The 55639-nt window shown below is 67.4% G+C and carries 55 protein-coding genes and 2 tRNA genes (2 of these 57 only partly in view); 19 read left to right on the top strand and 38 right to left on the bottom strand.

What is annotated here, in order from left to right:
- Nucleotides 1-544, bottom strand: partial view of an ABC-F family ATP-binding cassette domain-containing protein gene (locus LQ772_RS08805; RefSeq protein WP_231325801.1) — the beginning only. Its footprint begins 1505 nt before the window's first position; only the first 544 of its 2049 coding nucleotides appear in the window; its start codon is at nt 542-544; the stop codon falls past the left edge of the window.
- 144 nt (nt 545-688) lie between these two features.
- Between LQ772_RS08805 and LQ772_RS08810 the strand changes: the two genes are divergently transcribed.
- The 6 genes from LQ772_RS08810 to LQ772_RS08835 all read left to right on the top strand — a co-directional run bounded on the left by LQ772_RS08810 (nt 689) and on the right by LQ772_RS08835 (nt 5277).
- A complete protein-coding gene (locus tag LQ772_RS08810; RefSeq protein WP_425600832.1) occupies nt 689-1024 on the top strand; it encodes a hypothetical protein in 336 nt (111 codons plus the stop codon).
- Nucleotides 1025-1149: 125 nt separating this feature from the next.
- Nucleotides 1150-2187 (top strand): agmatine deiminase family protein, encoded by a 1038-nt coding sequence (locus LQ772_RS08815; RefSeq protein ID WP_231325802.1) that lies wholly within the window; start codon nt 1150-1152, stop codon nt 2185-2187.
- Between the two features lie 86 nt (nt 2188-2273).
- Complete coding sequence (locus LQ772_RS08820; RefSeq protein ID WP_231325803.1) at nt 2274-3164, top strand: carbon-nitrogen hydrolase; 891 nt, start codon at nt 2274-2276, stop codon at nt 3162-3164.
- A gap of 78 nt (nt 3165-3242) precedes the next feature.
- Entirely contained in the window at nt 3243-4469 is a 1227-nt protein-coding gene (locus LQ772_RS08825; RefSeq protein WP_231325805.1) for a TraB/GumN family protein, read from the top strand.
- 112 nt (nt 4470-4581) lie between these two features.
- Nucleotides 4582-4905: a c-type cytochrome gene (locus LQ772_RS08830; protein ID WP_231325806.1), complete on the top strand. Its 324-nt coding sequence runs from the start codon at nt 4582-4584 to the stop codon at nt 4903-4905.
- Between the two features lie 18 nt (nt 4906-4923).
- Nucleotides 4924-5277, top strand: coding sequence for a c-type cytochrome (locus tag LQ772_RS08835; RefSeq protein ID WP_231325808.1), 354 nt, complete (start codon nt 4924-4926; stop codon nt 5275-5277).
- 172 nt (nt 5278-5449) lie between these two features.
- Here LQ772_RS08835 and LQ772_RS08840 read toward each other — a convergent pair whose 3' ends face one another.
- A complete protein-coding gene (locus LQ772_RS08840) occupies nt 5450-6055 on the bottom strand; it encodes an NfuA family Fe-S biogenesis protein (RefSeq protein WP_231325810.1) in 606 nt (201 codons plus the stop codon).
- 226 nt (nt 6056-6281) lie between these two features.
- Here LQ772_RS08840 and LQ772_RS08845 point away from each other — a divergent pair, with 226 nt between their 5' ends.
- Nucleotides 6282-6620 carry a 4a-hydroxytetrahydrobiopterin dehydratase gene (locus LQ772_RS08845; RefSeq protein WP_231325812.1) on the top strand — a complete coding sequence of 113 codons (339 nt, stop codon included), beginning with the start codon at nt 6282-6284 and terminating at the stop codon, nt 6618-6620.
- On the opposite strand, the gene LQ772_RS08850 is transcribed toward LQ772_RS08845, so the two are convergent.
- A complete protein-coding gene (locus LQ772_RS08850) occupies nt 6574-7590 on the bottom strand; it encodes an RluA family pseudouridine synthase (protein ID WP_231325813.1) in 1017 nt (338 codons plus the stop codon). The two genes, LQ772_RS08845 and LQ772_RS08850, sit on opposite strands and share 47 nt — an antisense overlap.
- Before the next feature lie 341 nt (nt 7591-7931).
- Here LQ772_RS08850 and LQ772_RS08855 point away from each other — a divergent pair, with 341 nt between their 5' ends.
- The gene (locus LQ772_RS08855) at nt 7932-10892 is read left to right on the top strand and encodes an Rne/Rng family ribonuclease (protein WP_231325984.1); all 2961 of its coding nucleotides are present in this window, start codon (nt 7932-7934) and stop codon (nt 10890-10892) included.
- Between the two features lie 187 nt (nt 10893-11079).
- On the opposite strand, the gene LQ772_RS08860 is transcribed toward LQ772_RS08855, so the two are convergent.
- From LQ772_RS08860 to tpiA, 4 genes are all read right to left on the bottom strand, one after another.
- Complete coding sequence (locus tag LQ772_RS08860) at nt 11080-11730, bottom strand: response regulator (protein ID WP_231325814.1); 651 nt, start codon at nt 11728-11730, stop codon at nt 11080-11082.
- Between the two features lie 137 nt (nt 11731-11867).
- A tRNA-Leu gene (locus LQ772_RS08865) sits at nt 11868-11952 on the bottom strand.
- A 16-nt stretch (nt 11953-11968) separates the two neighbouring features.
- A complete protein-coding gene (secG, locus tag LQ772_RS08870; RefSeq protein ID WP_231325815.1) occupies nt 11969-12400 on the bottom strand; it encodes a preprotein translocase subunit SecG in 432 nt (143 codons plus the stop codon).
- Nucleotides 12401-12422: 22 nt separating this feature from the next.
- On the bottom strand, nt 12423-13172 hold the full coding sequence (tpiA, locus tag LQ772_RS08875; RefSeq protein WP_231325816.1) for a triose-phosphate isomerase: 750 nt from the start codon (nt 13170-13172) through the stop codon (nt 12423-12425).
- Between the two features lie 119 nt (nt 13173-13291).
- Between tpiA and LQ772_RS08880 the strand changes: the two genes are divergently transcribed.
- Entirely contained in the window at nt 13292-14098 is an 807-nt protein-coding gene (locus tag LQ772_RS08880; RefSeq protein ID WP_231325817.1) for an SDR family NAD(P)-dependent oxidoreductase, read from the top strand.
- Nucleotides 14099-14153: 55 nt separating this feature from the next.
- Nucleotides 14154-14828: a DUF6445 family protein gene (locus LQ772_RS08885; protein WP_231325818.1), complete on the top strand. Its 675-nt coding sequence runs from the start codon at nt 14154-14156 to the stop codon at nt 14826-14828.
- 131 nt (nt 14829-14959) lie between these two features.
- On the opposite strand, the gene LQ772_RS08890 is transcribed toward LQ772_RS08885, so the two are convergent.
- Genes LQ772_RS08890 through orn form a run of 4 tightly spaced genes read right to left on the bottom strand, consistent with a single transcriptional unit; the run spans nt 14960 to nt 18781 of the window.
- Nucleotides 14960-15892: an isopenicillin N synthase family dioxygenase gene (locus LQ772_RS08890; protein WP_231325819.1), complete on the bottom strand. Its 933-nt coding sequence runs from the start codon at nt 15890-15892 to the stop codon at nt 14960-14962.
- Nucleotides 15889-17256, bottom strand: a complete 1368-nt coding sequence (glmM, locus tag LQ772_RS08895; protein ID WP_231325820.1) for a phosphoglucosamine mutase — start codon at nt 17254-17256, stop codon at nt 15889-15891. Before glmM ends, LQ772_RS08890 begins: the two co-directional genes overlap by 4 nt.
- Before the next feature lie 47 nt (nt 17257-17303).
- On the bottom strand, nt 17304-18212 hold the full coding sequence (gene folP / locus LQ772_RS08900; RefSeq protein WP_231325822.1) for a dihydropteroate synthase: 909 nt from the start codon (nt 18210-18212) through the stop codon (nt 17304-17306).
- 8 nt (nt 18213-18220) lie between these two features.
- Entirely contained in the window at nt 18221-18781 is a 561-nt protein-coding gene (gene orn / locus LQ772_RS08905; protein WP_231325824.1) for an oligoribonuclease, read from the bottom strand.
- 72 nt (nt 18782-18853) lie between these two features.
- Between orn and sbcB the strand changes: the two genes are divergently transcribed.
- Nucleotides 18854-20302 carry an exodeoxyribonuclease I gene (gene sbcB / locus LQ772_RS08910; protein WP_231325826.1) on the top strand — a complete coding sequence of 483 codons (1449 nt, stop codon included), beginning with the start codon at nt 18854-18856 and terminating at the stop codon, nt 20300-20302.
- A gap of 138 nt (nt 20303-20440) precedes the next feature.
- A complete protein-coding gene (locus tag LQ772_RS08915) occupies nt 20441-21124 on the top strand; it encodes a DUF2461 domain-containing protein (protein ID WP_231320283.1) in 684 nt (227 codons plus the stop codon).
- A gap of 21 nt (nt 21125-21145) precedes the next feature.
- On the opposite strand, the gene LQ772_RS08920 is transcribed toward LQ772_RS08915, so the two are convergent.
- From LQ772_RS08920 to ligA, 5 genes are all read right to left on the bottom strand, one after another.
- Nucleotides 21146-22441: an MFS transporter gene (locus LQ772_RS08920; RefSeq protein WP_231320284.1), complete on the bottom strand. Its 1296-nt coding sequence runs from the start codon at nt 22439-22441 to the stop codon at nt 21146-21148.
- Nucleotides 22442-22463: 22 nt separating this feature from the next.
- Nucleotides 22464-22628, bottom strand: coding sequence for a LiaI-LiaF-like domain-containing protein (locus LQ772_RS08925; protein WP_231320285.1), 165 nt, complete (start codon nt 22626-22628; stop codon nt 22464-22466).
- Nucleotides 22629-22693: 65 nt separating this feature from the next.
- Entirely contained in the window at nt 22694-23653 is a 960-nt protein-coding gene (gene epmA, locus LQ772_RS08930) for an EF-P lysine aminoacylase EpmA (RefSeq protein ID WP_231320286.1), read from the bottom strand.
- Nucleotides 23650-24042, bottom strand: coding sequence for a VOC family protein (locus tag LQ772_RS08935; RefSeq protein ID WP_231320287.1), 393 nt, complete (start codon nt 24040-24042; stop codon nt 23650-23652). The genes epmA and LQ772_RS08935 overlap by 4 nt, the downstream gene beginning before the upstream one ends.
- Nucleotides 24039-26420 carry an NAD-dependent DNA ligase LigA gene (gene ligA, locus LQ772_RS08940; RefSeq protein ID WP_231320288.1) on the bottom strand — a complete coding sequence of 794 codons (2382 nt, stop codon included), beginning with the start codon at nt 26418-26420 and terminating at the stop codon, nt 24039-24041. Before ligA ends, LQ772_RS08935 begins: the two co-directional genes overlap by 4 nt.
- A 115-nt stretch (nt 26421-26535) precedes the next feature.
- Here ligA and LQ772_RS08945 point away from each other — a divergent pair, with 115 nt between their 5' ends.
- Complete coding sequence (locus LQ772_RS08945) at nt 26536-27153, top strand: phosphatase PAP2 family protein (protein WP_231320289.1); 618 nt, start codon at nt 26536-26538, stop codon at nt 27151-27153.
- An 18-nt stretch (nt 27154-27171) separates the two neighbouring features.
- Here the strand turns inward: LQ772_RS08945 and rnk are convergent, their stop codons facing one another.
- Entirely contained in the window at nt 27172-27579 is a 408-nt protein-coding gene (rnk, locus tag LQ772_RS08950) for a nucleoside diphosphate kinase regulator (protein ID WP_231320290.1), read from the bottom strand.
- A gap of 173 nt (nt 27580-27752) precedes the next feature.
- On the opposite strand from rnk, the gene LQ772_RS08955 reads away from it, so the two are divergent.
- The 3 genes from LQ772_RS08955 to LQ772_RS08965 all read left to right on the top strand — a co-directional run bounded on the left by LQ772_RS08955 (nt 27753) and on the right by LQ772_RS08965 (nt 31920).
- The gene (locus LQ772_RS08955; RefSeq protein WP_231320292.1) at nt 27753-29198 is read left to right on the top strand and encodes an MFS transporter; all 1446 of its coding nucleotides are present in this window, start codon (nt 27753-27755) and stop codon (nt 29196-29198) included.
- 61 nt (nt 29199-29259) lie between these two features.
- Nucleotides 29260-30642, top strand: a complete 1383-nt coding sequence (gene nhaD, locus LQ772_RS08960) for a sodium:proton antiporter NhaD (protein ID WP_231320294.1) — start codon at nt 29260-29262, stop codon at nt 30640-30642.
- Nucleotides 30643-30723: 81 nt separating this feature from the next.
- On the top strand, nt 30724-31920 hold the full coding sequence (locus LQ772_RS08965) for a cation:proton antiporter (protein ID WP_231320296.1): 1197 nt from the start codon (nt 30724-30726) through the stop codon (nt 31918-31920).
- Here the strand turns inward: LQ772_RS08965 and LQ772_RS08970 are convergent.
- The 3 genes from LQ772_RS08970 to LQ772_RS08980 all read right to left on the bottom strand — a co-directional run bounded on the left by LQ772_RS08970 (nt 31898) and on the right by LQ772_RS08980 (nt 33416).
- Nucleotides 31898-32110 (bottom strand): hypothetical protein, encoded by a 213-nt coding sequence (locus LQ772_RS08970; protein ID WP_231320297.1) that lies wholly within the window; start codon nt 32108-32110, stop codon nt 31898-31900. The genes LQ772_RS08965 and LQ772_RS08970 overlap by 23 nt on opposite strands.
- A 220-nt stretch (nt 32111-32330) precedes the next feature.
- Nucleotides 32331-32528 carry a hypothetical protein gene (locus LQ772_RS08975; protein WP_231320299.1) on the bottom strand — a complete coding sequence of 66 codons (198 nt, stop codon included), beginning with the start codon at nt 32526-32528 and terminating at the stop codon, nt 32331-32333.
- A gap of 66 nt (nt 32529-32594) precedes the next feature.
- On the bottom strand, nt 32595-33416 hold the full coding sequence (locus LQ772_RS08980) for a Crp/Fnr family transcriptional regulator (protein WP_231320301.1): 822 nt from the start codon (nt 33414-33416) through the stop codon (nt 32595-32597).
- Nucleotides 33417-33674: 258 nt separating this feature from the next.
- Here LQ772_RS08980 and LQ772_RS08985 point away from each other — a divergent pair, with 258 nt between their 5' ends.
- Complete coding sequence (locus LQ772_RS08985) at nt 33675-35879, top strand: histidine kinase dimerization/phosphoacceptor domain -containing protein (protein WP_231320303.1); 2205 nt, start codon at nt 33675-33677, stop codon at nt 35877-35879.
- A 377-nt stretch (nt 35880-36256) separates the two neighbouring features.
- Here the strand turns inward: LQ772_RS08985 and LQ772_RS08990 are convergent.
- The 8 genes from LQ772_RS08990 to ald form a co-directional block, all read right to left on the bottom strand.
- A tRNA-Ser gene (locus LQ772_RS08990) sits at nt 36257-36346 on the bottom strand.
- A 29-nt stretch (nt 36347-36375) separates the two neighbouring features.
- On the bottom strand, nt 36376-37656 hold the full coding sequence (serS, locus tag LQ772_RS08995) for a serine--tRNA ligase (protein WP_231320305.1): 1281 nt from the start codon (nt 37654-37656) through the stop codon (nt 36376-36378).
- 111 nt (nt 37657-37767) lie between these two features.
- Nucleotides 37768-38343: a hypothetical protein gene (locus LQ772_RS09000; protein ID WP_231320306.1), complete on the bottom strand. Its 576-nt coding sequence runs from the start codon at nt 38341-38343 to the stop codon at nt 37768-37770.
- A 92-nt stretch (nt 38344-38435) separates the two neighbouring features.
- The gene (locus tag LQ772_RS09005; RefSeq protein ID WP_231320307.1) at nt 38436-39755 is read right to left on the bottom strand and encodes a replication-associated recombination protein A; all 1320 of its coding nucleotides are present in this window, start codon (nt 39753-39755) and stop codon (nt 38436-38438) included.
- 55 nt (nt 39756-39810) lie between these two features.
- The gene (locus tag LQ772_RS09010; protein WP_231320308.1) at nt 39811-40482 is read right to left on the bottom strand and encodes a YoaK family protein; all 672 of its coding nucleotides are present in this window, start codon (nt 40480-40482) and stop codon (nt 39811-39813) included.
- A 7-nt stretch (nt 40483-40489) separates the two neighbouring features.
- Nucleotides 40490-41152 carry an outer membrane lipoprotein periplasmic chaperone LolA gene (gene lolA, locus LQ772_RS09015; RefSeq protein WP_231320309.1) on the bottom strand — a complete coding sequence of 221 codons (663 nt, stop codon included), beginning with the start codon at nt 41150-41152 and terminating at the stop codon, nt 40490-40492.
- Between the two features lie 197 nt (nt 41153-41349).
- Nucleotides 41350-43674: a DNA translocase FtsK gene (locus LQ772_RS09020; RefSeq protein ID WP_275045763.1), complete on the bottom strand. Its 2325-nt coding sequence runs from the start codon at nt 43672-43674 to the stop codon at nt 41350-41352.
- A gap of 224 nt (nt 43675-43898) precedes the next feature.
- The gene (gene ald, locus LQ772_RS09030; protein WP_231320310.1) at nt 43899-44963 is read right to left on the bottom strand and encodes an alanine dehydrogenase; all 1065 of its coding nucleotides are present in this window, start codon (nt 44961-44963) and stop codon (nt 43899-43901) included.
- A gap of 205 nt (nt 44964-45168) precedes the next feature.
- Here ald and trxB point away from each other — a divergent pair, with 205 nt between their 5' ends.
- Entirely contained in the window at nt 45169-46131 is a 963-nt protein-coding gene (gene trxB, locus LQ772_RS09035) for a thioredoxin-disulfide reductase (protein ID WP_231320311.1), read from the top strand.
- Between the two features lie 114 nt (nt 46132-46245).
- On the opposite strand, the gene LQ772_RS09040 is transcribed toward trxB, so the two are convergent.
- The 8 genes from LQ772_RS09040 to LQ772_RS09075 all read right to left on the bottom strand — a co-directional run bounded on the left by LQ772_RS09040 (nt 46246) and on the right by LQ772_RS09075 (nt 53674).
- Nucleotides 46246-46452, bottom strand: coding sequence for a cold-shock protein (locus LQ772_RS09040; protein WP_036117760.1), 207 nt, complete (start codon nt 46450-46452; stop codon nt 46246-46248).
- A gap of 159 nt (nt 46453-46611) precedes the next feature.
- Complete coding sequence (locus tag LQ772_RS09045; RefSeq protein WP_231320312.1) at nt 46612-47361, bottom strand: S-methyl-5'-thioinosine phosphorylase; 750 nt, start codon at nt 47359-47361, stop codon at nt 46612-46614.
- A 14-nt stretch (nt 47362-47375) separates the two neighbouring features.
- Nucleotides 47376-47930: a hypoxanthine-guanine phosphoribosyltransferase gene (locus tag LQ772_RS09050; RefSeq protein WP_231320313.1), complete on the bottom strand. Its 555-nt coding sequence runs from the start codon at nt 47928-47930 to the stop codon at nt 47376-47378.
- Nucleotides 47927-48943: a beta-N-acetylhexosaminidase gene (nagZ, locus tag LQ772_RS09055; RefSeq protein WP_231320315.1), complete on the bottom strand. Its 1017-nt coding sequence runs from the start codon at nt 48941-48943 to the stop codon at nt 47927-47929. Before nagZ ends, LQ772_RS09050 begins: the two co-directional genes overlap by 4 nt.
- A complete protein-coding gene (locus LQ772_RS09060; protein WP_231320316.1) occupies nt 48934-49479 on the bottom strand; it encodes a CYTH domain-containing protein in 546 nt (181 codons plus the stop codon). The genes nagZ and LQ772_RS09060 overlap by 10 nt, the downstream gene beginning before the upstream one ends.
- Nucleotides 49480-49639: 160 nt before the next feature.
- Nucleotides 49640-50953, bottom strand: a complete 1314-nt coding sequence (rlmD, locus tag LQ772_RS09065) for a 23S rRNA (uracil(1939)-C(5))-methyltransferase RlmD (RefSeq protein WP_231320318.1) — start codon at nt 50951-50953, stop codon at nt 49640-49642.
- 74 nt (nt 50954-51027) lie between these two features.
- Nucleotides 51028-51627 carry a YdbL family probable chaperone protein gene (locus LQ772_RS09070; RefSeq protein ID WP_231320320.1) on the bottom strand — a complete coding sequence of 200 codons (600 nt, stop codon included), beginning with the start codon at nt 51625-51627 and terminating at the stop codon, nt 51028-51030.
- A gap of 25 nt (nt 51628-51652) precedes the next feature.
- Nucleotides 51653-53674, bottom strand: coding sequence for an AsmA family protein (locus LQ772_RS09075; protein WP_231320321.1), 2022 nt, complete (start codon nt 53672-53674; stop codon nt 51653-51655).
- Between the two features lie 45 nt (nt 53675-53719).
- On the opposite strand from LQ772_RS09075, the gene LQ772_RS09080 reads away from it, so the two are divergent.
- The gene (locus LQ772_RS09080) at nt 53720-54460 is read left to right on the top strand and encodes a response regulator (RefSeq protein ID WP_231320322.1); all 741 of its coding nucleotides are present in this window, start codon (nt 53720-53722) and stop codon (nt 54458-54460) included.
- Nucleotides 54461-54538: 78 nt separating this feature from the next.
- Here LQ772_RS09080 and recO read toward each other — a convergent pair whose 3' ends face one another.
- Both recO and era read right to left on the bottom strand, forming a co-directional pair.
- Entirely contained in the window at nt 54539-55258 is a 720-nt protein-coding gene (gene recO / locus LQ772_RS09085) for a DNA repair protein RecO (RefSeq protein ID WP_231320323.1), read from the bottom strand.
- Nucleotides 55259-55320: 62 nt separating this feature from the next.
- On the bottom strand, nt 55321-55639 hold the final stretch of the coding sequence (gene era, locus LQ772_RS09090) for a GTPase Era (protein ID WP_231320324.1). 611 nt of this gene lie beyond the right edge of the window; only the last 319 of its 930 coding nucleotides appear in the window; the start codon falls outside the window, past its right edge; its stop codon occupies nt 55321-55323.

Here is a 55639-nt window from a genome sequence, read left to right on the forward strand (position 1 = left end):
GATCCAGATGGTTGGTCGGCTCGTCGAGCAGCAGGAGGTCGGACGGCGCCATCAGCGCACGCGCCAGGTTCAGGCGCACCCGCCAGCCGCCCGAGAACTCCTTCACCGCCCGCTCGTGGGTTTCCGGCGCGAAGCCCAGGCCATGCATCAGGCGGCCGGCGCGGGCGCGGGCGTCGTAGCCGTGCAGCTCTTCGATGCGGTGGTGAGCGCGCGCCATCGCCTCGGCGTCACCACGCGCCTGGGCATCGGCCTCCTCTCGCAGGACCGCCGCGACTTCCTCGTCGCCGCCGAGCACGTAGTCGAGCGCGGCGTCCGGCAACGCGGGCGTCTCCTGCGCCACCGACGCCAGGCGCAGCTTCGCCGGCAGGTCCAGTTCGCCCGCGTCCGCCTCCAACCGTCCCTGCAGGACGGCGAACAGGCTGGACTTGCCGCAGCCGTTGCGGCCGATCACGCCCAGGCGCCAACCGCTCTGGATGGAGAGATCGATATCGGACAGCAGCAGGCGGCTGCCACGGCGGAGGGCGAAATGGCGGAACGCGATCATCGGTAGGAAACGTGCACGGGCGACCCGCCATGATAGCCGGCCTTGGAATGCCTAGCCCATCGCAGACGCCAGCGGTCGCCGTGGCGCCGTTGTCGCACATCTGCTACAACGGCGCCGCACAGGACCTTTGCGGAGAGGGGAATCATGGTCAAGCTCACTGGCGGTCTGGCGATGCTCGCCGCGATCGCGTTCGGCGCACCGATGGCCGCGCATGCGGGCGACAGCCTGCTTATCAATCGCGTGCAGCAGGAACAGGGGATGAACCTGCCCACCCGCGGCATGACCATGACGCAGGTGGAAAAGCGCTACGGCGCGCCCGAGCGCAAGCTGCAGCCGCGCGGTGGCGACAGCCAGAAGCATCCGGTGATCAACCGCTGGGACTACAAGACCTTCATCGTGTACTTCGAGCACGACCACGTGATCCATTCGGTGCTCAATACGCCCGCCGGCAACAACCACAATCCCGCCGCGGCGCAGTAAGCCCCACTGCAGCACACCACAACGGACCTCCGCGATGGCGGGGGTCCGTTTTCGTTTGGGCCTCATCGCCCGGTGTCGCCCGCTCGACTACACTCCGCCGCTTTCCGACTTCAAGCGAGCGCGCGATGACCTCCTCTCCCAACCTGCGCCTGCCGGCCGAATGGGAACCGCAGGACGCGGTGCTGATCGCCTGGCCGCACGAAGGCACCGACTGGGCCGAGCGCCTGGCCGAGGTGGAGACCACCTATACCGCGCTGGCCGCCGCGGTCACCTGTTTCCAGCCGCTGGTCGTGATCGTCGCCGACGAGGGCGTGCGCGCGACCGCCGAACGCGCGCTCCGTGGCGCGGGTGTTGACCTGGGGCGCGTCCGCTTCGTCGAACTTCCCTACGACGACACCTGGTTGCGCGACTCCGGCCCGATCACGCTGGTCTCGGCCCAGGGCTTCCAGCTCACCGATTTCCGCTTCACCGGCTGGGGCGGCAAGTTCGGCGCCGACCGGGACGACGCGCTGGTCGCCGGCCTGGTCGCCGCCGGCGTGTTCGGCCCCGCCGCGCACGAGCGCGTGGATTGGGCATTGGAAGGTGGCGGCATCGAGAGCGATGGCGGCAGCACCGTGCTGACCACCTGGCGCTGCCTGCACCAGCGCCATCCCGAGCAATCGCGCGAGGCGATGGACGCGATCCTGCGCGAAAGCCTGCATGCCCCGCGCGTGCTGTGGCTGGATCACGGCTACCTCGAGGGCGACGACACCGACGCCCACATCGACACCCTCGCCCGCTTCGCGCCGGGCGAGCGCATCGTGTTCCAGGCTTGCGACGATCCGGCGGACCCGCATCATCAGGAACTGGACCGGATGGCCGCCGAGCTCGCCTCGCTGCGCACGCCCGAAGGCAAGCCCTACCGTCTCTCGCCGCTGCCCTGGGCGCAGCCCATCCTGGACGAAGGGCGCCGACTGGCCGCTTCCTATGCCAACTACCTGGTCATCAACGGCGCCGTGCTGGTGCCCGCTTATGGCGACGCCGCGGACGACGAGGCGGCACGCATCATCGGCGCCGCCTACCCCGGGCGCGAGGTCGTTCAGGTGCCGTGCCGCCCGCTGATCTGGCAGAACGGCAGCCTTCACTGCATCACCATGCAGCTGCCGGCCGGCTTGCTGGGCTGAACACACGCCGCCGGCAACACTTTGGCGACAACCGCGCCACCTTGCTCCGCTAAACTGCCTGTCTCGACTCAGTGCAAGAGACAGGCATGACCGGCAAGACACTCAAGGTGGCGCTGCTGCAGGAAACCAACCGCGGCAACCGCGACGCGAATCTCGACGCGATCGAGGCCGGCCTGCGCGAAGCCGCGGCGGCCGGCGCGCGGCTCGTGCTGTTGCAGGAGCTGCACAACGGCCCGTACTTCTGCCAGCGCGAGTGCGTGGACGAGTTCGAACTGGCTGAAACCATTCCCGGTCCCGGCACCGAGCGCATCGGCAAGTTGGCGGAGGAACTCAAGCTCGTCGTGGTGGCTTCGATTTTCGAGAAGCGCGCCACGGGCCTGTATCACAACACCGCCGTGGTCTTCGATCGCTCCGCGACCATCGCGGGCAAGTACCGCAAGATGCACATTCCCGATGATCCGGCGTTCTACGAGAAGTTCTACTTCACGCCGGGCGACATGGGCTTCGAGCCCATCGATACGTCGGTCGGTCGACTGGGCGTGCTGGTGTGCTGGGACCAGTGGTATCCGGAGGCCGCGCGGCTGATGGCGCTGGCCGGCGCGCAGATGCTGCTCTATCCAACGGCGATCGGCTGGGATCCGAACGACGAACTGGCGGAGAAGGATCGCCAGCGCGAGGCCTGGGTCACCGTGCAGCGCGGCCATGCCGTCGCCAACGGGTTGCCGTTGCTGGCCTGCAACCGCACCGGTTACGAAGCCGACCCCTCGGGCGTGGGCGCGGGCATCCAGTTCTGGGGCACCAGCTTCGTGGCCGGGCCGCAGGGCGAGTTTCTGGCCAAGGCGAACACCGACGGGCGCGAGCTGCTGGTGGTCGACGTCGACCTGGAGCGCAGCGAGCACGTGCGGCGGATCTGGCCGTTCCTGCGCGATCGGCGCATCGATGCGTACGGCGATCTCCTCAAACGCTATCGGGATTGAAAACGGTGGGCTGAAGCCCATCCAACGAATCACCCTGTAGGTTGGGCTTCGGCCCACCACCCGCATCCCGGACCACGCATGACCCTCCCCGATTCCGACGTCGCCCAGCCCAACGCCCTGCTCGACCAGCCACTGGAGCGCGTGACCCGCGACGGCGTGGAATACGTCGTGCTGGGCACGGCGCACGTGTCCCGCGCCAGCGTGGCGGCGGTCGAGTCGCTGGTGGCCAACGAATCATTCGACGCGATCGCGGTCGAGCTCTGCCCGAGCCGCGCCGAGGGCATGCGCAATCCGGACGCGTTCAAGCAGATGGACCTGTTCCACGTGATCCGCCAGGGCAAGGTCGGCATGGTGGCGGCAAGCCTGGTGCTGTCGTCCTTCCAGCAACGGCTGGCCGCGCAGTACGGCATCCAGCCCGGCGCCGAGATGAAGGCGGCGATGGACGGCGCCGAGCGCGCCAACCTGCCAGTCTGGCTGATCGATCGCGAGGTCGGCACCACGCTCAAGCGCGCCTGGCGCAGCGTCGGCACGTGGGCGCGCTTCGGCCTGCTCGGCGGCCTGGTCGCCAGCGTATTCGAGCGCGAGCAGGTCGACGAAAAAGAGATCGAAAAGCTCAAGGAGGGCGACCTTCTGGAGAGCGCGTTCGGCGAGTTCGCGCAGAACTCGGCCCCGCTCTACAACAGCCTGATCGGCGAGCGCGACGAATACATGGCCGCGCGCCTGCGTGAGCAGGCGCAAGGTGCGCCGGCCGTGCGCCGCGTGCTGGTAGTGATCGGCGCCGGCCATCTCAAGGGCCTGAGCGGATACCTGCGCGAGCAGCAGGAGCCCCCAGCCGGGCGCATCGCCGAACTGGCGAAACTGCCACCCAAGGCGCGCTGGCCCAAGTGGCTCGCGCTGGGCCTGGTGTTGCTGGTGTTCGCGGCCATCGCCTATGCGTTCCATCGCAACCCATCGCTCGGGGCGCTGGCGCTGCGCAACTGGGTACTGTTCACCGGCGGCTGCGCCGCACTGGGCGCACTGGCGGCGGGCGGGCATCCGCTGAGCATCCTGGCGGCCTTCATCGCCGCGCCGATCAAGCCGTTCCGGCCCGGCATTCCGGCTGGCGGCATCAGCGCGATGGCCGAAGCCTGGATTCGCCGTCCTCGCGTGGCCGACTTCGAGACGTTGCGCGACGACATCGCCGACTGGAAGGGCTGGTGGAAGAACCGCGTGGCGCGCACGCTGCTCAACTTCATCCTGGTAAGCGCAGGCACGGTGATCGGCGAGTACGCCGCCGGCATCCAGATCGTCAAGAGCCTGTTCTGAAAGTGCGCCCGCGGCCGCCTGATTTCGATCAGGGCGATGCGTCAAGTTGTCCGTCGCCTGACGCAGACACTATACTTCCGCGACTTTGTACCCCAAGCGTGGGAATGACTCGATGATTCGACTGCAACTGCTCGGCCTGACCGTGGCCGCAGCCCTCCTCGCCGCCGGCAACGCACATGCCGCTGGCGACAAGGCCAACGGCCGCAAGCTGGTCTATACCTGCAACGGTTGCCACGGTGTCGATGGCTACACCAACGCCTACCCGGACTACCCTGTGCCGAAGATCGCCGGGCAGAACGAGCAGTACATCATCAACGCGCTGCATGGCTACAAGACCGGCGACCGCACGCATCCGACCATGATGGCGCAGGCACAGAGTCTGTCCGACCAGGACATCGACGACATCGCCGCCTATCTTTCCAGCCTCGCCAAGTAAGTCTCGAAGGAATCCCGCATGAAGCGTGCGCTCACCCTGCTCATCTTCGGCGCCGTGCTGGCGTTGTCCTCCACCGCGCTGCTGGCCGAAGGCACGGCAGCCGACGGCAAGACCAAGGCCGCGGCCTGTTTCGCCTGCCACGGTGCGGACGGCAACGCAGTCGATCCGCAGTACCCGCGCCTGGCCGGCCAGTACAATATGTACCTGCAGCAGGCGCTGCACGAATACAAGGACGGCCGCCGCAACAACCCGATCATGAAGGGCTTCGTCGCCACCCTGTCCGACCAGGACATCGAGGACGTCGCCGCCTACTTCTCGAGCCTGCCGACCAAGCTGCACACGCTGGACGGACACATCCAGGGCGACAAATAACCCGCCCTTATTCGATACAGCAAAAGGCCCGCCTCGGCGGGCCTTTTTCGTTTGCCCCGATCCCCTCCGGGGAGAGGGGACAAGACTGGCGGCGAGCACTCTCAGGGGCACGCCTTGATGCTGCAGAGTCGCGAGCCCCGCCCCCGAAGGGAGAGGGAGCGAGGCAAAGGCTTCACCCCATCGCCGAGCTGCCAGCCTTTTCCTTATAGTACGGATTGCGCCCGCCAGTGTGGTCGGTCGCATCGCGCACCGCGGTGATCTCCGGCACCCGCTCGCGCAGCGTCTTCTCCACGCCGTTCTTGAGCGTCACGTCCACCATGCTGCAGCCGTGGCAGCCGCCACCGAACTGGAGCAGCACGGCGCCATCCGAGGTCACTTCGAGCAGGCTCACGCGCCCGCCATGCGAGGCGATCCGCGGATTGATCTCGGCCTCCAGCACGTAACGCACCCGCTCGATCAGGCCCGCGTCGGCACCGGGAACCTCGCCCTTGATCCTGGGCGCGCGGATGTTGAGCTGGCCGCCAGTGGGATTGGGTTCGTAATCGATGCTCGCGCCATCCAGCCAGCGCGCGCTGTCGCCTTCCAGGTAGAAATTGAAGCCCTCGCACTCGACCAGCCACTCGTTGCCGGCCAGGTCGCGCGGCTCGCAGAACTCCAGCTCGCAGTTGGCCGCCGGCGTGCCCGGCTCGGTCACGCGCAGCAGGATGCCCAGCTCATCGCCCTGCTGTGCGAGCAGGCGGCGGAAATGCTGTTGTGCGCGGTCGGAAATATCGATCATCTGGGCGAACTCTCCAGCGCCGGCGGGGACGTCCGGCGAAACAGCACCATTTTAGTCCTGTTTCGCGCAAAAGTCCGGCCATCCCCTCTTCGCAGGGACTCACTTGTGGGCGATGCGTTGGCGTTCGGAGTCAAACAGCATGACCCACCAATGGCCCCGTATCGGGCAGTTTTGACTTTTTCTGGTGCAACTCGGACGCTTCGCCTTTTCCATGCCGGAGTCCGCAATGAACCGCACCGATCTTTCCAACCAGCACTGCCAACCACGCAAGGGCAAGGAACACGCGATCGCACCACACCAGGTGCAGGAACTGCTGGCGCAACTACCCGGCTGGGAGCTGGCCAACGACGGCAAGGCCATCGTCAAGGACTTCCGCTTCGAGGACTTCCACCGCACCCTGGGTTTCATCAACGCGGTCGGCTTCATGGCCAATCGCGAGGACCACCACCCCGATCTCGAGGCCGGTTACGGGCATTGCCAAGTGCTGTGGTCGACCCACGACGTGGGCGGTCTTTCACTCAACGATTTTGTTTGCGCGGCCCGGGTCGAGGCGCTGCTGGCCTGAGCCAGCGGTTGCTTTTCCCTTTGTCGCCAAGGACATCGAGGAAATTCTTCAAGTCGTCCGGTAAGGGGGCGGAAAAGCCATACGCCCGGCCTTCCAACTCGAAACCCATGTGCGCGGCATGCAGGAACAGCCGCTGCAACCCCTTTTCGCGGAAGCGCTTGTTGGCCTCGCGATCACCGTACTTGGTGTCACCGGCCAGGGGATGGCCGATGTGGGCCGCGTGCACGCGGATCTGGTGGGTGCGCCCGGTGCCCAAGGTCGCCTGCATCAGGCGGGCGCCGGTGAGCTGCTCCATCTCGCGGAAAAAAGTCAATGACGGCTTGCCGTTACCGGACACTCTTACCATTCGTTCTCCGCCCTGGAGCACCGATTTCAGCAGGGGCGCGTTGACGTCGAAGCGCGCCTTGGGCGGATGGCCGACCATCAGGCAGAGATATTGCTTGGTGACCTCGCCGGCGCGGATCGCCGCCTGGAGTCCGGTAAGTCCGGCACGGGTCTTGGCAAACACCAGCACGCCGCTGGTATCCCGGTCGAGCCGGTGAACCAGTTCCAGGTGCTGGTCCGGACGGGCGGCGCGCAGCAGTTCGATGGCGCCGTGGCTCACGCCGGAACCGCCGTGGCTGGCAATCCCGGAGGGCTTGTCGATCGCCAGGAAGTGCTTGTCCTCGAAGATGACCGCCTCGGCGACCGCGGCCACCATCTCGGCGGACGGCCCGCGATCGGGCGCCTTCTCGGCCGTGCGCACCGGCGGGATGCGCAGCGTATCGCCAGCGCTGAGACGGGTGTCCGGCTTGGCCCGCTTGCCGTTCACTCGCACCTGCCCGGTCCTCAGCAGGCGGTAGATCATGCTCTTGGGGACGCCCTTGAGCAGGGTCACCAAGGCATTGTCGATCCGCTGGCCGTCGCGCTCGGGGCCGATATCGACTTGACGCACACCTTGAGGTGCGTCATGGGAAGTTACCGTCTGCATTGAAAAAAACCTGGGGTAATAGGATACTCGGCGGGCGCTTTATGTCCCTCTATCGAGCTCGATTTGGTGGGGGACGCCCGTCCGCGACGTCGGCGAGGATTGCGCCGGTGGCCACCCCGGCAGCCGGCCGTAAACTCCCTTTCATCGTAACGGTTCGGGGTGTCGTTGTCCGCCGCCAGGGGGTGGCGAGACGGCAGGAGCGCGTGCCACGAATCACCCCGGTGTCGGACGATGCCGGTTTTATTTGCCGCCCACCCGCAGCGGCGCGATCCCGGCAGGCAGCCCCTCTAGGCGCCACCGTGGCACGCGACGCGCGGCCAGGCCGAAGGAAGATAACTACAATGAAACGCATGTTGATCAACGCAACTCAGCGTGAAGAGTTGCGCGTGGCCATTGTCGATGGCCAGACCCTGTACGACCTCGATATCGAGATCCCCTCCCGCGAGCAGAAAAAGGCCAATATCTACAAAGGCCGCATCACCCGCGTCGAGCAATCGCTCGAAGCCTGCTTCGTCGACTATGGCGCCGAGCGCCACGGCTTCCTTCCGTTGAAGGAAATTGCCGACCAGTACTTCACCCCGGGCCTGAACCCGAACAAGTCCAGCATTCGCGAGCTGCTTAAGGAAGGCCAGGAACTGGTCGTCCAGGTCGAGAAGGAAGAGCGCGGCAACAAGGGCGCGGCGCTGACCACGTTCATCTCGCTGGCCGGCCGCTACATGGTGCTGATGCCGAACAACCCCAAGGCCGGCGGCGTCTCGCGCCGGATCGAGGGCGAGGACCGCCAGGCCCTTAAGGAAGCGCTCGACCATCTCACCGTTCCCGAAGACGTCGGCCTGATCGTGCGCACCGCCGGCATGGGCCGCGACGCCGAAGAGCTGCAGTGGGACTTGGACTACCTGCTCACCCTGTGGCGCTCGATCTCCGAGGCCGCGGCCAAGCAGAAGGCCCCGTTCCTCATCTACCAGGAATCGAAGCTCTTCATCCGCGCCCTGCGCGATTACCTGCGCAACGACATCGGCGAGATCCTCATCGATGAGGAATCGCTCTACAACGACGCGCGCGAGTTCATGCAGCAGGTGATGCCCAACGCCCTGCGCAAGCTCAAGCTGTACAAGGACGATACCCCGCTCTTCTCGCGCTACCAGATCGAAACGCAGATCGAGAGCGCGTTCGACCGCCAGGTCCGCCTGCCTTCGGGCGGCTCGATCGTGATCGACCAGACCGAAGCGCTGACCGCGATCGACATCAACTCCTCCAAGGCCACCAAGGGCTCGGACATCGAGGAGACCGCGTTCAACACCAACGTCGAGGCGGCGGTCGAGATCGCCCGCCAGCTGCGCATCCGCGACGCCGGCGGCCTGATCGTCATCGACTTCATCGACATGGACAGTCCGCGCCACCAGCGCGAGGTCGAGGAAAAGCTCAAGGACGCGCTCAAGCTCGATCGCGCACGTGTCCAGATTGGCCGCATCAGCCGCTTCGGCCTGCTGGAAATGTCGCGCCAGCGCCTGCGCCCGAGCTTGGGCGAAGCCACTCAGATCGTCTGCCCGCGCTGCGAGGGCCACGGCCACATCCGTGGTATCGAATCGCTGGCGCTCTCGACCCTGCGGCTGATCGAAGAGCATGCCATGAAGGACAACACCGGCCAGGTGCTGGTGCAGGCCCCACCCGCGGTGGCCAACTTCATGCTCAACGAAAAGCGCGCCAGCGTGGTCGAGATCGAGCTGCGCAACAAGGTGCACGTGGTCATCGTCGCCGACGACAACCTCGAAACCCCGCATATCGAGATCCAGCGCATCCGCGAAGCGGATATGGGCGAGCACAGCAAGCCCAGCTACGAGCGCCTGACCGCAGTCGAGGCCGCGCCGATCCCGAAGATGGGCCAGGCCCTGGGCAGCTCCGAGCAACCGGCCGTCAGCGGCATCGTGCCGGCCACGCCGGCGCCGGTGCGCGAGGAAACGCCGGCTCCGGCGCCCGCCCCGGCCGCACCGCGTCCGCGTCCTGCAAGCGCGCCTGCTCCACAGGGCGGCGTGATTTCGCGCCTGCTGGGTTGGTTCCGCGGCACCGCCGAACCGGCACCTGTCGAAACCAGGGAACGTAAACGGACCGAGCAGCCGACCACCCGCCAGGGTCGTCGCGACGATCGCAACCGCCCGCAGCAGCAGGGCCAGAATGGCCAGCGCTCGGGACGTCGTGACCAGGCTCAGGCACAGTCGCAGCAGCAACCGAAGGGCGGCGCGGGGAAGAACAACAACCCGCGCCAGCGCGGCAACGAGGCGGGTTCGCGTCAACCGCAGCAGCAGCCGGCCAAGGAGCAGCAACCGCGCCAGCCCAAACCCGCCCCCGAGATGTCGGCCAGCAACGAGAACCAGGAGCCGCGCAAGCAGACGCCAGCCAGGCCGGAGCGCGCCCCGCGTCCGCCGCGGGCGGAGCAGCCGGCTGTAGCCTCCGCGCCGACACCGGCCAGCGAGCCGGTCAAGGAGATCGAGGCACCGGTCGTGACCCAGACCGATACGGGTGTTGTCGCTCCGGAAGCCAAGCCCGAGTCGGAAGGCAGCCAGCCGCGTCGCCGTCGTGGCCGTCGTGGTGGTCGTCGTCGTCGCCGTCACGAGGATGGCACGGTCGCTCAGGATGGAGCGTCGACCCAGCTCGATGAGCTGGATGACGAGGATCGCGAGGGTGGCGAGGGTGGCGAATCCGACGCACCGACCGGTCGCGCAGATCAGGCGCCGTCGAGTGCCCCGGTAGCCGCGGCCGTCACCGCCGCCGTGGCCGCTGGTCCGGGCCTCGAGTCGATCCAGGTCGAGACCGAGGCCATGCCGGCGGTCACATCGCGGGCCGAATTCCAGCCAGGCGAGTTCAGGGTGCCGGAGGCAGTCACTCCCGCGCCGACGCCCACCGCATTCAACCTGCCGCCGCTTCCGCCGATCCCGGCTGCGACCGGGGTCGATGTCGAGGAATCGGTACCTGCGCCGGCTGCTACCCCCGTGGCTGCGGCGCCAGTCCAGGCACCCGTGCCGGAGGCTCCGCTGGCCGTTTCCGCTCCGGAACCGGTGGAGGAACCGCCCGCAACGCCGGTCATGGCCGCCGAACCCGCGACGGAGGCGGAAACGCCAACTCGCGAGGAAGCCGGGCAACAACCGGCTCCGTCCGAAGCTCCCGCTCCGGCGCCGCTGCCGAAGCAGGGCGATCTGCTTGGTCAGGCAACCCCTCGCGCGACGGTCGTCCCGCCCGTGGAAGCGCCGCATGAGCCGGCACCGTCGAATGACCAGCATCCCCCCAGGGATGCCGCGCAGGTCTAAGGTCCCGCCGAACCGAAGCATGAAAAAGCCGGACGCAAGTCCGGCTTTTTTTTCGTCCCCGACCAGCGAACGTCGATTGCAGGAGCGCGGCTGTGCTGTGACCGGACATGACGGTCGCGCGCAGATGCTCTCCCGCAACCCGTCTGGAATAGCCGTGCCTGCCTGCAGGTGGCCGTGCGCGTAGGCCTCAGCCCACCTGGTTGGGTGCGTCCAGCAGCCCGTGCACCGTCATCAGGTGCGCCAGGCCGATCACGTGCTCCACCTGCAGCTTCTCCATCAGCCGCTGCTTGTAGGTGGAAACGGTCTTGGGGCTCAGGTTGAGCTGATCGCCGATCACCGTCAGCGGCTTGCCGCGGACCAGCATCATGGCGACCTCCAGCTCGCGGCTGGACAGCGCGTCGAACGGCGAGCCGCTGTTGCCGTCGAGCGTAGCAAGGGCCAGTTGTTGCGCGACCGCCGGCGCCAGGTAACGGCGCCCACTGGCCACCTGGCGCACCGCCACCAGCAATTCGTCGGCCGAGCAACCCTTGGTCAGGTAGCCGAGCGCGCCCGCGTCGAGCAGCCGCTTGGGAAAGCGCGCGTCGTCGACCACGGTGATGATGATGATGTGGGTGTTGAGCTTGGCGCGGATGACCCGCTCGGTCAGCTCGATGCCGCTCATGCCCGGCATGTGTACGTCGACCAGCGCCACGTCAGGCGCCAGCGTGCGGATCAACCGCAACCCCTCTTCCGCCGTCCCTGCCTCACCCTTGATGCGTACGTCCGGCTGCTGCTGCAGGATCATCCGAAAGCCGGTACGTACCAGTTCGTGATCGTCCACGAGCACGATGTTGATCACTTCAAGCCCTCCTTGGGAATAGTCAACGAAAAGTAGGCGGGCGCTCTCCGCAATGCAAGCATTCGCGCGCCGCGCAAACAAAAAACCCGCCATCCGGCGGGTCTTTCGGGAAGCGCACGAATCGTTCGCTCCGATGTTGGTGCCCAAGGGGGGACTCGAACCCCCACGCCTCTCGGCGCTACCACCTCAAGGTAGTGCGTCTACCAATTCCGCCACCTGGGCAGGTGTGTTGCCTGTGTTACTTCGTCGAACCCGCCGGGGCGGGAACGTCCGACTTCGCGGGAGCGCCGGCGGCCGGCACATCGCTATTGTTCTTGGCCGGCGCCTGCGGCACGTCGCTGCCGGCCGGAGCCGCGGGCTGCGCATTCTGGGCGGGCGCGGGCTTCTTGGCAAGACCGGACATCACGCCGAGATCGGCCTGCTTCGCCTGCGGCGCGCCGTTGCGGCTCAGGTAGATACCCATGCCGAGGCTCAGCACGAAGAACAGCGCCGCCAGCACCGCAGTCGCGCGGGTGAGGAAGCTGGCCGAGCCGCGCGCACCGAACACCGTGGCCGATGCTCCGCCGCCGAAACCGGAGCCCGCATCGGCACCGGCGCCGCGCTGCATCAGGATCAGCACGATCATCGCCGCGGCGATCAGGATGTAAAACACGCTGAAGATGACGAACATGTTCTTTAGGGATCCGTAGGCTTCAATGCGCTGCGGCGCAGATGCCGAGGAAATCGTCTGCGGTGAGCGAAGCACCGCCGATCAGGCCCCCATCCACGTCCGGCTGCGCGAACAATGCCGCGGCATTCGCCGCCTTGACGCTGCCGCCGTAAAGCAGCCGGGTCAGACGGGCAATCATACCATCCTCACGTTCCAGTTGGCTACGAATGAACGCGTGCGCCTGCTGCGCCTGCTCCGGCGAGGCCGTCTGGCCGGTGCCGATCGCCCACACCGGTTCGTAGGCGATCACGGCGGTGTAGAACGGGGCGATGCCGCAGTGGGCGATCACGGCGCCGAGCTGGCGCGAGAGCACCGCTTCGGTCTGGCCCGACTGGCGCTCTTCCAGCGTTTCGCCGATGCACAGGATCGGCGTGAGGCCGGCAGCGCAGGCTGCGGCGAACTTGCGCGCCACCAGCTCGTCGCTTTCACGATGGTAGTGCCGACGCTCGGAATGGCCGACCAGCGTCCACTGCGCGCCAACGTCGGCGAGCATCGCGGCCGATACCTCACCGGTATAGGCGCCCTGCCCCTCGTGCTCGCTGACGTCCTGGGCGCCGAAACCGATGCCGCCGGCACCGTGGCGCGCGGCCAGCTCGGCCAGGTAGGGAAACGGCGGGAACACCAGCACATCGGCGGTCTGCGGGAGCTGCGCAACGATCTCGGATACCAGGGCCTCGGCCATCGAGCGGCTGCCATGCATCTTCCAGTTGCCGGCGATGAGTTTCCTGCGCATATGCGGAGTCGTCCGATGAAAAACGGCAAGCATAGCGACCGCCCCGCAGGCCGGCAAACGGGCGCTGGCCGCCAGGTCCGGGCGGCGATCATGGCCCGACCCATCTCATGGAAACGCGGATGTCCAGCCATCGTCCCTTAAGCCTGATCACGGGTGCCTCGGCTGGTATCGGTGCCGCATTCGCGCGGGAACTGGCCGCGCGCGGGCATGACCTGGTGCTGGTGGCGCGCCGTGCCGAGCGTCTGCACGCGCTGGCGGAAGAATTGCGCGGGCAACACGGCGCGCACATCCACGTATTGCCCTCGGACCTCGCCGATCCGGTCGCGCCGCGCCAGCTGGCCGATGCGCTCCGCAATCAGGGACTGGCAGTGGACTGGCTCATCAACAATGCCGGTTACGGCGTGCCCGGCACGTTCGAGGCCAGCGAATGGCCGGTCCATGCGGAGTTCCTGCAGGTGCTGCTTACCGCGCCCACCGAGCTGGCGTGGCGGCTGCTTCCCGGCATGCTCGAGCGCGGCTACGGCCGCATCGTCAACGTCGCTTCGCTGGCCGGGCATGTGCCGGGATCGGCCGGGCACACGTTGTATGCGGCCAGCAAGGCGTACCTGATCAAATTCTCGCAATCGCTGGCGCTGGAAAACCGGCACCGGGGCGTGAACGTATGCGCACTTTGCCCCGGTTTCACATGGTCGGAATTCCACGACGTCACCGGCACCCGCGCGCTGGTCGGCAAGCTGCCACGCTTCATGTGGCAGGACGCGCAGTCGGTCGTGCGCGAAGGCATCGACGCGGTCGAGCGCGGCGAAGCAGTGCACGTCACCGGGCGCGTGAACCGTGCGATCAAGGCACTGGCCAAGCTGATGCCCGACCGCTTCGCGCTGTGGCTCTCGGCGCGCGAATCCCGTCGCTATCGTCGACTCGATTGACGCGAACACGGCGCGACTGCGCTAACGTCAACCGCCTGCCGCTCGCGAGATGACCATGAGCCTGTTTCCGACCCAGATGCGCCCGCTGCCTTATCGCAAACCCACCGAGGGACGCGACTACTGGGTGATCGACGATGCACTGCCCGACCCGATGGCGGTGCGCGAACGTTGTTTGGCCAAGACCGACTGGGAGTACGGCTTTCCGACCACCGGCGAAGTCTGGCCCGGGATGCGGACCATGCCGGCCCTGGAGCTGGACGAGCTCGCCGCCATCGAGGCGAAGGTGCGGCATGTCACCGGCGCAAAGAAACTCTGGGTCGGCGAAACCGAAGCCGGACACAAGCTCAATCACAACTGCGTGCAGGTCGTCGGCGCAGTCGAGGGAGCGGTCAAACCGCATACCGACTCGTTGAACCTGTGCCGCTATGCAGCCGTGCTGTACCTCAATCCCGCGGTGCCCGACAGCTGCGGCACCAGCTTTTTCCGCCAGCGCATGCCCAACGGCCAGCTGGGCGGCAACATGGTCGCGCCGCCGCATCGCAACCTGGTCGATGCGCTTGGAAACCGCTTCGTGATGCCCAATGCTTTTGCCGAGGACGTGCGCGTGGCGCACCGCTTCAACCGGCTGCTGGTCTACAAGGCCAACATCGTGCACAGCGCCAGTGCGTATTGGGGGCTGGAGGACATGGCCAGCAAACGCATGACCGCGGTGTTTTTCTGGATGGCCTGAACTGCGCAGGGGCGCCCTTCGGCCCGCCGTCACGGCACCCGTACGCGCCACAAGCGAGGAAGCGGCGTGGTTCGAGGGGGCATCGCCCCTCACGTCCGCCCTCTCCCGGACGGGAGAGGGCGTGGGTTGCGTCAGATCAGCTTGATCTCGCGCAGCCGCTGCATCAGGTATTCGTGCGAGGTCAGCGATGTGTCGTATCGGCTCGGGTTGTCCGGCGTCACGCATTGAGGCAGCGGGTCGAGCACCACGTCGGGGTTCGGGTGCAGGAAGAACGGCACCGAGTAGCGCGGCTTGCGCGCGTTCTCGTTCTGCGGGTTGACCACGCGGTGCGAGGTCGACGGATACACGTGGTTGGTCAGCCGCTGCAGCATGTCGCCGATGTTGACCACGATGGCATCGCCCTCGGTGGTGATCGGCAGCCACTCGCCCTCGCTCAACACCTCCAGGCCCTCGGCGCTGGCGCCGACCAGCAGGGTGATGAAGTTGATGTCCTCGTGGGCACCGGCGCGCACGTTGGGGATGTTTTCCTGGGTGATCGGCGGGTAGTGGATCGGCCGCAGGATCGAGTTGCCCTGGTCGGTCTTGTCCTCGAAATAGTTCTCGGGCAAGTCGATGTGCAGCGCCAGCGCGCGCAGCACGCGTGTGCCTAGCTGGTCCAGCGCCTCGTACAGGCCGTAGCCGCAGGGCTTGAACTGCGGCACTTCCTCAGGCCACAGATTCGGCGGCATCACGTCGGCGAACTTGGAATCGCGCGGGATCTCGCGGCCGACGTGCCAGAACTCCTTGAGGTCCGGATAGCGGCTGTCCTTGGCCGTTTCGACCTTGAACGGGGTATAGCCGCGCGCGCCGCCGGAACCGGGCACGTGGTACTTCATCTTGGTGTCGGCCGGCAGCGCGAAGAACTGCTCGAATGCCCGGTAGGCGCCGTCGATCAGCTCGCGCGGAATGCCGTGGCCGCTGATGCAGCAGAAGCCGAACTGGCGGTAGGCCGCGCCCAGTTCAGCGACGAAGGCGTCGCGGTCGGTGTCGTAGCGGCGGATGTCGAGCGTGGGGACTTGCTTCATGGGTTTTCCGTCATGTGCACATGCGCGGCGGATTTTACGGCGTCGGCCAGCCAGCCGGCCAATTGCTGCACCTCGCCGGCATCGGCGCCCTCGATGGTGACGCGCACCAGTGGTTCGGTGCCGGACGCGCGCAACACGACGCGCCCGCGCCCCTGCAACGTGCGCTCGACCTCGGTCAGCGCGTGGCGCACGGTATCGCTCGCCAGCGCCTCGCGCGCACCGGGTGCGCGCACGTTCAACATCACCTGCGGCAACTTCTGCAGGCCGCGGCGCGCCAGCGCCAGGTCCTGATCGGACGCTGCCAGCGTCTCCAGCACCGCCAGCGCGGCGATGATGCCGTCACCGGTGGTGGCACGGTCCAGGCAAAGGATGTGGCCTGAGGTCTCGCCACCGAGCATGCCGCCATTGGCCTTCAGCTGCTGGAGCACGTAACGGTCGCCCACGTTGGCGCGGATCAGCGGCACTTCCAGCTCCGCCAGCGCCTGCTCCAGGCCGTAGTTGCTCATCAGCGTGCCGACCACCGGCCCGCGCAGGCAGCCGCGCGCGAACAGGCTGCGCGCGAGCACGTAGAGGATGTCGTCGCCATCGGCGATGGTGCCGTTACGATCGACCAGGATGACCCGATCGCCGTCGCCGTCGAAGGCGATGCCGACGTCGGCGCTCTGCGCCAGCACCGCCTGCTGCAGCGCCTGCGGATGGGTCGAGCCCACGTCGCGGTTGATGTTGAAGCCGTCCGGCTTGTCCCCGATGGCGGTGACGTCGGCGCCGAGTTCGGCGAAAACCTTGGGCGCCACCTGATAGGTCGCGCCATGCGCACAGTCGAGCACGATCTTCGTGCCGCGCAGGGTGAATTCCTCCGGAACGGTCGCTTTGCAGTACTCGGCGTAGCGCGCGACCGCGTCGGCCACCCGGGTCGCCTTGCCGAGCTGTTCGGAGGACACCGTGACGAACTCCGCGTCCAGCTCTTCCTCGATCGCCTGCTCGACCTCGTCGGAAAACTTCTCGCCCATCGCCGAGAAGAACTTGATGCCGTTGTCGGTATGCGGATTGTGCGAGGCGCTGATCACGATGCCGGCAGCCGCCCGCATCGAGCGCGTGAGGAAAGCCACGGCGGGCGTGGGCATCGGGCCGAGCAGCCCCACGTCCACACCGGCGGCGACCAGGCCCGCCTCCAGCGCGGACTCGAACATGTAGCCCGACACGCGCGTGTCCTTGCCGATCAACACGGTCGGCTTGCGACTTGATCCGCGGGCCAGCACCGCGCCCGCGGCGCGACCGAGGCGCAGCATGAAATCGGCGCTGATCGGCCACTCCCCGACCTGGCCACGGATTCCATCGGTGCCGAAATACTTGCGTGTGCTCATCATCTTTCCTTGTGGTGGCGCCACGGGGCGGGCGTCACCTAGATAACTCAATCTTCGTCTGGCCAGCGTGGAGCCGGCGGACGCGTATCACGTCGTGCGGGCGTATCGCCTTCGTGCACCGCACGCCAGACGGCAAAGGCGTCGACGGTGGCGGCGACGTCGTGTACGCGCACCATGCGCGCGCCACGCTGCACGGCGATCAACGCCGCCGCGGCGGAGCCCGCGGCGCGCGCCTCGCCGGAAGGACGACCGGTCAGCGTACCGATCATGGACTTGCGCGACAGGCCCACGTAGACGCCCGCACCCAGATCGGCAAAACGCTCCAGCGCACGCAGCAACGCGAGGTTGTGTTCCAGCGCCTTGCCGAAACCGAAGCCCGGATCGACCAGCACGCGTCGCTTGTCGATGCCGGCCAGCTCGCATCCGAACAGGCGGTCGGTGAGGAAACGGTGGACTTCGCCCACCACGTCGTCGTACTGCGGATCGTCCTGCATGCCGCGCGGCTCGCCCTGCATGTGCATCAGGCAAACCGGCACGCGCAGCTCGGCAGCGGCATCCAGCGCGCCCTCGCGGCGCAGCGCGTAGACATCGTTGATCATGCCCGCGCCGGCGGCCACCGCGGCACGCATCACCTCGGGCTTGGAGGTGTCGATGGCGATCGGCAGCGCGGTACGCGCGACGAGCTGCTCGATCACTGGAATCACGCGACGCAGTTCCTCGTCGACCGGGACATCGTCGGCGCCGGGCCGCGTGGACTCGCCGCCGACATCCAGCATGTCGGCGCCCTGCTCCGCCATCGCCAGGCCATGCGCCACGGCCGCGTCCGTGTCGGCAAAGGCACCGCCGTCGGAGAACGAATCGGGCGTCACGTTGAGGATGCCGACCACGCGCGGGCGGTCGAGCACGAGGGCGCGGCCGGCGCAGTCGAGCACGGTGGCGAAGGGGTCGTCGAACATCGTCTGACTCAGGCCTGGCCGCCGAGCGCGCCCATGTGCTGGCGGTAGTAGCGCAGCTCGTCGATCGAATCGCGGATGTCGGACAGCGCGGTGTGCGCCGACTCCTTGCTCAGGCCGCGCGCGATCGTCGGCGACCAGCGGCGCGACAGTTCCTTGAGCGTGGAAACGTCCAGGTTGCGATAGTGGAAATGTCGCTCCAGCCGGGGCATCTGACGATGCAGGAAACGCCGGTCCTGGCAGATCGAGTTGCCGCACATCGGGGACTTGCCCGGCGGCGTCCACACCTTGAGGAATTCGAGCGTGGCCTGTTCGGCCTGCGCGTGATCGGTGGTCGAATCGAGCACCTGCTGCCACAGACCCGACTTGCTGTGCTGGTTGCGGTTCCAGCTGTCCATCGATTCCAGCCGGTCGACCTCGTGGCGGATCGCGAAGACCGGCCCTTCGGCGAGCACGTTCAGCTCCTTGTCCGTCACGATCGTGGCGATTTCCAGGATGGAATCGTTGTCCGTATCCAGGCCGGTCATTTCCAGATCGATCCAGATCAGGTTGTCGTCATTCGCTTGGTTCATGCATCCTCCTTGGAGCGCGCAGTCTAGCGCAGGAGCCCGCCCAAAGCCCCGTGCCATGCGATGATCGAGGCCATGCAGACCTTCCTCTGGCACGACTACGAAACCTTCGGCGCGGACAGCCGGCGCGACCGGCCGGCGCAGTTCGCGGGCATCCGCACCACGGCGGACCTGGAGATCGTCGGCGAGCCGGTAATGTTCTTCGCCCGCCCCCCGCGCGACATGGCGCCGGACCCGGACGCCTGCCTGATCACCGGCATCACGCCGCAGCAGGCCGAGCGCGAAGGCGTCTGCGAGGCCGAGTTCGCCGCCCGCGTGCACGAACAAATGGCCCTGCCCGGCACCTGCGGCGTGGGCTACAACTCGCTGCGCTTCGATGACGAATTCACCCGGCAGCTGCTGTACCGGAATTTCTTCGATCCGTACGGCCGCGAATGGGAGAACGGCAACTCGCGCTGGGACCTGATCGACCTGGTGCGCATGTGCCAGGCGCTGCGGCCCGAGGGCATCGCCTGGCCCACGCGCGAGGACGGCACGCCCAGCTTCAGGCTCGAACACCTGGCCGCGGCCAACCATCTCAAACAGGAGCGCGCACACGATGCCCTGTCCGATGTCTACGCGCTGATCGACCTGGCGCGGCTGATTCGCGTGCGCCAGCCGCGGCTGTGGGACTGGCACTTCGAGCTGCGTCGCAAGCAGAAGGTCTTCGGCCTGCTCGACGTGGCGGGCATGACGCCGCTGGTGCACGTGTCCTCGCGCTACCCGGCCAGCCGCCATTGCCTGGCGGTGATCGCACCGCTGGCGCCGCACCCGTCGCGGCCCGGCGAAGTGATCATCTACGACCTGGACGCCGATCCGGCGACGTGGCTCGACCTGGACGAGGACGACATCGCCGACCGCATATTCACCGCGCGGGCGGACCTTCCCGAGGGGATCGAGCGCATCCCGCTGCGCACCGTGCGCGCCAACCGCGCACCCGCGCTGGCGCCCTTGTCGGTCCTGCGCGATGTGGACCATGGCCGTCTGCAGCTCGACCTGGAGCGATGCCTGCGCCACCACGCGCTGCTGCGCGCCACCGAAGGCCTGGTCGACAAACTGCGCCACGTGTTCGCCCGCGCCTCCGAGATGCCCGCGCCGGAAGATCCCGAACTCGCCCTTTACAGCGGTTTCCTGCCCGACGCCGACAAGCGCCTGCTGGCCGAGGTCCGCGCAACGCCCCCCGAACAACTGGGCCGGCGCAACTTTCCGTTCCGCGACCCGCGTTACCCGGAACTGCTGTTCCGCTACCGAGCGCGCAATTGGCCCCACAGCCTGGATGCCGGGGAGCAAGCGCGCTGGGAAGCCTTCCGGCTGGCGCGCCTCACTCGCCCCACCGCGCTGACCGCGCGCACGCTCGATGACTATTTCGCGCGCATCGCCACCTTGCGGCCCGAGCGCCCCGACCAGGCCGTCCTGCTTGACCAGCTCGAAGCCTGGGGCCGCGAACTCGCCCCGATCCCGGCCATGGCTGCAGACCTCCTGTAGGAGCGCCCTTGGGCGCAACCGTGGATCATCCCGGTCGCGCGCCCGCATCTGCAGGAGCGCATCCTGTGCGCGGCCGTTATCCGCGCCACGCACAGAGCGTGTTCCTGCAGGCGAACACGAATGACCGATAATCGGCCGATGCCACAGCCCTACTTCACCCCCGCCACCTTCCGCTTCCTGCGTGCCCTCGGCCGCAACAACAGCCGCGAATGGTTCGCGGCGCACAAGCCCGACTACGAGCGCCACGTGCGCGAGCCGTTCCTGGCGCTGATCGCCGACATGGCCGCGCCGCTGGGAAAGATCAGTCCGCACTATCGCGCCGACGCACGCAAGAACGGCGGCTCGCTGTTCCGCATCCACCGCGACACGCGTTTTTCCAACAACAAGCTGCCTTACAAGACCTGGCAAGGCTCGCGCTTCTTCCACGCGCGCCGCCACGAGATCCCGGCGCCGTCGTTCTACCTGCACATCGAGCCAGGCGACTGCTTCGCAGGCGGCGGCATGTGGCATCCGGAAGCGGACACGCTCAAGAACATCCGTGGCTTCCTCGCCGACAACCCCGAAGCCTGGAAGCGCGCCACTCGCGGCAAATCCTTCCAGGGCTTGAGCTTCTGGGGCGAGAGCCTGAGTCGCCCACCGCGGGGCTTCGATCCGGATCACGAACTGATCGACGATCTCAAGCGCAAGGATTTTGCCGCCGGCGAGACCTTCGACGACGCCTTCGCCTGTTCGTCGGAACTGCTGCCGTGGGCGGTGGAGAGCTTCCGGCGCGTGGCGCCGATGGTCGACTACCTGTGCGCCGCCCAGGAACTCGAGTTCTAGCCGCAGCGCTGTAAGAGCGCCTTAAAGGGGTACGCGCTGGCGACGCAGCAGCACCAGCGCCACCACCATCCCGAGCACCGCCGTCGCCGCCACGTAGTGCGCCGGCGCCAGCACCCCGAAGCGCTTCACCAGCAGCCCGATCAAAGGCGGCGTCAGGCCACCGAACAGCGCATAGGCGACGTTGTACGAGGCCGACAGCCCCGAGAATCGCACGGCCGGCGGAAATGCCAGCACCATCAGCACCGGCACCACGCCGACCACGCCCACCGCGAACCCAGCCAGGGCGTACAACATCACGAAATGCGCGCCGCCCGCCGCCAGGTCCATGTACAACGCGTACGCGGCCACCAGCAGCCCGGCCGCACCGAACAGCAGCGCCCGCGCCGGCCCGATGCGGTCCGACACGCCGCCATAGAAGAGGCAGCCCACCGCCAGCGCGAACGACGCCACGTTGTTGCCCAGGAACGCCCGTGCCGGCGCGACGTGGAACACGGACTGCACCAGCGAGGGTGTCATCAGGATCAGCACCACGATCGCCGCGGTCAGCATCCAGGTCACCAGCATCGACAGCAGGACCGCGCGCTGGTGTCGTGCCGCCACCTGCGCCAGCGGCAGCCCGGCGACCAGCTCGCGTCGCGCGTGCATGGCCTCGAACACCGGCGTCTCGCTGAGCCAGCGGCGCAGCCACACCGCCAGGAAGCCGAACACGCCGCCGATCAGGAACGGCAACCGCCAACCGTAATCAAGCAGTGCGTCCGGCGAGAGCGACCGGTTGAGGCCCGCGGCGACCAGCGAACCGATCAGGATACCCACGGTGAGCCCGGAGGTCAGGCTGGCGCACGCAAAGCCCACCCTTTGCGGTGGCACGTGCTCGGCGACGAACACCCACGCCCCCGGCACCTCGCCACCCACGGCGATCCCCTGCACCACCCGCAACAGCAGCAGCAGCAACGGCGCCAGCATGCCGATCTGCGCGTAGACCGGCAGCAGACCGATACCCAGCGTAGGCAGCGCCATCAGGAACACGCTCAGCGTGAACATCCGCTTGCGCCCGAGCTTGTCGCCGTAGTGCGCCATCACGATGCCGCCGAGCGGGCGCGCGAGATAGCCGGCGGCAAAAATGCCGTAGATCTTGACCTGCGCGAGCCACGCCGCGCTGTCGGGCGGAAAGAACAGCTTGCTGAGCGGAATCGCGAAAAACACGAACACCACGAAGTCGTAGAACTCCAGCGCGCCACCGAGCGCCGCCAGCGCCAGCGTGCGCATGTCCGCACGCCGGAGGCGCCCGGCGTTCAAGGCAAGCGTCGATGCGTTCATGCGATCCCCCGGCCGCTCGCCGTCAGCCGCGAGCGTTCTTGAACATCATGCCTGCGCCCAGTGCTACCAGCGCCAGCGGCCACCAGGTGGCGAAGAGCTCGCCGAGGTGCAGGTCGAAACCCAGGTTGCGCAACAGGAACAGGATGCCGATGACGATCAGCAGGATGCCGGGCACGCTCGGGCGCATCGGTTATCTCGGTAGGGACGGAAGCGGCCACTGTGCGCACGACACCTCCGCCCGTCAACGTCCCATCACGCCGTTGCGAAAGGAAACGCCAGCACGTCGGCGATCGCGTCGGTGCCGGCCAGGCACATCAGCAATCGTTCGACACCCAGCGCAACGCCGGCGCAGTCGGGCATCGCGTCGAGGACGGCCAGCAGGCGCTCGTCGATCGGCACCTCGCGCTGGTTGCGGGCGCGGCGCCGCGAGTTGTCGCGTTCGAAGCGCGCGCGCTGCTCGGCGGCATCGTTGAGTTCGTGGTAACCGTTGGCCAGCTCGTAGGGGCCGAGGTAGAGCTCGAAACGTTCGGCCACCGGCGGGTCGTCGCGACGGACCCGGGCCAGCGCGCATTGGCTGGCCGGATAGTCGTAAATGAGCATCATGCGCTCGCGCGGAAAATCCGGTTGCAGGCGATGGGTGATGAGCAGGTCCAGCCAGTCGTCGCGGGTGAGGCCTTGCGGGTCGATACTGGACCGGCCCAGCGCCTGCTGCAGCGCTTCGAGCGGCGCGGTGAGCGGATCCAGGCCCAGCGCGTCGAGGAACAGCTCCCGATAGCTGCACGCCCGCACTTCGGCGCGGCGGCCAACGAGGGCGAGCGCGGCCTGCACCAGTTCGATGGCCTCTCCCGCCAGTCGCCGATGGTCCCAGCCGACGCGGTACCACTCGAGCATGGTGAACTCGGGATTGTGCCGCCCGCCCGCCTCGCCGTTGCGGAACACGCGGCCCAGCTCGTAACAGTCACCCAGGCCGGCGGCGAGCAGGCGTTTCAGCGGGTATTCGGGCGACGTGCGCAGCCACCGCTCGCGCACGCCGGCGTCCACATGCCCATGGAATACCGTGGTGAAGCTTTCGATGTTGGGCTCGGTATTGCCGGCGGCGGAAAGGATGGGCGTTTCGACCTCGAGCACGTCGCGTTCGAAAAAGAAGGTACGCAGCAGCCGGTAGAGCCCGGCACGCAGGTGCAACGCCTCTTGCGGAGAATGCGTGTTCATCGGGGCCAGGCACCGCGATGCAGCACCACCCGGCCACCTTCCATATCCATGAACGTGCGGCCGTTCCTCTCCCAGAACGGGTTGGCGTTCTGCACGACAGTGAACCCTGCCGCAAGCATCGCGTCGCAGCGGCGCTGCCAGTCCACCGCCTCGTCCAGATAGAAGACCAGCAGTTGTTCCTCGTGTGGCGATGGCGGCGGCGGCGCCCGGTGATCGCGGATGAACTCCAGGTGGTAGGGCCCCCGCGGATGCCCGAGGATGATCCCGTCGAAGCCTTCGTGATCCCGAAACGAGGAAAGCACGTCGAAGCCGAGTCCGCCGACGTACTGGGCGGCGATCACATCGATATCACGGCACGCTCGCGCAACGCGCATGACTGCGCCTGTCATGACGCCTCATGCTCCGCCAGCAACGCCAGCAACTGCGCTTCGTCCCACACCGGCACGCCGAGCTCCTGCGCCTTGTCGAGTTTGGAACCGGCCGCCTCGCCCGCCACCACGAACGAGGTTTTCTTCGATACCGAGCCCGCCACCTTGGCACCTAGCGCCTCCAGCCGCTGCTTGGCTTCGTCGCGGCTCAGCGTGGGCAGCGTGCCCGTGAGGACGACGGTCTGCCCCTCCAGCGGCGCGGCGCTGACGTCGGCCTGCGGAACGGCGGCAAGCAGGCGCTGGATGGCCGCTTCGGCGTCGCGCAACGGCGCGAGGCCGGTTTCGTCGGCCAGGAAGGCCGCAAGATTGCTGGCCGCGGCCTGCGGCAGGCCGTGGGTGATCCATTGCGCCTCACCCGCTGCGATAAGGCGATCGAGCGTGGGGAAGCGCTCCACCAGAAGTTGCGTGCTCTTGGGTCCGAGCTTGGACACCTTCGCGTGGTCGAGCAGCGCGGCCAGGCCAAGCTTCTCGCGCAGGCGCGGGGATGGCGGCGTTTCGTCGGCGAAAGTGATGCCCGCGGCCAGCAGCGCATCGACCACGCGCTGGTTGCCTTCCTGTGCGAAGAAACCGGCAATGGAAGACGCCACTTCCTCGCCGATGTCCGGCAGCGCGCGCAGCACGGCCGCTGGCATGCTGCGCACCATGTCCAGGCTGCCGAGCCATGTAGCCAGCGTGCGCGCGGTGCTTTCACCGATGTGCATGATGCCCAGCGCGAACAGGAAGCGCGGCAGCGTGGTGCGCCGGCTGGCGTCGATGCCCTCGACCAGGTTTTCCGCCCACTTCGTGGCGATCTTGCCGGCCTTGACGGTTTCCGGTGTGGTGCCCTCGCGCTCGTCGATGGTCTGCTTCATGGCCACGAAGCGCTCGACCGTCAGGTCGTACAGATCGGCCGGCGTGCGCACCATGTCCAGTTCGACCAGGGCATCGACGAAGCGACTGCCCAGGCCTTCGATGTCCATCGCACGACGCGACGCGAAGTGGATCAGCGCTTCCTTGCGCTGCGCCGGGCAGACCAGGCCGCCACTGCAACGCCAGGCCGCCTCGCCCTCTTCGCGCATCAGCGCCGAGCCGCACACTGGGCATCGCGCCGGCATCGTCCACGGGTGCGTGCCGGCAGGTCGATTTTCGGTCTGCACGCGCACGACCTCGGGGATCACGTCGCCGGCGCGGCGCACGATCACCGTGTCGCCCACGCGCACGTCCAGCCGCGCGATCTGGTCGGCGTTGTGGAGGGTGGCGTTGGTGACGGTGACACCCGCCACCTGCACCGGCGTGAGCCGCGCGACCGGTGTGGCCGCCCCGGTACGGCCGATCTGGATCTCGATCGCCTCGACCTGCGTGCTCTGTTCCTGCGCCGGGAACTTGTGCGCGATGGCCCAGCGCGGCGCGCGGGAAACAAAGCCCATCTCGCGCTGGCCTTCGTAGTCGTCCAGCTTGTAGACCACGCCGTCGATGTCGTAAGGCAGTGCGTCACGCCTGGCGCCGATGCGCTTGTAGTAGGCGATCAGACCATCGAACCCGCGCGCCACGTCCGCCTCGGGCGAGACCGGGAAACCCCACTTGCGCAGGCATGCGAGCGTCAGCGAGTGGGTCGCCGGCAGCTCCCCGCCCTCGACCACGCCGACCGCATAGGCGAAGAAACTCAGCCTGCGCTTCGCGGTGATCGCCGGATCGAGCTGGCGCAGCGAGCCGGCCGCGCCGTTGCGCGGGTTCGCCAGGGGCTTCTCTCCGTGCGTCCGGGCGTAATCGTTGAACGCTTCGAAATCCTTGCGCAGCATGATCACTTCGCCACGCACCTCCAATACGCCGGGCCAGCCGGTACCGCGCAACCTGAGCGGGATCGCCCGCACCGTACGCAGGTTGGCGGTGACGTCCTCGCCGGTCTCGCCGTCACCGCGCGTGGCGCCCTGCACGAACGCGCCCTGCTCATAGCGCAGGCTGATCGCCAGGCCGTCGAGCTTGGGCTCGACCGAGAACACCGGTTCGCGCCGGTCGAGCGTCTGCTCGACGCGCCGTTCGAACTCGGCGATCTCGCGGAAGCGCTCGCGCTCGGTGTCGCCCTCCTGCTCGAAGGCGTTGCCGAGCGACAGCATCGGCAACGCGTGGCGCACCTCGGCGAACCCGCCGTGGGCGCGGGCGCCGACGCGGCGGGTGGGCGAGTCGGGCGTGGCCAGCTCCGGGTGCGCGAGTTCGAGAGCTTCCAGTTCGCGCATCAGTGCGTCGTACTCGGCGTCGGTGATCTCCGGCTCGTCGAGGACGTGGTAGCAGTAGTTGGCCTGTTCGATGCGCTCGCGCAGTTCGGCGGCGCGGACCCGCCAGTCGGGAGTGTTCGGATGCATGGCGCGAGTGTAGCGACACGCCCGTATGTGCGGCAGGCCGTCGCTAAGGGAACCGAAAGCGCGCGGCGCTAGCGTGCCGGTGCCGGTGGCCTCTTGCCGCCGCGGGAGGTGGGCCGTGCGTCCTTTCCAGTGGTTTGCCTGCGTGCTTTTCCTGGCCTCGGGGCCTGTTTTTGCCAGCGGCGGCCCGCTCGGCATCGACCACCGCCTGCACTACGACAACAGCGGCATCTGGAAGCGCAGCAACCAGAAGGCGCTGTTGTACGGCAGCATCGTCACCATCGGCGCCGGCGCCATCGCCTTCGGCGACGACGACAAGCTCGGCGACACCTTCTGGCGCTCGGTCGACGCCATGGTCATCAGCGGCGTGGGCACGCAGGCATTGAAGTACACCTTCCGTCGCGAGCGTCCTTCGCAGACGGACGATCCGAACCGCTTCTTCAAGCACGGCCAGAGCTTCCCAAGTGGCGAGGTGGCCGCACTCTCCGCCGCCGTCACGCCCTTTATCGCCAATTACGGCGACGAACACCCGGCGGTCTATGCGCTGGCCCTGCTCCCGGCCTATGACGCCGTCGCGCGCATGAAGGTGCACGCGCATTGGCAGAGCGACGTGCTGGTCGGCGCACTGATCGGCACCGGGGTTGGCCTGTGGGCGACCCGGCGCGACTCGCCGCTGGTCGTGGGCTGGCTACCCGGCGGTTTCAGCGTGGGCTACGTGCACCACTTCAAACCATGACGCCGGATCGGCCTGCGCTCAGCGATGCAGGTGGCCGGAGGCCTCGGGCTGGTAGTCCACTTCCATGACGCGCAGGTGCCGGGGCCGCCCGCCCGGCATCGGCCAGTCGATCTCCTGGCCGCGCGCCAGTCCCAGCAAGGCACTGCCAACGGGGGCGAGGATCGACACCGTGCCGGGCTTGCCCGCGGCGCCGGGATACACCAGCGACATGGTGATGCGTTCGCCGGTGCCCTCTTCGCTGAAGGTCACCGTGGAGTTCATGGTGACCACGTCGGCAGGCATCTGCGCCGGCTCGCGCACTTCCGCCCGTTCCAGCTCCGACCGCAGCGACGCGTGCTTCTGCGCCTCGCCGGCTGGCAGGCGATCGAGCAGATTCTCGATGCGTTCGACATCCAGGCGGGACAGGACGATGGCAGGCCGGCTCATGGGATTCTCCACGGGAAAAGCCGGCGGTCATGCCGGCGCGCTTTCAGACAGGGATGCGCGCAAGGCGCAGGTTCCAAGTGGAATCTGGTGACGACGGCACAAAAAGGCAAGCCCGTCACGGACCCGCGATCGTGCACGCATCAGAGGCAGCCGGGCCCGTATCATGCGCCCCCATGCCGAACGATGCCGTCACGCCCGCCCCTTCCCTGCACGCGGGCGAGCCGGTCGAAGAATCCTCGCGCGAACGGTTTCGCGGCCTGATCTGGCTGGTCTCGGCGGCCTTCTTCATGCAGGCGCTGGATTCGACCATCGTCAATACCGCCGTGCCCGCCATGGCCAATGCCCTGGGCGTCACCCCGCTGGGCATGCGAAGCGCGCTTACCAGCTACGTGCTGACCCTGGCGATCCTGATCCCGGCCAGTCCGTGGCTGTGCGACCGCTTCGGCACGCGCAAGGTCTTTGGCGCCGCCATTGCGGTGTTCGGCGTGGGCTCGCTGTTCTGCGGCGTCGCGCAGACGTTGCCCCAATTGGTGGCCGCGCGCGTCATGCAGGGCGTCGGCGGTGCGGCGTTGATGCCGGTGGGCCGCTACGTGCTCGTGCGCAGCATCGCCAAGCACGAGTTCGTGGCGGTGATGAGCACGGTGGCTACCTTCGGCCTGCTCGGTTCGGTGCTGGGGCCCCTGCTGGGCGGCGCGCTGGTGGAGTTCACGTCCTGGCGGCTGATCTTCCTGATCAACGTGCCGGTGGGAATCTGCGGCCTGTGGATGAACAAGCAGGACATGCCCGAGTACCGGATGCGCCATGCCAACCGCTTCGACCTGCTCGGGTTTCTGCTGTTCGCGGCCGCTTCGGCACTGCTGCTGACGGCCTCGGAGCTGGTCGGCGGCGAGCACGTGGCCTGGGCGCGCATCGTCGAATGCACGGCGCTGGCGCTGCTGATCGGCGTGATCTACGTCTGGCACAGCCGGCGCACGGCGTTCCCGGTGGCCGACCTGTCGTTGTTGAAGGTGCGCAGCGTATGGGTGGCGCTGGCCGGCAACCTGTTCACCCGGCTGGGCATCTCCGGCATGTTCCTGCTGCTGGTGTTGTTCCTGCAGGTCGGCTGCGGCTGGTCGGCGCTGATGGCGGGCCTGATGATGGTGCCGCAGGCGTTGGGTTCGATCAGCGCCAAGTGGATCGTCAATCGCGCGCTGGCGCGGCTGGGCTATCGCCGCCTGCTGATCGGCAACACGTTGATCGTGGCGATGCTGCTGGCCTCGTTCGCTACCTTCGGCCGTGACACGCCGGCGTGGTTGATCGCGGCGATGGTGTTCCTCTACGGCAGCTTCGGCGGCCTGCAGTACACCGCGATGAACACGCTGATTTATCACGACCTGGACATCAAGCACGCCTCGATGGCGTCGTCGATGGCATCCACCGCGCAATACCTGTCGATGAGCTTCGGGATTGCGCTGGCCACGCTGCTGATGGAGTCGCTATTGCAGGGCCACGCGCACTCCGATTACGTGGCCGCGTTCCGATGGACGGTGCTGATCCTGGCGGCGGTCACGGCCTCGGCCAGCCGGGTGTTCAGCCGTCTTCGGGTCGACCGTCCGGCACGCAGGGAACTGCCCGCCTGAGGCGCGGCCGACGAGCACGCGCCTGATAGGCTTGTCCGGCGTTCCCAAGGAAAGCGATCCAATGCGTTCGACATTGTTCCTCGCCACGCTGGGCGGGGTCTTCCCCGTCTCGGCCGTCGCCGCCGAATCCGGCGCGAATTTCCATCTGACCGGCCATCCGGTCGGCTGGCTGGCGCTGGCGCTGTTCGTGCTCGCCTATGTGGCGGTGGTGCTAGAGGAACGCATCCAGATCGCCAAGTCCAAGCCGGTGATGCTGGCCGCGGCGCTGATCTGGGGCCTCATCGCCTGGGAAACGCGCGATGACGGCCGCGGCTCGGTTGCCGCACGCGATGCCTTCCAGGCGATGTTCCTGGAGTACGCGGAAATCTTCTTTTTCCTGGTAGTTGCGATGACCTACGTCACCGCGATGGGCGAGCGCAACGTGTTCGAAGCGCTGCGCGCGCAGTTGACGCGCCGGCGGCTGGGTTACCGCGCGCTGTTCTGGATCACCGGCACCATCGCGTTTTTCCTGTCGCCCGTGCTGGACAACCTGACCACCGCGCTGGTGATGTCGGCGGTGGTGCTGGCGGTGGGCGGCGGACAGGCGCGTTTTGCCACGCTTTCGCTGATCAACCTGGTGGTCGCGGCCAACGCCGGTGGCGCGTGGAGCGCGTTTGGCGACATCACCACGCTGATGGTGTGGCAGGCGCACAAGGCCGAATTCTTCGATTTCTTCCGCCTCTTCCCGCCCGCGCTGGTCAACTGGCTGGTGCCGGCGGTCGCGATGCATTTCGCGTTGCCGAACGGATTACCGGAATCCCTGCCCGGTCGCGTGCGCGTCAAACCCGGCGGCGTTGGCATCTGCCTCACTTTCGCCCTGACCATCGCGATCACCGTGATGGGCAGGCAATGGCTCGGGATGCCAGCGGCGTACGGCATGCTCACGGGACTGGCGTTGCTCAACCTGCTCGCTTCGCGCATCGATCGCAGCCAGCGTCGATATGCGCTGGCGCAAGGCGTGGAAGAGGAGCCGTACTCGATCTTCCGCATCATCGCCAACGCTGAATGGGACACGCTGCTGTTCTTCTACGGCGTGTTCGGCTGCGTCGGCGGGCTGGCCGCGCTGGGCTACCTGGAGCTGGCTTCGCACACGCTCTACGGCGCGCTCGGCGCGACCCTGGCCAACACCGCCATGGGCGTGCTCTCGGCGGTGATCGACAACATCCCGATCATGTACGCGGTGCTGCAGATGGACCCGCCGATGGACGCGTCGCAATGGCTGCTGATCACCCTTACCGCCGGCGTGGGCGGCAGCCTGCTCTCGGTCGGCTCGGCCGCCGGCGTGGCGTTGATGGGAGCTTCCGGCGGCCGTTACACCTTCATGAGCCACCTGCGCTGGAGCTGGGCGATCGCGCTCGGCTACGGGGCGAGCATCGCCCTTCACCTTGCGCTCAACGGCACGTAAAGCCCCGTAGGGGCGCACCCTGTGCGCGACCGTCATGCGCCGGTCGCCGCCTGTCACATGCAATCGCCACCAAGGAACTCCATGCACCACGACAGCGACATCCTGCTCACCCTGTTCCTGGTCTTCGTCGCCGCCCAGATCGGCGCCGAGATCGCCCAGCGACTCAGGCTTCCGGGCGTGGTGGGCGAGATCGCGGCCGGCTGCGTGATCGGACCTTCCCTGCTCGGCTGGATCAGTCCGGACCAGATCCTGCCCGGCATGCCGCTGGACGTGCTGGCCGAAATCGGTGTCGTGCTGTTGTTGTTTTCCGTCGGACTGGAAACGCGACTGGACGACCTGAAGAAAGTCGGCAAGGTCGCCTTCCTGGTCGGATTGCTGGGCGTGCTGGTTCCTTTCGCCATGGGCGGGGTATGGGCGCACGGCAGCGGCTTTCCCTGGGGCAAGTCGCTGTTCATCGCCGCCGCCTTCGTCGCCACCTCCGCAGGCATTACCGCGCGCGTACTGCAGGAACTGGGTGCGCTGCAGCGCGTCGAAAGCAAGGTCATCCTGGGCGCCGCGGTGATCGACGACATCCTGGCCATGCTGCTGCTCGGCGTGGTGGTGTCATTGCAGGGCGGCCAGGGCTTCGAGCCGGTCAAGCTGCTGGTGGTGCTGGGCAGCGCGGTCGGCTTCATCGTGCTCGTCGGGCTTGGCGGCGCGCGGGTGATGCGCTGGAACTCCGGATGGCTTGAGAAACCGCATAGCGCCCACTCGCCGCTGGCGATCGTGCTGGCGATCTGCCTGGGCCTGGCGTGGCTCTCTACCCTGCTGGGCCTGGCGGCGATCATCGGCGCCTTCCTCGCCGGCATGATCGCCTCGGAGACGCACCAACAGCATACGCTGGAGAAACAGACCCAACCGCTGCTGGCGTTGCTCACGCCGTTCTTCTTCGTCATCACCGGCAGCAAGATCGACCTGGCCCAGCTGGCCAGCGCCGAGGCCATGGGGATGCTGGCGATCGTCACCGTGATCGCGATCGTTTCCAAGCTCGTTGGCGGCTGGCTCGGCTCGCTGGCGTTGGGCCGACGCGCCGCGACCATCGTCGGCTTCGGGATGGTGCCGCGCGGCGAGGTAGGTGTGGTGGTGGCGAGCCTCGGCCTCGCGGCGGGCGTGTTCAGCGACCGCATCTACGCGGTGATCGTGGCCATGTCGCTGCTCACCGCAATGGTCACGCCGCCGGTGCTGGCGTGGCTGTTGAAGCGCTACCCGGCGGCGGTCAACCCGTCCGGAGCCGAATGATCGGACGGTGCCGGGCAAGCACCTGCTGGATCCGCTCGATGCAGGCCTGTCGTAGCCGGACGGCCTTCTCCGCATCCGAGTCGTCCAGGCGTTCTGCCCGCACCCGGTCGCGATGCTCGATCTCGAGAGCCAAAAGGCGATGCGCCTGCGCCAACCTTTCCTGGATCTTCTCGTCAATGGCCATGGTCATGACACCGAGCGGCCCGCGGGAGGGCCATGCTACGCCGTATTTGTGACAGGAAGCGGTCGCCGCCGCGGGCGATGGCTTGTCGGCAACCGCTGACGCCTGGCCGGCGTGCACTGTCTCCGATTGGCGCGAAGTATGAGGGGCCACCCTATTGGTCGCCGTAGGGGAAATCTGATCCTGCTGTGGGCGTAGGCAGCCGCCGGGGCGTTCGGCGATCTCCGGATCACGCCAGCGCGGCCGAGACCGAACATGCGAGCCAGCCAAGAACCAGGGCGAGGAACACGAGGGTCGCCAGCACGCCCATCAGGTCGAAAAGTTCTTCGATTCGCATGCGTGGACCCGAGCAGGAAGACGCCGGCAGCTTGCCGCAGATTTCTTGCTCGGCGATGACAAAGGCGACGCGTTCGACGACCGCGGGCATGCTGACCGCGAGACACGCCCGCTTTCCGTCGCAGCCCCCCTTCCCCCGTGGGAAGGCCAGATGCCATCAACCAGGCATGCGCGACCCGGGCTGCAGGTCGCCGGCACTTGCCTTGATCGCGTCGCTCTCTTCCTCCCCCGGATACACCCCGCGCAGCACGTCGTCGAAGTGCGACCGGACCGCCCGGTTGCAGCCGCAGGCGATGCGGTCGAGCCCACCGGCCTCGGTGACGCGCACGCCACCGCGGCGGGTTTCCAGGATGCCGCGGTCCTTCAGCTGCTTGATCACGCGGCTGATGTAGCTGCGCCCGACACCGAGCATGGACGCAAGTTGCTCCTGCGTGAGAGGCACATCGTGGTCACCGGTGCGATCAAGCGCTGCGACCAGCCATTTTGCCGTCCGCTGTTCGATCGAGTGGGCCGCATTGCAGGCCACGGACTGGAACACCTGGGCCATGAGGCAGTCCGCGTACCGGGCGAACAGATGACGCAGGCTTGTCGACCGGCTCTTGGCCTGTTCGAGCTCCAGTGCGCCCATCCTGAGCAACGGGCCGGGAAATTGCACCACGGTGCGCGAATAGGCGGGCAGCCGACCCTGGCTGACGATGCCACCCACCGCCCCCTCCCGGCCCACCAGCGCGGTTTCGATGCCGCGACCGTCTTCCAGCAAAACCATGAAGGAGATCAGCGTCGGACCGCAAGGGAAGTAGACGTACCGCACCTGATCGCCGGGCTCGAAGAGCACGCGACCCACCTCCACTCGCTGGGGCTCCAGGTGGGGCTGGAGCAAGACAAGATCGTCCTGGTGCAGCGCACGCAGCAGATTGTTCGGCGGTGCGATCTCGCTCGTCTCGCCGGGTGATTGCGCACGCTCGTATTGGCTAGCCATAAACCCCCTGATGGCCGTGACTGTGCACACGACGAGAGGGCCGTTTGCCCACGGTCTTATGACGTTATCTCAAGGCGCGGCAGGTAATTTTCGCGTGAGTACCTCGTCAGCTCTATGTCCACAATTGGACATACTTCCGGGCGCAACTCACCTAGAGTCGGGAAGCACTCTCACGCCACGCCCGTCGTTGAACGCACCAGGCGAAGCGTACGCCCGCAACCCACGCCGCAAACGCCAAGCGGCCTTACTGGCCAGCCCATGGGTTATTCCCCCGAGGAACACCACCACAGCCTGTTCGACCGGGAGCTCATCCATGTTCCCGCAGCGATACAGCCACACGGCGCCCTGCTCTGGCTGGACGGCCTGGGCGTGGTTACGCAGCTTGCCGGCGACACATCGCGGGCTGTCGGCGTGGCACCCGAAGCTTTGCTTGGGCAATCCGTCGACGCGCTGATCGACAGCAAGGGCTTCGGGCTTGCACAGATCATGGAAAAGCTCGACCCGCGGCTGCAGGGCTACGTGGTCAAGTGGCATCCCGAGCCCCCGGGAAACGGTGCGTGGGATATCACGGCGCACCCCAATCGCGAGGGAGCCATCATCGAATTCGAGCCAGCGGCGACGCCACCCGCCGAGGCCGCCGACAGCATGTCGCACCTGGCGCGCGCCATTGCCTCGCTGGATCTGCCGCGGGAAACGGATGAACTCTTCGGCACCATGGCCGCCGAGGTGCGCCGACTCTCCGGCTACGATCGCGTCCTCGTCTACCGGTTCCTGGACGACGAAGCCGGCGAGGTGGTCGGCGAGTCTCGCTCCGACGCGCTCCCCTCCCTGCTCAACCACCGCTTCCAGGGCTCCGAGATTCCAGGCGAGGCCCGCGGGCTCTATCTCAGGAACCGGTTCAGGATCATCCCTGATGCGAACTACGTACCTGCCCCCCTGCGAACGTCGGGGTTCCAGGGAGCGCAAACGCTCGATATCAGCGATTGCTCCCTGCGCAGCGCGCCGCCGATACATCTGCAGTACCTGAGGAACATGGGCGCGGCATCGTCGATGTCCATCTCGATAGTGGTGAAGAACGAACTCTGGGGCCTGGTCGCCTGCCATCACAGCACGCCCAGGCACATGGCCTATGAGATGCGCGAAGCTTGCCGGCACCTGGCGCGGGTGTTTTCCCACCAGATCGAGGCACGCGAAGAAGCCCGTCACCAGCGCCAGAGCACCAGCCTGCGACATCTCAGGACGGCCTGGCTCGACGATATGCGCGTGGCGCTCGAGAGGGACCGTCCGTTGGAACTCGATCTGGCCCGGCTGGCCGGGATGGTTCCGTGCGACGGGGTCGCGCTGGTATCGGCCGGGCGGACCGAGCTACGCGGACAGACACCGGGCGAAACGGAAACCGCGGCACTCGCCCAATGGCTGGAGGAGCGGCTGCGCCATGAAGCGTTCGCCACCCACCAGCTGCCGGGCGAGCTTGCCGCGGCGGCGGCCTATGCGACAGAAGCGAGCGGCGTGCTTGCAACGTCGATCGACGCGCCCGATCCGATCGTGCTGTTGTGGTTCCGTGCCGAGGAAATCTTCCCTGTCAGGTGGGCCGGAAGCCCGCACGAATTTTACGACGACGGGCCGGCCGAGCCGACGCCACGGACCTCTTTCGCCACCTGGACGGAGACCATCCGCCAGACGGCTCGCAGCTGGTCGCGGGCCGAAGTCAACGCCGCGCGCCAGCTGGGGCGCTCGTTGACCGCCCTGTTCCAGCAACAGGCGCTCCGGGAGCTCAACCGTCGACTGCGCGACACGCTGGCCGAACAACAGTCGTTGGTTGCTCAGAAGAACGTGCTGATGCAGGAAGTACATCACCGGGTACAGAACAGCCTGCAGATCGTGAACTCCATGCTTCAGTTGCAGGCGCGCCAAACCAGCGATCGCAAAGTGCGCGGGCAGTTCGAGGGCGCCGTGAATCGGTTGATGGCAGTGAGCGCCGTGCACCGGCACCTGTGGCGATCCAGCGACGCGCAGAATGTTCGTCTGGGACCGTATCTCAAGGAGCTCTGCGCCGATCTCATGTTCTCGTGGGGCGATGGCTGGTCTGGCCGCGTCGCGGTCGAAGCCACGGACGCGGCCATTCCAAGCCAGACTGCCGTCACCCTTGCACTGCTGGTCACCGAACTGCTGACCAATGCGGCCAAGTACGCCTATGCCGGTTCGCCCGGTCCCGTCGAAGTACGGGCTGATCGTGCAGGCGACGGACTGCGGCTCATGGTCAGGGATCACGGCCTTGGCATGCACGGCAAGGTCCAGGGCGGTGGGCTTGGTTCGAAGCTCATCCGCATTTTCACCGCCCAGCTTGGCGGTCATGCGGAAACCCTGACCGGCGAAAGCGGCACGACCGTGACGATTACGGTGCCGCTGAAAAGGAATGCATGCGCGCAAAGCGATGCCACGTCGCTGGAAACGCCGGTGTAGCGGGATGTGCCATCTGCATCGGACTCGAGCAGACCGTTGCGAAGGAAACAAAGACATGCGTTCTGCGGGCTTTTCCCGACCCAGCCAAAAAGATCGAGGATGCCAGGGTACGTCCCGGTGCAGACCCCCGCACCGGATCGCCATGCGGCAGAATCCCGTTTGCGGATACCTTGCGGCGGCAGTGCACGCACGCCTGGAAGATTGGCCGATCTTCTCCCCGTCCTGGCCGGCCTGGCGTTCTCGAAACCACCAGTCTGGTGCCGAGATGTCGGGCGGAATTGGTCACCCGTTGCCCGCCGCCCCAGCGGGCGTGATCGGCGGCGGTGGACCTCCCTGCGTGGATCGAATCAGGCGGCGCGGTGTCCCGTCCCGGAATATGGCGGAGAGAGTGGGATTCGAACCCACGGAAGGTTTGACCCTTCGCCGGTTTTCAAGACCGGTGCCTTAAACCGCTCGGCCATCTCTCCGTTTGACTCGGGCCTGCGCTCGGGTCGCGTCAGGCGAGGCGATCGAGGCCCCGCAGGTAGGGCTCGAGTGCGTCGGGTACGGTAATCGAACCGTCCGCGTTCTGGTAGTTCTCCATGACCGCGATCAGGGTGCGCCCGATAGCGAGACCGGAACCGTTCAAGGTATGGACGAGCTCGGGCTTGCCGGTTTCCTGGTTGCGCACGCGCGCCTGCAGGCGACGGGCCTGGAAATCCTCGCAGTTGGAGCAGCTGGAGATTTCCCTGTAGGTGTTCTGGCTGGGCAGCCACACTTCCAGGTCGTAGGTCTTGGCGGCGGTGAAACCCATGTCCCCACTGCACAGAAGCATCTTGCGGTACGGCAAGCCAAGCTTCTGCAGCACGGCTTCGGCGTGTCCCACCATTTCTTCCAGCTGCGCGTGCGACTGGTCGGGACGGGCGACCTGCACCATCTCGACCTTTTCGAACTGATGCTGGCGGATCATGCCGCGGGTGTCGCGGCCATAGCTGCCAGCCTCGGCGCGGAAGCACGGCGTGTGCGCGGTCATGCGCAGCGGCAGCGCTTCGACATCCTGGATGGTGTCGCGCACCAGGTTGGTCAGCGGCACTTCGGCGGTGGGAATCAGGTAACGCCGTGTCTCGCCGACGTCGGTGGCGAACAGGTCTTCCTCGAACTTGGGCAACTGGCCGGTGCCCTGCATGCTGTCGGCATTGACGATCACCGGCACGTTGCATTCGAGGTAGCCGTGCTCGCCCGTGTGCAGGTCGAGCATGAACTGCCCCAGCGCGCGGTGCAGGTGGGCCAGTTGGCCGCGCAGCACGGTGAAGCGGGCGCCGGAGAGCTTGGCTCCGGCGTCGCCGTCGAGCCAGCCGTGGCGCTCGCCCAGTTCGACGTGGTCCTTGACCGGGAAGTCGAAACTCCGCGGCTGGCCCCAGCGGCTGATCTCGACGTTGTCGCGCTCGTCCTTGCCGACCGGCACCGATTCGTGCGGAATGTTGGGGATGCCCAGCGCGATGCCGGCGAGCTTGCACTGCACCTCGCCCAGCGCCTGCTCGTTGGCCTTGAGCCGGTCGCCGATGCCGGCGACCTCGGCCATCAACGGCGCGACGTCCTCGCCCTTGGCCTTGGCCTGGCCGATGGCCTTGGAACGGGTGTTGCGCAGGTTCTGCAACTCCTGCGTCTCGGTGGACAGGCGCTTGCGCTCGGCCTCCAGCGCTTCGACGGCGGCAACGTCCAGGTCGAAACCACGGGTTTGCTTGAGGCGCGCAGCCGTGTCGGCCAGGCGCGAGCGCAGGAGGGCGGGGTCCAGCATGGGGGCGTTCCGTCGAAGTGCTTGAACCGTCGATTATCGCCGTGGGGGCCACGCGCTAGCAAACGCGTGGTCGCCTCCGGAAACCTGCAGGAGCCCGCAAGGAAACCAGGTTCAGGCGGGTCGGCGTTCGCGTCGGCCAAGCCACCAGGCCATCGCGGCACCGGCGAGCAGCCAGCCGATCACCTGCTCGATCAGCGCCGCCGCCGTGAAGCTGGCCGGGAAGCGGTACCAGTTCCAGTAGGGCACCATGGTGCTCATCCAGGCGAACACCGCTACCGCGCCGGCCAGGCCAAGACGCCGACCGAACCCCAGACCGGTCACGCTCATCAGGCTCGCCAGCACGAGCGCCGCCAGCGTATCGCCCGCCCACTGCGTGGCCAACTGCGGCCCCATGCGGGTCATGTCCTCGCCTTGCGGCAGATAGACCACCCAGGCATACGGGGCCGCGCTGGCCTTGGCGCCGTATGCCTTGACGGCGGCCTCGTCACCCATGGCGTCAGGGTCGAGCCAGGGAAGGATGTAGACACCCGGTTCGTTGCCCAGCCCTTCGTGCAGACTGGATAGCACCACGTCCTCGTGGGCCGGCGGGCGTATGCCTGGATTGCCGAGCCCCAGCGCCATGTGCGCCACGGCGCCCCAGATGAACATCACGATGCCGCCGATCAGCGCCGCGATCAGGATACGCATGATGCTTCCCTCCCCGGTTGGTGGGCCGACTCTAGGCAGGCGGCACGCCGCGGATCAAGCGCCGCCGATGTTTGGGCCGGCGTTTGAAGCCACTACTTGCGCGCCTGGCGACGGGCCTCGCGCAGAGCCAGCAATTTCTCGCGCAGCTTCTGCTCCAGTCCGCGGTCGACCGGTTCGTAGAACACCGCGCCATCGAGGGCGTCGGGCAGGCACTGCTGCCCCAGCGCGATGCCGCCGCTGGCATCGTGGTCGTACTGGTAGCCCTTGCCGTAACCCAGCCCTTTCATCAGCTTGGTGGGTGCGTTGCGCAGGTGCATCGGGACTTCGAGCGTGCCGGAGTCGCGCACGGCGGCGCGGGCCTTGTTGTAGGCCATGTAGGCGGCGTTGCTCTTCGGTGCGATGGCCAGCCAGATGGCCAGTTGCGCCAGGCCCAGTTCGCCCTCGGGGCTGCCCAGTCGCTCGTAGGTATCCCAGGCGTCCAGCGCCATGCGCCAAGCGCGCGGCTCGGCCAGGCCGACGTCCTCGACCGCCATGCGGGTCATGCGGCGCGCCAGGTAGAGCGGATCGCACCCGCCATCGAGCATGCGGCACAGCCAGTACACCGCGGCGTCCGGATCGGAGGAGCGCACCGATTTGTGCAGTGCGGAAATCTGGTCGTAGAACTGTTCGCCGCCCTTGTCGAAACGTCGCGTGCGATCGGCCAGTACCTGGGTCAGGGTGGATTCGTCGATGCGCCCTTCGTGGGCCAGTTCCGCGGCGATTTCCAGCAGCGTGAGCGCGCGGCGCACATCGCCGTCGGCCGCCTGCGCGATCAGCTTCAGCGACTCGGCTTCGATTTGCAGGTGCAGCCGGCCCAGGCCGCGTTCCTCGTCGGCCAGCGCCCGTTCGAGCGCCGCCACGATGGCGTCCGCCGACACCGCCTCCAGCACGTGCACGCGGCAGCGTGACAGGAGCGCGGAATTGAGCTCGAACGACGGATTCTCCGTGGTGGCGCCGACGAATACGATCACGCCGCGCTCGATGTGCGGCAGGAAGGCATCCTGCTGGGCCTTGTTGAAGCGGTGCACCTCGTCCACGAACAGCACCGTGCGCCTGCCCTGGGCGAAGTTCGCTTCCGCCTCGGCCAAGGCCTTGCGTACGTCCGGCAAGCCGGAAAGCACCGCCGAGATGGCGCGGAAGTCGGCATCGGCGTAGCGCGCCACCAGCAGCGCCAGCGTGGTTTTGCCACAGCCCGGCGGGCCCCACAGCACCATCGAATGCACCTTGCCCGCCTCCAGCGCGCGGCGCAGCGGCGATTCATTGGCGGTCAGCCGCGGCTGGCCGACGATCTCATCGAAACTTTGCGGACGCATGCGTTCGGCAAGCGGCTTGAGCGCATCGGAATCGGGAAACAGGGAGGCGGTCTCGGGCATCGGCGGATGATACCGCCCGCCGCGTTGCGGGCGCTGACAGCTGCCGGGCGCGCGCCTACGGGGTCGTCGTGCGCTGGCGGTAGAGGCTGTAGAGCGTGCCGCACAGGCCGGTCAACACCGCCGGTATCAACAGACTGCGCTCGCGCAGGTGGTCAAACAGGAGCGCGCCTATGACGCCCCCCAACAGAAAGCTGCCGATCACCAGCAGGCAGACGCGCACGCGCAAGGTATCCACATCCAGCCCACGCAAACGATGCCCGAGGTAGATCCCAAGGTCGGTGAACATGCCCGAGACGTGGGTGGTGCGGAACACGGCGCCACTATAGGCACTGACCATGCCGTTCTGCAGGCCGCAGGCCATCGAGGCCAGCCACAGTCCGATCGACCATTCGCGCTGGAGCAGTGGAACGGCGGCGAACAGCAGCAGCGATTCGAGCAGCAGTGCCACGCCATAGGGACGTCCGAGCTTGAGCGTGCTTTTCTGCACGATCGCGCCACTGGCCATCGCGCCGAACACGAAGGCCAGCAGCGACAAGGCCCAATGAAACGCCTCGCCGCGGTCGCCGGCGCCCAAGGAGATGCCAAGCAGCGTCGTCGAGCCGGTCAGGTTGCTGATCGACTGGTGGCGGAACCCCATGTAGCCCGCGGCATTGATCAGGCCCGCGATGAAAGCGAGCACCCCACCGCCAACCCACGCCCAGCGCGGCAGCTGGCGCAGCACGGGCATGACCGGATCAGTCCTTCAGCGGATGGGTGGTCATGACCGGCAGGTCGCCGATCACGTCGGCGCCCGGAGGCGGGGTGAAGTTGAAGGTCGAGGGCGACAGGTCGACGTTGCGTTGCCAGTCGGAGAAGCGGATGTCGGTAACCGCGCCGAGCTGGTCGCGGAACATCATGCGCTTGAGGCCTTGCGCGTCGAAACCGAGGTCCGCGTAGTCGAACTGCGGATCCTTGGCCCTGGAGCTCAGGCGCAGCCAAAACAGGCCCTCACGCTCGCCCCGCTCGGCCACGCTGAAATCCTTGTCGAGCTGCTTGAGGTCCGTGATGACGGTGAGCGGACTGTGCGCTTCCTCGGTGCTCTGGACGCGCACCGTGACCTGTTCCAGCTCCGGGTCGTACAACCACACGCGGCTGCCGTCCGCCACGATGGTCTGCTTGTACGGCTCGAGCGTGTCCCAGCGGAACTGGCGCGGAGCCTCCAGCGCGAGCGTGCCGGAACTGGTCTTTGCGCCCTGCCCGCTGGCGTCGGCGAGGGTTTGGGTGAAGTGGCCCTTGAGCGAATGCAGGTCGGTCGCAAAAGCGTCCAGGCGCTGGCGCGCGGGGCCCGTGGTGGCATGGGCCAGGCTCGCCAGGGAAAACGCGAGCGAGGCAAGGAGGATGAGGACTAGGCGGTTCATGGAAACCCTGTTCCTGGAACGTGCGGGAAAGTTTGGGTAGCCGCGGCTTAATCGCGGCACAAGCGGATTGTAGGCTCGCTGAGCGTATGCCCTGCGGGACGTATGCAGGGGCGCCTTTGGGCGCACCCCGGTGTTTCATCATGCATGGCGGTCGCGCCCGAGGGCGCCTGTACACGGGATCGCGTCGCGGCAGGTGGCTATTTCGGCGGTGGCGGCGCGAGAACCTCGCGATTGCCGTTGTGCTGCGGGGCACTGACCACGCCGTCCTGTTCCATCTGCTCGATCAACCGCGCCGCGCGGTTGTAGCCGATGCGCAGGTGGCGCTGCACGCCGGAGATCGAGGCGCGGCGGGTCTGCGTGACCACCGCGACCGCCTTGTCGTAGAGCTGCGCGTCGGCGTCGCCGCCTTCCTCGCCATCCTGGGGCAGGCCCGAGTCGTTGATGAACTTGCCGTCGCTGGTGGCCTGCACCTCCTCCAGCACGCCCTCGATGTACTGTGGCGCGCCCTGCGCCTTCAGCCAGGCCACCACGCCATGGACCTCGTGGTCATCGACGAAGGCGCCGTGCACGCGCTCGGGGGTGGCGGTACCTGGCGGCAGGTAGAGCATGTCGCCGTGGCCGAGCAGCGCCTCGGCGCCGGACTGGTCGAGGATCGTCCGGGAGTCGATCTTCGAGGAAACCTGGAAGGCGATGCGGGTCGGGATGTTGGCCTTGATCAGGCCGGTGATCACGTCCACCGAGGGACGCTGCGTGGCCAGCACCAGGTGCACGCCAGCGGCGCGCGCCTTCTGCGCCAGGCGGGCGATCAACTCCTCCACCTTCTTGCCGACGATCATCATCATGTCGGCGAATTCGTCGATGATGATGACGATGTAAGGCAGCGGTTCCAGCGGCTCGGCCGCCAGGTTGGGCATTTCGGGATTCGGACGGAACAGCGGGTCGAGCAACGGCTGACCGGCCGCCTCGGCGTCCTTGACCTTCTTGTTGAATCCGCCCAGGTTGCGCACCCCCACCGCGGCCATCAGCTTGTAGCGGCGCTCCATCTCGGCGACACACCAACGCAGGGCGTTGGCGGCCTCCTTCATGTCGGTCACGACCGGCGCGAGCAGGTGCGGGATGCCTTCGTACACCGAAAGCTCCAGCATCTTCGGGTCGATCATGATCATGCGCACGTCTTTCGGGCTCGCCTTGTAGAGCAGCGAGAGCACCATCGCGTTGACCGCGACGGACTTGCCCGAACCGGTGGTGCCGGCGACCAGCAGGTGCGGCATCTTGGCCAGGTCGGTGACCACCGGCTTGCCGCCGATGTCCTTGCCCAGCGCCAGCGCCAGCGGCGACTTCATCTGGTCGTACTTGTCCGAGCGCAGGATCTCGGACAGGTACACGATCTGCTTGCGGGTGTTGGGAATCTCCAGGCCGATCACATTCTTGCCGGGGATCACGTCGACCACGCGCACGCTGACCACCGAGAGGCCGCGGGCGATGTCCTTGTCCAGGCTGGACACCTGCGAGCCGCGCACGCCGGCGGCGGGTTCCAGCTCGAAGCGGGTGATCACCGGACCGGGATACACACCGACGACCTTGGCCTCGATGCGGAAATCCTTGAGCTTCAGCTCGACCTGGCGCGAGAGCACTTCGAGGGTTTCTTCCGAGTAACCCGGCCCCTGCTCCGGCGCCTCGTCCAGCAGCGACAGCGGCGGCAATTCACCGGGCTGCGAAGCGCCCACGAATAGCGGGATCTGCGTCTCGAGCCTGGCGCGCTCGCTCTTGGCCACGGGCGCGGGTGGCGTCTCGATGCGCACCGGCTCGCGCTTGGCCTGCTTGACCGCCTCGGCCTTCTTGACCACTTCGCGCTCGGCGCGCGCCTGCTGGGCCTTGGCCACTTCCGGCGCCTGCTTGAGCTTGCCGCGCAACCAGCCGACCAGCATGAGCGTGCCCTGACCGGTCCAGTCCATCACCTTGAACCAGGACAGGCCCGTGGCCAGCGTCACCGCGATCAGGAACAGCGCCAGCAGCAACAGCGGCGCGCCTTTCTCGCCGAAGGCCTGCAGCAGGCCGTGGCCGACCCACTGCCCGATGATGCCGCCGGTTCCCTGCGGCAGCACGGGCTCGCTGAAATTGAGATACATCAACGCCGGCGCGGTGATGAAGAAGAACACGAAGCCGATCAGCCGCAGCGAGGACTCCCACGGGTGTTCGGCATGCTCGCCGCGCTGGCGCAGCACCTGCACGCCCAGCAACAGGAGCAGCAGCGGAAAACAATAGGAAACCCAGCCGAAGATGTAGCGCAGCAGGTTGGCGATGTTCGCGCCGACGGCGCCACCGAAGTTGCGCGCGTGTTCGACCGTGCCGACGTGGCCCCAGCTCGGGTCCTGATCGTTGTAACTGGCCAGGCAGACCAGCAGGTAGACCGCCAGCGGAAGCAGCAGCAGCGCGCCGGCCTCGCGCAGGCGGCGCTTGGCTTCTTCGCTGAGACCGACCGATTCGGGTGCCTTCTTTACGTTTGCTGCGCTTCGCGCCACCAGAGTGGATTCCCCTCGAGACTTCGCCCCAAGTCTACACAGGGCGCGGAGGGGGTAGTAGCTTGATTTTTCTGCAAAGGCGCAGGTGTCCGGAGGCGCCCCTCTCCCGCTGGAAGAGGGGCCGCGGGCGAGGACACGGGCGCAGCGAAATGCCGCGCTCCGCCCGTACCCTCACCCGCCTGTCTACACCCTCTCCGGGAGGAGAGGGATTCAGGCGTCGAGGCTCAGACCATGCCCTGCAGCGCCGGATGCACCAGCTTGCCGCCATCGACGTTGATGCCGCCGGCCAGCGGGGCATGTTCGCGCCACTGGTTGCCGGCCGCCAGGCGCTGCACGTACGGCAGGATCGCTGCGGAGATCGCCACGGAGGAGGTCTGCGGCACGGCACCCGGCATGTTGGTCACGCAGAAGTGCGTCACGCCGTGCACGTCGTAGGTCGGCTCCTTCCAGGTGGTCGGGCGCGAGGTCTCGAAGCAGCCACCCTGGTCGATCGAGATGTCGACCAGCACGGAGCCCTTCTCCATGGTCTTGACCATGTCCTCGGTGACTACGCGCGGGGCCTTGGCGCTGGGGATAAGCACGGCGCCGACGACCAGGTCGGCGTCGCGCACTTCCTGCGCCACCGACGACTCGTAGGCGTACAGCGCGGTCACGTTCGGACCCATCGCCATCATCTCGGCGAGGCGATCCTGGCGCTTGTCGAACACCACCACGTTGGCGCCCGCGGCCGCGGCCAGGGCAGCAGCGTTGCCACCGGCTGCGCCGGCGCCCAGTACGACGACCTTGCCGCGCGGCGTGGAGGCCATGCCGCCCAGCAGCTTGCCCTTGCCGCCCTGCGGACGGTGCAGCAGCGTGGTGCCGATCTGGGTCGCGATGCGGCCGGCGATCACCGACATCGGCAGCAGCAGCGGCAGGCCGCCGTTTTCTTCAACGGACTCGAACGCTACGCCGGTCAGGCCGATGTCGAGCAGCGACTTGGTCAGCGCCGGCTCGGCCGCCAGATGCAGGTAGCAGAACAGCAGGTGGTGCTTCTTGAGCAGGGCCAGGTCGCCGGCGATCGGCTCCTTGACCTTGACGATCAGCTCGCCCTTCTCGTACAGCGCGGCGGCGTCGGGAACGACGGTGATGCCTTCCTTGGTATAGGCCTCGTCGGAGAAGCCGCTCTTCTCGCCGGCGCCCGCCTGGATGAACACCTCGTGGCCGCGGCGGACCAGGTCGGCGGCAGCGGCGGGGACGAGGGCGACGCGCCCTTCGAGGGTCTTGGTTTCGGAAGGAATACCGATACGCATGGCAGTTAGCAATCCTGTGGGGTTGGGCCGGCGCAAACGCGTCGACGGGTGGGAAACCGGAAAGCGGAAGCCTTGAATCGCCCGTCGCCCTTCCCCATCCTTGCGGGGTTCCAAGCACCGGCCTTTTCGACGCGGCAACATCCATGTCGCGCCTGGTCAAGGCAAGTAACGATCAAAGCCGCCAGCAAACCCAAGGATTATAACGATGACCACCCCCAAGCACAGCCGCCTGCTGATCCTCGGCTCGGGCCCCGCCGGCTACACCGCTGCGGTGTACGCCGCGCGCGCCAACCTCAAGCCGACCCTGATCACCGGCCTGCAGCAGGGTGGGCAGCTTATGACCACCACGGAAGTGGACAACTGGCCGGGCGACGTGGAGGGCCTGCAGGGCCCGGCGCTGATGCAGCGCATGGCCGAGCACGCCGAACGCTTCCACACGGAGATGATCTTCGATCACATCCACGTGGTGGACCTCAAGCAGCGCCCGTTCCGCCTGAAGGGCGATTCCGGCGAGTACACCGCCGACGCGCTGATCATCGCCACCGGCGCCACCGCCAAGTACCTGGGAATCGCCAGCGAGGAGAAGTTCAAGGGCCGCGGCGTGTCCGCCTGCGCCACCTGCGACGGCTTCTTCTTCCGCGAACAGGATGTGGTGGTGGTCGGCGGCGGCAACACCGCCGTGGAGGAGGCGCTCTACCTGGCCAACATCGCGCGCAAGGTCACCCTGGTGCACCGCCGCGACAAACTGCGTGCTGAAAAGATCATGCAGGACAAGCTGTTCGAGAAGGCGGCTGCCGGCAAGATCGAGCTGATCTGGAACAGCACCATCGACGAAGTGCTGGGCGACCAGTCCGGCGTAACCGGCGTGCGCGTGAAGGACGTCAATTCCGGCGCGACCCGCGATATCGAGGCCACCGGTTTCTTCGTCGCCATCGGCCATACGCCCAATACCGGCATTTTCGAAGGCCAGCTGGAAATGCACGACGGCTATATCAAGATCCGTAGCGGGACCAGCGGCATGGCCACGCTGACCTCGGTGCCGGGCGTGTTTGCCGCCGGCGACGTCGCCGACCACGTCTATCGCCAGGCGATCACGTCGGCCGGTTTCGGCTGCATGGCCGCGCTCGATGCCGAGCGCTGGCTGGACCAGCAGCACTTGCTCGGCTGATCCGAGCCCTGGCCCTGCGCAGTAGCCCCCTTGCGGGCTCCCGCCTGAAGCACAAAAAAAGCCCCATGCGCGAGCATGGGGCTTTTTCTTTCATCATGACGCGCTAAGCGCGGATCAGGCTGCGATTTCCACGCCCGAAGCCTGGGCGCCTTTCGGACCCGTGGTGACTTCGAACTTCACGCGCTGACCTTCCTGCAGGCTACGGAAGCCCTTGGAGTTGATGGCCGAGAAATGGACGAACACGTCCTCCCCACCGTCCTCGGGTGCGATGAAGCCGAAACCCTTGGCGTCGTTAAACCACTTGACCGTACCGAAACGCATTGCGTGAACCTCTGACTAGGACTGGATGCACCAGGGCTTTGGAGCCTGACCGCCATTTCCCCTGGTCGGCCGCCCCTGGCACGGGCAAAAGTATCAGCATGTTTACCGGTAAAGCGCAATATGCGCGATTAACTTTTGTGCGAAAAGGCCATTAGCTGATTAGGACAGCATTGCCTTGAGCAACACCGGAACCTGCGCCGTGGCCGCGGCCAGGTGGGCAAAGATCTCCTCGATGCTGATTTCCGCCTCATCGCCGCAACCGGCGGCGAAATTGGCCACCAGCGCCAGGCAGGCGTATTCGAGTTCGAGTTCACGCGCCAGGGCCGCTTCCGGCATCCCGGTCATGCCGACCAGGTCGCAGCCATCGCGTTTCATGCGGGCGATTTCGGCACGGGTTTCCAGCCGCGGGCCCTGGGTCGCGCCGTAGCAACCGCCGTCGATCATGGCGATGCCCGCGCTGCCTGCCGCCGCCAACAGCGTCTGGCGGAGCGACGCGGTATAGGGCTCGCTGAAGTCGATATGCCGGACCTCGACGCCCTCGGCGTCACAGAAGCTGGTGACGCGGCCGTGCGTGTAATCGATCAGCTGATCGGGCACCACCAGCACGCGCGGGCCCATGTCGGCGCGGATGCCGCCGACTGCGTTGACGCCAATCACCCGCCGGGCCCCCAGCGCATGCAGCGCCCAAAGATTGGCGCGGTAATTGACCCGATGCGGCGCCAGCGCGTGGCTTTCGCCATGACGCGCCAGGAAGGCCAGCCGCTTGCCGGCGAAATCGCCCAGCACCACCTCGCCCGAGGCGGGTCCATAGGGCGTTTCCAGCGCACGCCGGCTGATGTTTTCAAGGCCGGGGAACTGGTACAGGCCGCTGCCGCCAATGACGGCCAGGTCGATGGTCGGTTCGGTCATGGTCGTTCCCGGGCTCATTCGCCCCTCAGTGCGTAGATGGCCGGCAGGTTGCGGCCCTGCTCGTAGTAGTCCATGCCATAGCCGAACACGTAGCGATCCGGCAGCTCCACGCCGTTGAAGTCCGGGGCGATGCCTTCCACGCAGCGGTCGTGCAGCTTGCGGCAGAGGCTGGCGATCAGCACACGCTTCGCGCCGCGCTTCATGCAATCGTCGCGCACCGCCTTGAGCGTGTGGCCCTCGTCCAGGATGTCGTCGACCAGCAGCACCGTCCGCCCGGCCAGCGCCGCCTGCGGCTCGCGCAGCCAGCACAGGTCACGCCCGGCGGTGGCGCCGCGGTAGCGGGTGGCGTGCACATAGTCGAATTCCAGGTCAGTGCGGATCGACAGCGCCAGTTGGCCGGCGAACATCAGCGCACCGTTCATCACGGTCAGGAACACCGCCCGCTCGCCATCGAGCGAGGCATCGATACGCCGGCCAAGATCGGCGATCACGGTTTCCAGTTCATCGCGCTCGAACAGCACGTCGGCATTGGCCAGCGCCTGCGCCAGCGGGGGAAGCGGAGTGGTCATGCGTTTCCTTCAGGTTCGTCCAGCGCGGTGATCCGCGCGATGAAACGGTCGCGTTGCGGGTTGTCCAGCAGGCCTTCCCACGTCGCGCCAATAGCGCCGCGCAGCGGCGCAAGGCGTTCGAGGACGTCGTCGGACGGCGGTGGCAGCGCGGCGATCGCCTCGTCCACCACCTCCGGAAAGCACGCCAGCACCAGATCGCACCCGGCGGCCAGGTGCGCCCTGACCCGCGCCCCCACACCGCCGGCGGCACCCGCCGCGGCCATGCTGATGTCGTCGCTGATGACAATGCCGGCGAAGCCCAGCTCGCCCCGCAGGATGTCCTCGATCCACACGGGTGAAAAGCCGGCCGGACGCTCGTCCACGGCCGGATAGATCACGTGCGCCATCATGACCGCCTCGGCATGCGCCTCGATGGCTTCGACGAACGGACGCAGGTCGGCGTCGCGGATCGCGTCCAGCGGACGGGGGTCGATCACCTGCGCCTTGTGCGTATCGGCCGCGACCGAACCATGGCCGGGAAAGTGCTTGAGCACTGCCGCCATGCCGCCCAGGTGCATGCCGCGCACGTAGCCCTGTGCCAGCTCGCCGGCGATGCCAGGGTCGTGGTGGAAGGCTCGCGGACCGATCGCGGCGCTGCCGCGGGCCAGGTCCACCACCGGAGCGAAGCTGAAATCCACGCCGCAGGCGCGCAGCTCGCTCGACATTACCCAAGCGTGTTCCTCGGCCAGGCGCACGGCGTTCTCGGGGTCGCGCTCGTACGTCGCGCCGATTTTCGACAGGGCTGGCAGGCGCGTGAATCCCTCGCGGAAACGCTGTACCGGACCGCCTTCCTGGTCGACCGCGATCAACAGGTGTTCTCCGCCGACCTCGCGGATGGATTCGGCCAGCGCCATCAGCTGCCCGCGATCGGCGTAGTTGCGCGCGAACAGAATTACGCCGGCGACCCCGGGTGCGAGTAACCAGTCGCGCTCGCGCGGTTCGAGCTCCAGCCCGGCGAGACCGATCAGCAGCATGCCCGCGCTCCTGCGGCTTCCACGCCATCGGCAGCGGTGCGCTCGGCATCCGACCAGCGCGCGAACGGATGCGCGATCAGGTTGACGTTGTAGTAGCGCCCCAGGGCGCTGACCTCGCGACCCAGCCAGGCTGGGCGCGGGAACGGCGCGTCGGCAGCGGGTAATTCGACCTCGGCCACCACCAGCCCGGCGTTGTCGCCCAGGAATTCGTCGATTTCGAACAGCGTGCCGTCCACCTCGACGTGATGGCGGATCTTCTCCAGCACGCCGTCGCACAGCGAGGCCAGCATGGATTCGGCATCCTCCAGCGGCACCGGATATTCGAACTCTGCCCTCTCGATGCCTAGCGTGGCGCTCTTGATGTTCAGCCATGCCCGCTCGCCCGCGCGGCGCACGCGAACCGAGGCGCGCGCGTGGCCTTCGTGCAGCGCCTGCGCACCAACCAGGTAACCTTGGGCGATCCGCTCGCGATGCACGATCGCCTGGCGCCACGCGTCGCTTGCGAGCAGGAACTTGCGTTCGATTTCGACGGCCATGGCGGAGTTCGGCAGAAGGGAACGGAAAGGATAGCGCGGCGGGTGCGAGGTTATGTCGAGGCTCGGCCCTTGCAGGGCCTACTGGAGGGCGACGCCTTGCTCCTGACTGCGGCAACAGCATCCCCCCTCAAGTGGCCCCTCGGCAGCAAAGCGCCGGCGCTCAGCGGCGCTCGAACACCGCGATGGATTCCACGTGCGCGGTATGCGGAAACATGTCCATGACGCCAGCGGCTGTGAGGTCGAAGCCATGGCGGTGCACCAGCAGGCCGGCGTCGCGTGCGAGCGAGGCCGGGTGGCAGGAGACGTAGACGATCCGGTTGGTGCCCTTGCGCGGCAGGTACTCCAGTACCTGCTCGGCGCCCGCGCGGGGCGGGTCGAGCAGGATCTTGTCCCACCCGGCGCGTGCCCAGGCGCTGCCGCGCTGGTCCTCGAACAGATTGGCAACGTGGAACCGCGCATTGGCGATGTCGTTGCGGGCGGCGTTGGCGCCGGCGCGCTCGACCAGCCCGTGTTCGCCTTCCACGCCGGCGACCTCGGCCACGCGCCGTGCGAGCGGCAGCGTGAAGTTGCCCAGGCCGCAGAAAAGGTCGAGCACGCGGTCAGTCGGCTGCGGGTCGAGCAGTTCCATCGTGAGCGCCAGCATGCGCCGGTTCATGCCCGCGTTGACCTGCACGAAATCCAGCGGCTGGAACTCCAATTCGACATCGGCCACGCCCTCGCCGGCCGGCAGCCGGAAGGCCAGGCGTGGCTGTTCGGGCCACAACGGGTGGACGCTGCTGACGCCGCCTGGCTGCAGATAGATCGCAAAGCCATGCGTCTGGCCAAATGCGACCAGCGCCTGGGTGTCGTGCTCACTGAGCGGCTTCAGGTGCCGGAACACCAGCGCCACGGTATCGTCGCCCGCGGCGAATTCGATCTGCGGGATATCGTTGGCCGCGTCCATGCCGCCGAGCAGCTCGGCGAGCTGGCCAATCCGGCCGCCCAGCATCGGATGCACGACGTCGCAATGGCTGATGTCGGCCACGAAGCGTGGATTGGACTCTTCGCGAAAACCCACCAGCACGCGGCCCTTCTTGGCCACCGCACGCACCGACAGTCGCCCCTTGCGGCGATAACCCCAGGGCGTGTCGGTGAGCGGTTCCAGCCAGCGTCGCGGCTCGACCTTTCCGATGCGCGCGAAGTTGTCCGACAGCACGCGCTGCTTGGCCTGGATCTGCGCCGGTGCGTCCAGGTGCTGCAGCGAGCAACCGCCACACTGGCCGAAATGCACGCAGCGCGGTTCGACCCGATGCGGCGAGCGCTCCAGTACCTCAAGGGTTTCTGCCTCGTCGAAGTTGCGGTGGCGCTTGCGGATCCCGAGGCGGACCTGCTCCCCAAGCAGCGCGCCGCTGACGAACACGGTCTTGCCGTCGATGCGGGCGACGCCGCGGCCGTCGTGGCCCAGGTCGGTGATGGTGGCTTCGAATTCTTTCATGGCACTCGTAAAACGCCTGCGCCCGGATCGGCGACCCGGGCGCAGCGGTCAAAGCTCTGGAGGACGGGCGCGGCTTACTTGCGCTTCCAGGCGCCCGAAGCGTCCTGATAATACCAGCCGGCGTGCGCGCGCTCGATCCAGCCCTTGGCGAAGGTGGCGCGGATTCGCGACTCCCACTCTGGATGCCCGTTGGCGCGGGCGATCTCGCGATACAGGGCGTTGCGGTCGCCGTTCTCGTCAGACACCGCGGCGGTGGCCTGCGCGCGCTTGCTGAGGGGAATCTTGCTGGCGTCGTGGACGGCCACCAGCCCATCCTTCGTGAAGCCGATCGCGCCCGAGTCGAGCAAGGCCTGGAGGATGGTCTGGAAACGTGCCTGCATGCGGCCACGGATCGCTTCGGTGGCCGGCGTCTGCACGCGGATATCGGGCGTGTCGGCGGCATAGGCAGCCGGCACCAGCAGGTCGAGCAGCATGGCCGAAGGTTGGGCCGGCTCGTGCGCGGACGGGGCTGGTTTGGCGTCCTGGGCCGGTGCGCTGCCCTGGTCGATCACCGTGCCGATGAAGCGGTCGGCCGCCTTCTGCGCTGCAGCCTCGGGGAAATAGACGTTGATCGTGACGCAACCGACGAGCGCGACCATTGCGGCGGTCAGCAGGACGTAGACGAGCTTGCGCATGGGGAGGCTCCTGAGGGTGTGGACGTCAGCGGATCTGCGGGCCGCCGCCTTCGGTGGCCGCCTTCAACCGGCTCACCAGGGTGGGCCAGTCGACCTCGTGCTGGTGGCCGATGACCTTCAGATGCGGCAAACCGCTGCCGTCGACGATAGTGTACCCGTCCCCGGTATTCTCCAGCCCGCTCATGTGGCAGACCGTGCCGGTCAAAGCGCAGTTGAGGCCGATGCGCGCGTAGCCGAAGGTCTTGAAGAGCTTGAGCACCGCGCCCTGCAGGCCCGCGGCGATGCCGCCGCCGCCCACCGCGGTGAGGTTGTTGACCGCACGCTGGCTGATCCGCCCGCCCTCGTCGGCGAGCAGGTGCGCCTCGAACGCGACCGGCTGCCAGTCGACGAGGCGAAGGTTGTCGATGCTGCCGTGCAGCGGGCCGGTGATGCTGCCGAAGTCGAACACGCTGGTGATCGAGCCCAGGTCCAGCTGGCGGAAGCCCACATCCGCCGCCAGCACCGGGCTGGGGCCGAACGGCTGCGTCAGCGCGAGCTGGGTGATGTCCACGAAGCCGTTGAATACATTGACGGACAACCCGCCAGCCAGTTCCACCGTGTCGTCCACCAGGCGCAACGAAGGAATCGCGCCACCCAGCGTGCCGGGGAACTGCGGCCAGCCCATCGCCTTGCTGAAGGACGCCATGTCCACGCCGGTGACAGCCAGCGAGGTTTCCAGTCGCTGCCCCCTGGCGGCGGCCGGACGCCAGTCGAGCTGGCTCATCTGCACCGTTCCTCCCAGCAGTGCCACCGCCAGCGGCTGGGTCAGCCCGAGCGTGCCGCCGCGGCTGCGCCACTGCGCTCGGGCGGAACCGAACGGCAGGCGATAGACGCGCAGCGCACGCCAGCCGAGGTTGGTGGTGGGGCGATCGGCGTCGGCGGACCAATCCAGGCCACCATTGAGGTCGTCGATCGCCAGCCTGCCGTCGGCCGTCGCGAGGTTGAGATGGTCGGCGGTGAAAGCGAAGCCGCGCGGGCCGCCTTCGCGCAAATCCAGGTTGCCGCTCAAGGCACCGGTCACCTTCATCCCATGCAGGCCCAGCGTGTCCAGCCAGGCGGCGCCATAGCGGTCGTAGGCGGCGGGGAACCGGGCCTGGAAACGCTCCAGGCGCAGCTTGTCCAGATTGCCCTTCGCATCGAAGGCGAGCGCGCCGTCCAGCTGCAGCGCATCGGCATCGTTGACGCGCAGGCGGCTGATCGCCAGCGCTCCGCCTTGCCCGACCGCCGCCACGTTGAGTTGCACGGCGTGGTCCGGCAATTTCGCGTAGATCGGACCGAGCAGCAGCTCACCGCCGCGCAGGGTGGCATCCACGGTGAAGCGGGCCGGCCCGCCCTCTGTGTCGATGCCCAGCCGGCCCGTGCCATCGACCCCCTGCCCGGCCAGCGTGCCGGTGGGGGTATCGAAACCCACGCCATCCATACTGAACTCGCCGGATGACTGGATGCCATTGTCGTGCACATCCAGCGCCAGCTCGGCGTCCAGCCGCCCACCCGTGGGCCGGCCCGACCACACCGTACCCAGCAGCCCGGCCAGCCATTGCGCCGGCAGGTTTTTCAGGGTGATCTGGGCGTGGCTGGTCTGGTCTAGCGGAACCCAGGCACTGGCGGTCGCCGTGGCCTGGGCGATATCCGCCTGCAGGGTGTTGGCGCGCTCGTCGATCACCAGATGCACGTCCGAATTGCCGAGCGCCCCGCCCGGGGCGCCCCGCAGGGCGATCGTGCCGTCCAGCAGCCAGCGCATCTGCAGGTCGCGCGACAGCGCCCCCTCCAGATCCAGCCCGACCCGGCGCCAGCCCATCGCCCCAACGTCCGCCCGCGCGGCATGGAGCTTGAGCGCGAGCCCTCCCTTGCCATCCTCGCCGATGTGCAGGGTCACCTGCTGCAGGCGCACACCCGGCATCGCGACCACCTTGGCAGTCAGGTCGACATCCGCCCAGGCCGGGTTCGTCCACAGGGCGACGAGGAGCAGGCCGAGGCACAGCAGCAGGCGGCGGGAGGGAGGGAGCATGTGCCATCATTCTGCCAAAGCCAGCTGAACGACATGGATTCGTCAATGAGCACAGCCGCCTTCCTGCGCCACCCGCCGCCTTCCAATCTCCCCCTTCCCTACGTGCTTGTGGCCGACGACGACCCGGCCAGCCGCCGCTTCCTGGGCGACGGCCTGCGCGCGCTGGGCGCGCAGGTGCACGAGTGCGTCGATGGCCAGATGGCGCTGGCGCGTGCCGCCATCGAGACCTTCGACCTGCTCCTGCTGGATTGCCGCATGCCCGGTGCCGGCGCCCGCGACGTGTTGCTCGCCTTGCGCGCCGATGCCCAGGCCCGCTCCGCCGACGCGCCCGCCGTGGCGACCAGCGCCGAGGTCTCGATCGAGGATCGCCAGCAACTACTGGCCGTCGGCTTCAGCGACGTACTGCTCAAGCCCTGCGAACTGGATGCGCTGCGTGCGCTGGTCACACTCGCCCGCAACAGCGGCCGGAACGCACCGCTGCTGGACGATGCGGCCGGGCTCGCCAGCAGCGGCGACGCGCGCACCATGCAGGCGCTGCGGGGCCTGCTGCGCGAGGAACTGGTGACGTTACTCAACGAACTGGCGCACCTGTGCAGCGAGCCGGCCCGACTGGTAGAGCGGCTGCACCGGTTGCGTTCGGCCTGCGGCTTCTGCGGCGCACCCGCGCTGGCGCTGCAGGCGAAGCATCTGCAACGCCAGGTGGAGACCGGCGGTTCCGTGGGCGAAGGTGCGCGGGAAAGATTCCGGCAGGCGCTCGTCGCGACGCTGGCGGTGCTGGAGCGCTGAGTACCACCGAAGGCAACCTGTTCTGCCGAGCGGGACTTCCAGATGGATGCGCCGCGACTTCGGCGTGATGTCCCCGGCTCAGTCCGGTTGCCGGCGCGACATGGCGGTCGCCAGTACGCGCCAGGCGTGCAGTTCGCCGCCGCCCAGATGGAAGCGGATCACCTCGCGCATGAGCCGGCGCAACGCCGCCAGGCCAGCGGTATCGGGGCATTGGTCCGCCGCGAGCGCCAGCAGGTCGGCACCACGGATCGCCCGCGGCGCACCCGCCGGACAGGCCACCGGACCGTACTCGACCTGATAGCGGTACGAGCCCTCGGGCGCGAGCGGCTCGCCGCTGTCGGCCTCGGCCTCCAGTTGCAACGCGTAACCGATCGCCATGAGCAGGTCGCGTTCGAAGCGGCGGAGTTGCCAGGCCAGCGTTCCCGGTTCTGCAAGGCGAGGCAGGGTGCGCGCGTACGCCGCGAAAAGATCGGGCATCGGATCCTGGCGGCCGGTCAGCCGTACCACCAGTTCGTTGAGATACAAACCTGCCAGGCCAGCGTCACCGGTCAGCCGACGTGGCGCACCGGCCGGCTCGGCGCCGCGCAAGGTGGCCAGCTCACCGCGTAGCAGCAGGTCCAGCGCCAGCGGCTGGAACGGTTCGAGTTGCGCGCGTTGCAACCGCGCCCGCTCGCGCCGCACGCCGCGCGCGACCACGCCTATCCGCCCGTGGTCGCGGGTGAGGCATTCAAGCAGCAGCGAAGTCTCGCGGTAGGGCCGCGCATGCAGGACGTAGGCGGGCTGCTGATCCAGGAGCATGCATCAAGGCCGGGGCGGGAACGGGTTTCGGAGTGACAGAATCGCACCCCCGCGATCGGCTGTCAGTCGGTGTATCCGAGCTTCTTCAGCATCGCCTCGTCATCCACCCAGCCCTCGCGCACCTTCACCCAGAGCTTGAGGAAGACCTTGCGCTCGAACAGCCGCTCCATGTGTCGGCGCGCGGCGCTGCCGATGGCCTTGAGCTGGGCGCCACCCTGTCCGATCACGATCGCCTTCTGGCCATCGCGCTCCACCCAGACGATGGCATGGATTTCGGCCACGCCATCCTCGCGATCCGTGAACTGCTCGATCTCCACCGTCGTGGCGTATGGCAGCTCCTGGTCGAGACGAAGCATCAGCTGCTCGCGCACCATCTCGGCG

The organism is Frateuria edaphi (assembly GCF_021117405.1).
In the GTDB taxonomy this organism is placed as follows: domain Bacteria; phylum Pseudomonadota; class Gammaproteobacteria; order Xanthomonadales; family Rhodanobacteraceae; genus Frateuria_A; species Frateuria_A edaphi.

Coding starts and splice junctions, on each gene's coding strand:
- LQ772_RS08920 (WP_231320284.1), bottom strand. CDS start 22,441: ATGAACGCATCGACGCTTGCCTTGAACGCCGGGCGCCTCCGGCGTGCG.
- LQ772_RS08825 (WP_231325805.1), top strand. CDS start 3,243: ATGACCCTCCCCGATTCCGACGTCGCCCAGCCCAACGCCCTGCTCGAC.
- LQ772_RS08840 (WP_231325810.1), bottom strand. CDS start 6,055: ATGATCGATATTTCCGACCGCGCACAACAGCATTTCCGCCGCCTGCTC.
- LQ772_RS08935 (WP_231320287.1), bottom strand. CDS start 24,042: ATGACAGGCGCAGTCATGCGCGTTGCGCGAGCGTGCCGTGATATCGAT.
- LQ772_RS08880 (WP_231325817.1), top strand. CDS start 13,292: ATGTCCAGCCATCGTCCCTTAAGCCTGATCACGGGTGCCTCGGCTGGT.
- LQ772_RS08955 (WP_231320292.1), top strand. CDS start 27,753: ATGCCGAACGATGCCGTCACGCCCGCCCCTTCCCTGCACGCGGGCGAG.
- sbcB (WP_231325826.1), top strand. CDS start 18,854: ATGCAGACCTTCCTCTGGCACGACTACGAAACCTTCGGCGCGGACAGC.
- LQ772_RS08830 (WP_231325806.1), top strand. CDS start 4,582: ATGATTCGACTGCAACTGCTCGGCCTGACCGTGGCCGCAGCCCTCCTC.
- epmA (WP_231320286.1), bottom strand. CDS start 23,653: ATGAACACGCATTCTCCGCAAGAGGCGTTGCACCTGCGTGCCGGGCTC.
- tpiA (WP_231325816.1), bottom strand. CDS start 13,172: ATGCGCAGGAAACTCATCGCCGGCAACTGGAAGATGCATGGCAGCCGC.
- serS (WP_231320305.1), bottom strand. CDS start 37,656: ATGCTGGACCCCGCCCTCCTGCGCTCGCGCCTGGCCGACACGGCTGCG.
- LQ772_RS08835 (WP_231325808.1), top strand. CDS start 4,924: ATGAAGCGTGCGCTCACCCTGCTCATCTTCGGCGCCGTGCTGGCGTTG.
- rlmD (WP_231320318.1), bottom strand. CDS start 50,953: ATGAAAGAATTCGAAGCCACCATCACCGACCTGGGCCACGACGGCCGC.
- LQ772_RS09075 (WP_231320321.1), bottom strand. CDS start 53,674: ATGCTCCCTCCCTCCCGCCGCCTGCTGCTGTGCCTCGGCCTGCTCCTC.
- LQ772_RS08975 (WP_231320299.1), bottom strand. CDS start 32,528: ATGCCCGCGGTCGTCGAACGCGTCGCCTTTGTCATCGCCGAGCAAGAA.
- lolA (WP_231320309.1), bottom strand. CDS start 41,152: ATGAACCGCCTAGTCCTCATCCTCCTTGCCTCGCTCGCGTTTTCCCTG.
- rnk (WP_231320290.1), bottom strand. CDS start 27,579: ATGAGCCGGCCTGCCATCGTCCTGTCCCGCCTGGATGTCGAACGCATC.
- recO (WP_231320323.1), bottom strand. CDS start 55,258: ATGCTCCTGGATCAGCAGCCCGCCTACGTCCTGCATGCGCGGCCCTAC.
- LQ772_RS08890 (WP_231325819.1), bottom strand. CDS start 15,892: ATGAAGCAAGTCCCCACGCTCGACATCCGCCGCTACGACACCGACCGC.
- LQ772_RS09005 (WP_231320307.1), bottom strand. CDS start 39,755: ATGCCCGAGACCGCCTCCCTGTTTCCCGATTCCGATGCGCTCAAGCCG.
- LQ772_RS09060 (WP_231320316.1), bottom strand. CDS start 49,479: ATGGCCGTCGAAATCGAACGCAAGTTCCTGCTCGCAAGCGACGCGTGG.
- LQ772_RS08915 (WP_231320283.1), top strand. CDS start 20,441: ATGCCACAGCCCTACTTCACCCCCGCCACCTTCCGCTTCCTGCGTGCC.
- LQ772_RS09040 (WP_036117760.1), bottom strand. CDS start 46,452: ATGCGTTTCGGTACGGTCAAGTGGTTTAACGACGCCAAGGGTTTCGGC.
- LQ772_RS09010 (WP_231320308.1), bottom strand. CDS start 40,482: ATGCCCGTGCTGCGCCAGCTGCCGCGCTGGGCGTGGGTTGGCGGTGGG.
- secG (WP_231325815.1), bottom strand. CDS start 12,400: ATGTTCGTCATCTTCAGCGTGTTTTACATCCTGATCGCCGCGGCGATG.
- folP (WP_231325822.1), bottom strand. CDS start 18,212: ATGTTCGACGACCCCTTCGCCACCGTGCTCGACTGCGCCGGCCGCGCC.
- LQ772_RS08925 (WP_231320285.1), bottom strand. CDS start 22,628: ATGCGCCCGAGCGTGCCCGGCATCCTGCTGATCGTCATCGGCATCCTG.
- nhaD (WP_231320294.1), top strand. CDS start 29,260: ATGCGTTCGACATTGTTCCTCGCCACGCTGGGCGGGGTCTTCCCCGTC.
- LQ772_RS08965 (WP_231320296.1), top strand. CDS start 30,724: ATGCACCACGACAGCGACATCCTGCTCACCCTGTTCCTGGTCTTCGTC.
- LQ772_RS09080 (WP_231320322.1), top strand. CDS start 53,720: ATGAGCACAGCCGCCTTCCTGCGCCACCCGCCGCCTTCCAATCTCCCC.
- LQ772_RS09050 (WP_231320313.1), bottom strand. CDS start 47,930: ATGACCACTCCGCTTCCCCCGCTGGCGCAGGCGCTGGCCAATGCCGAC.
- LQ772_RS09000 (WP_231320306.1), bottom strand. CDS start 38,343: ATGCGTATCCTGATCGCGGCGCTGATCGGCGGCATCGTGATGTTCATC.
- LQ772_RS08850 (WP_231325813.1), bottom strand. CDS start 7,590: ATGCAGACGGTAACTTCCCATGACGCACCTCAAGGTGTGCGTCAAGTC.
- LQ772_RS08885 (WP_231325818.1), top strand. CDS start 14,154: ATGAGCCTGTTTCCGACCCAGATGCGCCCGCTGCCTTATCGCAAACCC.
- LQ772_RS08985 (WP_231320303.1), top strand. CDS start 33,675: ATGGGTTATTCCCCCGAGGAACACCACCACAGCCTGTTCGACCGGGAG.
- LQ772_RS08970 (WP_231320297.1), bottom strand. CDS start 32,110: ATGACCATGGCCATTGACGAGAAGATCCAGGAAAGGTTGGCGCAGGCG.
- LQ772_RS08980 (WP_231320301.1), bottom strand. CDS start 33,416: ATGGCTAGCCAATACGAGCGTGCGCAATCACCCGGCGAGACGAGCGAG.
- glmM (WP_231325820.1), bottom strand. CDS start 17,256: ATGAGCACACGCAAGTATTTCGGCACCGATGGAATCCGTGGCCAGGTC.
- trxB (WP_231320311.1), top strand. CDS start 45,169: ATGACCACCCCCAAGCACAGCCGCCTGCTGATCCTCGGCTCGGGCCCC.
- LQ772_RS08810 (WP_425600832.1), top strand. CDS start 689: ATGGTCAAGCTCACTGGCGGTCTGGCGATGCTCGCCGCGATCGCGTTC.
- ligA (WP_231320288.1), bottom strand. CDS start 26,420: ATGCATCCGAACACTCCCGACTGGCGGGTCCGCGCCGCCGAACTGCGC.
- orn (WP_231325824.1), bottom strand. CDS start 18,781: ATGAACCAAGCGAATGACGACAACCTGATCTGGATCGATCTGGAAATG.
- LQ772_RS08815 (WP_231325802.1), top strand. CDS start 1,150: ATGACCTCCTCTCCCAACCTGCGCCTGCCGGCCGAATGGGAACCGCAG.
- LQ772_RS08855 (WP_231325984.1), top strand. CDS start 7,932: ATGAAACGCATGTTGATCAACGCAACTCAGCGTGAAGAGTTGCGCGTG.
- LQ772_RS09070 (WP_231320320.1), bottom strand. CDS start 51,627: ATGCGCAAGCTCGTCTACGTCCTGCTGACCGCCGCAATGGTCGCGCTC.
- LQ772_RS08845 (WP_231325812.1), top strand. CDS start 6,282: ATGAACCGCACCGATCTTTCCAACCAGCACTGCCAACCACGCAAGGGC.
- ald (WP_231320310.1), bottom strand. CDS start 44,963: ATGCGTATCGGTATTCCTTCCGAAACCAAGACCCTCGAAGGGCGCGTC.
- nagZ (WP_231320315.1), bottom strand. CDS start 48,943: ATGCTGCTGATCGGTCTCGCCGGGCTGGAGCTCGAACCGCGCGAGCGC.
- LQ772_RS09045 (WP_231320312.1), bottom strand. CDS start 47,361: ATGACCGAACCGACCATCGACCTGGCCGTCATTGGCGGCAGCGGCCTG.
- LQ772_RS08820 (WP_231325803.1), top strand. CDS start 2,274: ATGACCGGCAAGACACTCAAGGTGGCGCTGCTGCAGGAAACCAACCGC.